Below are 45,913 nucleotides of genomic sequence, written 5' to 3'. Positions count from 1 at the left end.
GTTCGGCGCCACCAGCGCCGCCTCCGGCGGAGCCGCCCTGGTCGCCGGCCTCGGCGCGGGCGGCGTCGGGCTGTACGACGACGTGGTCGGCGCCCGCCCGGAGCAGAAGGCCGCGAAGGGCTTCACCGGTCACCTCGCCGCGCTGCGCGAGGGACGGGTCACCGCCGGGCTGGTCAAGGTCGTCGGGGTGGGCGCCGCCGGGCTGGGCGCCGCCGCGCTGCTCGCCGCCGATCCCCGGGTCGCCGCGCACCCGCGCCGCCAGCGCCACGGCGCGTTCGGCCGGGGCGTCGACGTGCTGCTCGGCGCCGGGGTGATCGCCGGCACCGCCAACCTGCTCAACCTGCTCGACCTACGCCCCGGACGGGCCATCAAGTCGGGGCTGCTGCTCGGCGCGCCCCTGAGCGGTGGCCCGCACGGCGGGATCGCCGCGGGCGCGGCCGGCGCGGCCGCCGGTCTGCTCCGCGACGACCTGGCCGAGGACGTGATGCTCGGCGACAGCGGCGCGAACGCCCTCGGCGCGGTGCTCGGCGTCGCGCTCGCCGCCCGGACCGGCCCGCTCGGCCGCGCCGGGCTGCTCGCCGTTCTCGCCGGCCTCACCGCCGCCAGCGAGAAGGTCAGCTTCACCTCGGTGATCCAGGGGACCCCGGGGCTGCGGGAGCTTGACGCACTGGGCCGGCGCGCCGACTGACGTGACCAGACCGGCACCCCTCGCCGGCGCCGGCCGGCTGGCCGGGGCAGCCGCGCTCATCGCCGTCCTCACCGTGCTCAGCCGGCTCGCCGGCTTCGGCCGTACCGCCGTGTTCACCTGGAGCCTGGCGCCCACCGACCTCGGCGGCGCCTACGTGGTGGCCAACGCGGTGCCGAACTTCATCTTCGAGATTGTCGCCGGGGGAGCGCTGGCCAGCCTGGTCGTACCGCTGCTGGCCGGTGCGGTCGCCGCCGGCGACCGGACGGCGGTGGCCCGGACCACCGGGGCGTTGCTGACCTGGACGCTGGCTCTGCTGGTGCCGCTCGCGCTGCTGGTCGTGCTGTTGGCCGGGCCGGTGATCGGGGCGCTGGGCGACGGCCTGACCGCCGCCCAGCAGCAGAGCGGGACCCGGATGCTGCGGGTCTTCGCCCCGCAGTTGCCGCTGTACGGCGTCGGCATCGTGCTCACCGGGGTGCTCCAGGCGCACCGACGCTTCGCCTGGCCGGTGCTAGCCCCGCTGCTGTCCAGCCTCACCGTGATCGTCGTCTACCTGGGGTTCACCTCGACCCAGGGCCGACTGGCCACGGTCGGCGGGGTGACTCCCGGCGGCGAGCTGCTGCTCTCGGCCGGTACCACCCTCGGCGTGGTGGTGCTGTCGCTGTCGCTGCTGATTCCGATGCGGCGGCTGCGCCTGCGGTTGCGGCCCGGGTTCGGGTTCCCCTCCGACGCGCGGGCCCGGGTCGGGGGCCTGGCAGTGGCTGGCGCGGTCACCGTCACCACGCAGCAGATCGCGCTGATCGTCAGCCTTCACCAGGTCACCTACGGCGCGCAGACCAACCCTGGGGTGTACAACCTGGCGCAGACCGTCTATCTGCTGCCCTGGGCGGTGCTGACCGTGCCGCTGGCCATCGCCGCGTACCCGACCCTGGCCGCCGCCCGCGCCGCCGGGGACGAGGACACCTACCGGGCGACCCTCGCCCCGGCCGTGCGTGGGGTGCTCCTGTTCAGCTGCCTCGGCGCGGCCGCGTTGATTGGCACCGCCGGGTCGATCGGGCAGGTCTTCTTCAGCAACGCGGCCACCGCCTCGACCGCCGCCGCCGCGATCATCGGGTTCGCGCCGGGTCTGCTCGGCTACGGCCTCTTCGCGGTGCTCACCCGGGCGCTCTACGCCCGGGGGGCAACCCGGGCGGCAACCGTCGCCACGGCGGTCGGCTGGCTGGTGGTTCCCGCCGCCGTCCTGTTGCTCGGCGTGCTGCTGCCGCTGCGGGATCGGGTACTCGCGGTGACGGCAGCGAACTCGGTGGGAATGCTGGTGCTCGGGGCGCTGCTGCTCGCGGCGGTGTGGCGCGGCGCCGGCCGTACGGCGTTGGCCGGCGCGACCCGGGCCGGCGCGGCAGGCGCTCTGGCCGCAGTGCTCGCCGCGCTCGCCGGGCTCGGCCTCACCCGGTGGTTCGACACGCCGGGCGGCGGCACCCCGACGATGGTGGCGGCACTCGGTCAGGGCATGCTGTCCGGGGTTCTGGTTGGGGTCGTGTTCCTCGCCGTGGTCTGGTTCGTCGACCGGCGGGACGTACGGCCGCTGCTGGCCGGGGTGCTGCGGCGTCTGGGCCGGGCGGGACGGCGCGGGTCGCGGGACGGGGCCGGCACGCCGACGCCGGGCGCGGTCCCCCCGGAGCAGGACGACGGGAAGGAGACGGTGGTCCGGTGAGCGCGAGGAGTGAGCCGTCTCAGCCCGTCCTGCCCACCGGATGGTCGGGCAGCGTTGCGATGGTGCTCGCCTCCAGCACCGGCGGGGTCGGCCAGCACGTCCGCTCGGTGGCGCGCGGGCTCGTCGCGGCCGGTGCCACCGTGCTGGTGTGTGGGCCGGCGGCGACGCAGGAGCAGTTCGACTTCGCCGGGGTCGGCGCGCGTTTCCAGCCGGTGGAGATTCCGGCCAGCCCGACGCCGGCCGACGCTCGCGCGGTGCTCGCCCTGCGCCGGGCGCTCGCCGCCGCCCGGGTCGACGTGGTGCACGCGCACGGTCTGCGCGCCGGGCTGGTGGCCGTGCTGGCCCGTCCGGCCGCCCCGCTGGTCGTGACCTGGCACAACGCGGTGCTCGCCGGCGGGTTGCGGGGCGGGATGTCCCGGCTCGCCGAGCGGGTGGTGGCCCGGGGCGCCCGGGTGGCCCTCGGGGCCTCCGCGGACCTGGTGGAACGGGCCGCCGCGCTGGGTGCCGCTGACGCCCGGCTCGCCCCGGTCGCCGCGCCGACGCTGCCCGCGCCGCGTCGACGCCCCGCCGCCGTGCGGGCCGAGTTCGGTGTCCGCCCGGACCAGCCGCTGATCGTCTCGGTGGGCCGGCTGCACCCGCAGAAGCGGTACGACGTGCTGATCGACGCGGCGGCCCGCTGGCGTACCCGTACTCCACCGCCGGTCGTGGTGATCGCCGGCAGTGGCCCGGCCTACCTGCCGCTGGCCGCCCGGACCTCGGCGGCCCGCGCCCCGGTGACCCTGCTGGGGCACCGCACGGACGTGGCCGACCTGCTCGCCGGCGCCGACCTCGCGGTGGTGACCAGCGACTGGGAGGCCCGGCAGCTCTTCGCCCAGGAGGCGCTGCGGGCCGGCGTACCGCTGGTGGCCACCGCGGTCGGCGGGCTGCCGGAGCTGGTCGGCGATGCCGCCGCGCTGGTCCCCGCCGGCGACGTGGACGCCGTCGACGCGGCGGTGCGCGTGTTGCTCGACGACCCGGCGGCCCGGGCCGAGCTGGGCCGGCGCGGCGCCGAGCGGGCGGCGACGTGGCCCACCGAGGCGGACACCGTGGCCGCGTTGGCGGCCCTCTACGCCGAGTTGGCAGCGACGCCCACCGGCCCGGCGACCCCGGATTCCGACGCCCCGATGACGGGACACCGGTGATGCTGCGCCGACTCGCCCCCGCCCTGTTGACCGTGCTCGTGGTGGCGTTGGGCGTCACCGCGCTGTCCGCGCGTCCGCCGCAGGGCAGTCCGGAGCGCACCGCTGACTTCGTGGTGCTCGCCGGGATCGCGGGGCTGCGCTGGGAGGACGTGGATCCGCAGACCACTCCGACGCTGTGGCGGATGGCCCAGGACGGCTCGATCGGCTCGCTGTCGGTGCGCTCCGCGCACCGGCCCACCTGTCCGGTGGACGGCTGGTTGACCCTGGGCGCGGGCAGCTTCGCCGCGTGGAACGGCAGCCGGTCGGCCGGTGGCTGCCCGCCGGCCGGGGTGGTTGTGGAGCAGCCGGACGGCATCGGCGCGAACCTGCCCGATCAGGAGAGCGTGGTCCAGTACAACCAGCAGCGGCTGCCCTGGGACACCATGCCCGGGTCGCTGTCGGAGTCGGTGCGCTGCTCGGTCGCGGTCGGTCCGGGTGCGGCGGTGGCCGCCGCCCGACCGTTCGGCCGGGTCGACCGGTACGCGTCGGGGCTGCCGGCCGATCCGCGCGCGCTGCTCGGCTCGTGCGTGCTGAGCATCGTCGACCTCGGCACGGTCGACGGGACCGACCCGGCGGCGCGCGCCGCGGCGGCCCGCTCGGCGGACGCCCAGCTGGCCCGGGTGCTGGCCGCCCGGCCGCCGCGTTCACTGGTGCTGGTCGCCGGGGTCTCCGACACCGCCCAGCCGTCCCGACTGCACGTGGCGGTGGCCGACGGGCCGGGCTGGGAGCGGGGCTGGCTCACCTCGGCCAGCACCGGCCGGGACGGCTACCTGCAACTTGTCGACCTCGCGCCGACCGCGCTGGCCGCGCTGGGCCGGCCGATGCCGGAGCGGCTCTTCCTCGGCCGGCCGGCGGTCAGCACCGGCGGCCGCCCGGCCGACCTGGCCGAGGCGATCACCGTGCCGGCCGACGCGGACCAGGAGGCGGCCGCGCAGCGGACCGTCTCCGGCCGGTTCTTCACCCTGCTCGCCGGGTTGCAGGTCCTGCTGGCCCTCGCGGTGCTGCCGCTGCTGCGTCGGGCCCGCCCGCACGCCGGGCCGGCGGGGCCGACGCCGGCGCCCGCGCGGGTCGTGGCGGTGGTGGAGCTGCTGCTGGTGGCCGCGGCGTTGACCGTGCCGGCGGCGCTGCTCGCCGACGCGGTGCCGTGGTGGCGCGGCGAGCATTCAGGTTGGATCTTCGCCGGGGTCACCGCGCTGCTGGTGGCGGCCGGCACCGCGGCGGTCCGGTTCGTCCCCGGGTACGCGGGCACCCTCGGCCCGTTCGGCGCGGTGGCCGGCCTCACCACCCTCGTCGTCGGGTTGGACGTGCTCACCGGGGCCCGTCTCCAGCTCAACGGCGTGGTCGGCTACTCCGCGTTGCAGGGTGGCCGGTACTCCGGCCTGAGCACGGTCGGGTTGGGGGTGTTCCTCGCCGGCGCGCTGCTGAGCGCGGGCTGGCTCGCCCAGCGGGTGCACCGCACCTGGCGGCCGGCGGTGATGGTGGCCGTCGGTGGTCTCGCCGTCGTGGTGGTCGGCAGCCCGTACCTGGGCGCCGATCCGGTCGGCGCGATCGCGTTGACCGCCGGGCTGAGCGTGGCCGCCGCGATCAGCGCCGGCGGCTGGCTGACGATCAGCAGGCTGGCCTGGGCCACCATGGCCGCCCTGGCGGTCGGCATCGGCTTCGCCGTGGTGGACCTGCGCCGTCCGGCGGCGGAGCGGGGCAGCCTGGGTCGGTTCCTGTCCGCCGTGGGCGACGGCACCGGCGGGTTCACCGTGCACCGGTCCAGCGCCGCGAACTTCGAGACGCTGGTCAACAGCCCGCTGACCCTGCTGGCTCTGGCCGGTGGCCTGCTGGTGTGGTTCGCCCTGTTGCAGCCGTGGGGCGGGCTGACGCGACTGTTCGGCATCTACCCGGCCGTCCGGGCCGCGCTGGCCGGTACCGCGGTCGCCGCGGTGCTCGGTGGCGTGCTCGACGGCGCGGCGCTGGACATCGCGGGGGCCGCCGCCGCGGTGGTGGTGCCGGTGGCCGCGCTGGCCTCGCTGCGGGTGCTCCGGCACGCCGCGGACCGCACCCGCCCGGGCGGGGGGCGTGCCCGCGACGACGGCGCCGACGACGATTCCGGCTTCGGCGGGACCGGGCCGGCTGGTGGCGGTGACGGCCCGACCGGCGGTGGTGGGCCCCTGGGCGCGGTTCATCCCCGCCCGATCAGCGGCCCGCCCGCCGGCCCACCAGGAAAGGCCGGGCGACCCCCGGACGCGGCCACGCCGGCGGAAAGCGCGCCCGACGACCCGGACACCCCGGAGCCGGACGCCCCGGCGGCGCCGGCGCAACGACCGGCCGACCCGTCGGAGGCCGACCCCTCGGACACCGCGCCGACGGTGGCGCGGCCGCCCCGGCAGGTCACCCGATCATCGACCGAGGTTGCCGCCCCCTGAGTGCCGGGACGCCGTCGTGGTGCCCCGAGGTGTCGCACCCGGGTGCGGCCTGCGAGTACCCGTCCGGGAGGTGTTACCGTGGAATCCCGTGGATCGCGTGATCACTTTGCTGATCAAGCACGGCGGTCTGCATGACCGCGACAGACGACACGGGAGCAGGCCTTGGCCCCATCAGCACGGACGACCAGGCACATTTTCGTCACCGGGGGCGTCGCCTCCTCGCTGGGTAAGGGCCTCACCGCCTCCAGCCTCGGCAACCTGTTGACCGCGCGCGGGCTGCGCGTCGTGATGCAGAAGCTCGACCCCTACCTCAACGTCGACCCGGGAACGATGAACCCGTTCCAGCACGGCGAGGTCTTCGTCACCGAGGACGGCGCCGAGACCGACCTCGACGTCGGGCACTACGAGCGTTTCCTGGACCGGGCGCTGTCCGGCAAGGCGAACGTCACCACGGGCCAGATCTACTCCGACGTGATCGCCAAGGAGCGGCGCGGCGAGTACCTGGGCGACACCGTCCAGGTCATCCCGCACATCACCAACGAGATCAAGTCCCGGATCCTGGCGATGGGCGACCCGGACGACGACGGCCACGTCCCCGACGTGGTGATCACGGAGGTCGGCGGCACGGTCGGCGACATCGAGTCGCTGCCGTTCCTGGAGGCGATCCGCCAGGTCCGCCACGACCTTGGCCGGGACAACTGCTTCTACCTGCACGTCTCGTTGGTGCCGTATCTGGCGCCGTCTGGTGAGCTGAAGACCAAGCCGACCCAGCACTCGGTGGCTCAGCTGCGCAACATCGGCATCCAGCCGGACGCCATCGTGCTGCGCTGCGACCGGGAGATCCCGGAGAAGCTCAAGGAGAAGCTGTCGCTCTACTGCGACGTGGACGCCGAGGCGGTCGTCGCCGCGCCGGACGCGCCGAGCATCTACGACATCCCGAAGGTGCTGCACCGCGAGGGGCTGGACGCGTACGTGGTGCGCCGGCTCGGGCTCTCCTTCCGGGACGTGGACTGGACCAGCTGGGACGACCTGCTGGAGCGGGTGCACCGGCCCCGGCACACGGTCACCGTCGCGGTGGTCGGCAAGTACGTCGACCTGCCCGACGCGTACCTGTCGGTGAGCGAGGCGATCCGGGCGGCCGGGTTCGGCCACCGCGCCCGGGTGCAGCTGCGCTGGGTGCCCAGCGACGAGTGCGTCACCCCGGCCGGCGCCGCGGCGGCCCTGGCGGGCGTGGACGGCATCCTCATCCCCGGCGGTTTCGGGGTGCGCGGCATCGAGGGCAAGATCGGCACCGCCCGGTACGCCCGGGAGAACGGCATCCCGCTGCTCGGCCTCTGCCTCGGCCTGCAGTGCATGACCATCGACGTGGCCCGGCACCTGGCCGGCCTGGACGGCGCGAACTCGCTGGAGTTCGACGAGCAGGCCGCGCACCCGGTCATCGCCACGATGGCCGACCAGGAGGACATCGTCGCCGGCAAGGGCGACCTGGGCGGCACGATGAGGCTCGGCGCGTACCCGGCGACGCTGACCGAGGGCTCGATCGTCGCCGAGGCGTACGGGAGCACCGACATCAGCGAGCGGCACCGGCACCGGTACGAGGTGAACAACGCCTACCGGGACGCGCTGACCAAGGCGGGCCTGCACATCTCCGGCACCTCGCCGGACGGCCGGCTGGTCGAGTTCATCGAGCTGGACCGGGGTCTGCACCCGTTCTTCGTGGCCACCCAGGCGCACCCGGAGCTGAAGAGCCGCCCCACCCGCCCGCACCCGCTGTTCGCCTCGTTCGTCAAGGCCGCCGTGGCGTACTCGCAGGCCGACCAGCTTCCGGTCGACCTGGACGCGGCGACGGAGGCCCCGACGGCGCGTCGGGCCGCCCGCAACGGCGCCGCGACGAAGGCGTCGTCCGCGTCGTGAGCGAGGGCGGCGAGCGGGCCAACGGGCACAGCGGCGCGGCGCGAAGCGCCGTCGAGCACCGCTACCAGGTGCGCTCGCGCGAGGAGCGCTACCAGGGCCGGATCTTCGCCGTGGTCAGCGAGGAGGTGACCATGCCGGGCGGCGGGACCGCGATGCGTGACCTCGTCCGGCATGTCGGGGCGGTGGCCGTGGTGGCGCTCGACGACGCCGGCCAGGTGGTGCTGATCCGCCAGTACCGGCATCCGGTCGGCCGGCACCTGTGGGAGTTGCCGGCCGGGCTCATGGACGTGTCCGGCGAGGAGTTGCCGGCCGCCGCGCTGCGGGAGTTGGCCGAGGAGGCCGACCTCACCGCCGGGCGGATCGACGTCCTGGTCGACCTGCACAGCTCGCCCGGGTTCACCGACGAGATGGTCCGGGTCTACCTGGCCCGGGACCTGGCCGACGTGCCGGCCGGCGAGCGCCACGACCGCCGGGACGAGGAGGCCGACCTCCAGGTCGTGCGGATCGACCTGGACGAGGCCGTCGGCATGGTCCTGGCCGGCGAGATCACCAACGCCTCCGCGGTGGCCGGGCTGCTGGCCGCGGCCCGCGCCCGGGACACCGGCTGGTCGGCGCTGCGTCGCGCGGACGCACCGCTGCCGCGCTGAGAGGTCGCCGCCGGACCGCACCCGGGCGGCACCGGCGAGGGGTACGCGCGAAAGGGCCCCGCGGCACGCGTGCCGCGGGGCCCTTGTCCTGGTCCGGTCAATCAGTCGCGCAGCGGCCGGCCCTGCGCGTCCGTGCCGCCGTTGACCAGGATGAGGATGCCGTCGATGAGGCCCCAGATGCTGCCGAAGCCGAGGGTGCACACGCTCACGACGAGCTGCAGCACACCGATCTTGATGTCGCCGATGTAGAACCGACCGGCGCCGAAGAAGCCGAGCAGGATGCCGAGGACGCCCGCGACGACCTTGCTCTTGTCGGAGACGCCCTGGGGGTACCCCGGCTGGTAAGGAGGAGTGGTCATGGGCCGACACATTAGTGATCCACTCGCCCGCTGTCCGCAGCGGGACCCACCAGATGGGACGATAATGGGCGAACATTGTCCTGACGGCTGAGGTTGCCCCCCACCGCCGACCCGGTCGATGCCCTGACACTCCGTCAGGTCACCCCGGCACCGGATGCCACTGTGCTGGCCCGCGGCGGGGTCGGGCGCGCCTAGACTGCCGCCGGCGGGACCGGTGGACCGCGGTGGCAACGGGGCCGTCGCGGCACCGAGCAGTCGGGGGAGAGCAGCCCCGAAGAGAGGTGTCTGCATCGTGAAGGTCGGAATCCCGCGCGAGGTCAAGAACCACGAGTACCGCGTGGCGATCACGCCGGCGGGCGTCAACGAATTCACCCGCAGCGGTCACCAGGTCTTCGTCGAGTCCGGCGCCGGCATCGGCTCCAGCATCAGCGACGAGGAGTTCGCCACGGCGGGCGCCAAGATCCTCGCCACCGCCGACGAGGTGTGGGAGACCGCCGAGCTGGTGCTCAAGGTCAAGGAGCCGATCGCCGAGGAGTACCACCGGATGCGCGAGGGGCAGGTGCTCTTCACCTACCTGCACCTGGCCGCCTCCAAGGAGTGCACCGACGCGCTGATCGACCGGAAGGTCACCGGCATCGCGTACGAGACCGTCGAGCTGCCCGACCGGTCGTTGCCGCTGCTCGCCCCGATGTCCGAGGTGGCCGGCCGGCTCGCCCCGCAGGTGGGCGCCTTCTACATGATGCGCACCGGCGGTGGGCGCGGCGTGCTGCCCGGCGGCGTCTCCGGGGTGTACGCGGCCAAGACCGTGGTCATCGGCGCCGGCGTGTCCGGCATGAACGCCGCCGTGATCGCGCTGGGCCTGCAGTCCGAGGTGCTGCTGCTGGACAAGAACGTCGCCCGGCTGCGCCAGGCCGACGCCATCTACCGGGGCCACCTGCAGACCGTCGCCTCCAACGCGTACGAGATCGAGCGGGCCGTGCTCGACGCGGACCTGGTCATCGGCGCGGTGCTGGTGCCCGGCGCCAAGGCGCCGACCCTGATCTCCAACGAGCTGGTCTCCCGGATGAAGCCGGGCAGCGTGCTGGTCGACATCGCCATCGACCAGGGTGGCTGCTTCGAGGACTCGCGCCCCACCACGCACGCCGACCCGGTCTACAAGGTGCACGAGTCGATCTTCTACTGCGTGGCGAACATGCCCGGCGCGGTGCCGAACACCAGCACCTACGCGCTGACCAACGTCACCCTGCCGTACGCGCTGGAGCTGGCCAACCAGGGCTGGCGCGAGGCGCTGCGTCGCGACCCGGCGCTGGCGCTGGGCCTGAACACCCACGACGGCCGGGTGACCTACGGCCCGGTCGCCGAGTCGCACGGCATGGACGTGCTCCCGCTGGCCGACGTGCTGGCCTGAGCGGCGGCGGGCTGACCGGCATCGCGGACGGGGCCGGCGCGGGCGAGCAGCCCGCGCCGGCCCTGCGCCGTGCCGTCCGCGGCTACCTCGACCACCTCACCGTCGAGCGGGGCCTGTCCGCCAACACCCTCGCCTCGTACCGCCGGGACCTGGACCGCTACCTCACCACCCTGGTGGACGCCGACATCACCGACCTCGCGTCGGTCGGCGCCGGCGTCGTCGAATCGCACCTGGCCCGGCTGCGCGCCGGCGACGACGCGCACCCGCCGCTGGCGGTCTCCTCCGCCGCCCGCGCGGCCAGCGCGGTACGCGGCCTGCACCGCTTCGCGCTGCGCGAGGGGCTGGCCGGGGCCGACCCCAGCCGCGACGTCCGCCCACCCACCCCGCCGCGCCGGCTGCCCCGGGCGCTGCCGGTCGACGACGTGGTCCGGCTGCTGGAGACCGCCGGCCCGGTCACCGCGAGCGGCGAGGGCGCGCCGCTCGCGCTGCGCGACCGGGCGCTGCTGGAATTCCTGTACGGCACCGGCGCGCGGATCTCCGAGGCGGTCGGCGCCGCGGTCGACGACCTCGACGCCGACGAGGGCACCGTGCTGCTGCGCGGCAAGGGCGGCCGGGTGCGCCTGGTGCCGATCGGCGGTTACGCCGTGCAGGCGGTGCGCGCCTACCTGGTTCGGGCCCGGCCCGGGCTGGCCTCGGCCGGCCGGGGCACCCCGGCGGTCTTCCTCAACGCCCGCGGCGGCGCGTTGACCCGGCAGGGCGCCTGGGCCATCCTGCGCCGCGCGGCCGGCCGTGCCGGGCTGCCGGTCGACGGGCCCGCCGCGGTCTCCCCGCACACCCTGCGCCACTCGTACGCCACCCACCTGCTCGACGGCGGCGCCGACGTGCGGGTGGTCCAGGAACTGCTCGGGCACGCGTCGGTGACCACCACCCAGGTCTACACACTGGTGACCGTCGAGCGGCTGCGCGAGGTGTACGCCACCGCCCACCCGCGTGCCCGGGGCTGAGCCCGGTCGCGGTCGGTCCCGACACGCCGGGCCGGTGCCGAAGCCCCTGCTGGTCGGTGGCGTACAGTCGGCATCGGCGCGGACCTCCTGGGGCGACACGACCGGGGTGCGCAGCGGCGCCGCGAAGGACGTCGGACGGCTCCGACGCCGGGTGGGTCGTCGGGAGGGGGCAACGAGCACATGGCTGGCAACGGTGACCGTGCCGAGACCTGGACGTCGGAGCTCCGCGAGCAGCAGGCCACGCTCGGTGCGGACCTGGGTCCGGCAGATCCGGCGGCATACACGATGCGCAAGCCGATCCCCGAGCCGATGCCCACCGATCGGCACGGCCCGGCGCGCATCATCGCGATGGCCAACCAGAAGGGCGGCGTCGGCAAGACCACCACCACCATCAACCTGGGCGCGGCGCTGGCCGAGTACGGCCGCAAGGTGCTGCTGGTCGACTTCGACCCGCAGGGCGCGCTCTCGGTGGGGCTGGGGGTCAACCCGCACAACCTCGACCTGTCCATCTACAACCTGCTCATGCAGGACGACATCGTCGCCGAAGACGTCGTGATCAAGACCGACGTGGCGGGGCTGCACCTGCTGCCGGCCAACATCGACCTCTCCGCCGCCGAGATCCAGCTCGTCAACGAGGTCGCCCGGGAGATGGCGCTGGCCCGGGTGCTGCGAACGGTCCGCAAGGAATACGACTACATCCTGATCGACTGCCAGCCCTCGCTCGGCCTCCTGGCGATCAACGCGCTGACCGTCGCGCACGGCGTGCTCATCCCACTCGAGTGCGAGTTCTTCAGCCTGCGCGGCGTAGCGCTGCTGCTGGACACCATCGACAAGGTGCGCGAGCGGCTCAACTTCGACTTGGAGCTCGAGGGCATCCTCGCGACCATGTACGACAGCCGCACCACGCACTGCCGGCAGGTGCTGCAGAGGGTCGTCGAGGCGTTCGGCGACAAGGTCTACCAGACGGTCATCACCAAGACGGTGAAGTTCCCCGAGTCCACCGTGGCCGGTGCCCCGATCACCACACTGGACCCGGCGTCCTCCGGGGCACGCAACTACCGCCAACTGGCCCGTGAGGTGATCGCCGCCCAGTCGGAGCGGTAGCCGGAACGCCCGGTGCCCGCCTCGTGGACTACGGTCGTCCGGTGACCGCGCCACCCCTCGACCCGCCGGCCGGGCCGCACGAGGCCGCCGCCCCGGCGGTCGCCGCCGAGCTGGCCGCCGAGGTCGACGGCGTACTGCCCGCCGACCCGCCGAGCGCCCCCGGCTTCACCGTGCGGCTGGCCAACTTCACCGGCCCGTTCGACCTGCTGCTGCAACTGATCGGCAAACACAAACTCGACGTCACCGAGGTGGCCCTGCACAAGGTCACCGACGAGTTCATCGCCTACATCCGGGCCATGGGCGACAAGTGGGACCTCGACGAGGCCAGCGAGTTCCTGCTGATCGCCGCGACCCTGCTCGACCTGAAGGCGGCCCGGCTGCTGCCCGCCGCCGAGGTAGAGGACGAGGCGGACCTCGCCCTGCTGGAGGCACGGGACCTGCTCTTCGCCCGGCTGTTGCAGTACAAGGCGTACAAGGAGGCGGCGGCGCACATCGCCGAGCTGGAGGCGGTCGGCGGTCGGCGCTATCCGCGGGCGGTCAGCCTGGAGCCCCGGTACGCCGAGGCGCTGCCCGACCTGGTGCTCGGCATCGGCCCGCAGCGGCTGTTGAAGCTGGCCGTGAAGGCGATGACCCCGAAGCCGGTGCCGGAGGTCTCCATCGCCCACGTACACATGGTCCGGGTCAGCGTCCGGGAGCACGCCGGGATCCTCGCCACCCGGCTGCGCCGGGCCGGCACCGCCACCTTCTCGCTGCTCTGCGCCGACTGCGAGGCCACCCTGGAGGTGGTGGCCCGGTTCCTCGCGCTGCTGGAGCTGTACCGGGAGGGGTTGGTGGCCTTCGTGCAGGAGCAGGCTCTGGAAGAGCTGACCGTGCGCTGGACCGGCCCGACCGACGGCGACACGGACCTGCACGTCGACGAGTACGCCGGCACCCCGGCCGACCCGGAGCCGGCGGGTGCGGCCGAGTTGGATTCGGTGGGTACGGCGGAGCTGGATCCGGCGGGTGTCGCCGAGCTGGATCCGGCGGGTGTCGCCGAGCTGGAGCCGGACCCGGTGCGGGCGAGGCAAGCCGGCGGATCGGACGAGACGGGAACGACGGAGGGCGAGCGGGATGAGTGACGAGGAACGCCGGGACTCCCTGGCCGACCAGGCCGCCGCCTGGATCCCCCCGTGGGAACGCCCCCGCCCGCCTGCCTCCACCCCCGACGCCGACGCCGATGCCACTCCCGACGCCGACGCCGACCGCGACGGCGAGCCGACCCCACCCGCCACCCCCGAGCCGGCTCTGTCCCCACCCGTTGTCAGCGAGCTGATCCCGTCCCCACCCGGCACCGCCGAGCCGACCCCTGCCGGAGATCTTGGAAGCGAACCGCCCCTCCCGGGGCCGGAATCTTCCAAGATCGCGGAGGAGGCCGGCGAGGCCGGCGCGGGTGAGGCTGACGGGGCCGTGGGGGAGGGCGTGGCTGGGGACGTACCCCCTCGGTCGGTTGTGGGGCGGCGAAGGGCGCCGGCCGCGCCGGAGCCCGCGCCGGAGTTGTCCGACGCCGAGCTGCGCGGCGCGCTGGAGGCGATCCTGCTGGTGGTCGACGAGCCGGTCAGCGAGCTGGTCCTGGCCCAGGTGCTGGAACAGCCGGCCGAGCGGGTCGGGCCGATGCTCGACGAGATCGCCGCCGGTTACACCGCCGCCGGGCACGGTTTCGAGCTGCGCCGGGCGGCTGGCGGCTGGCGGCTCTACACCCGGCCGGAATACGCGACCTATGTCGAACGGTTCGTGTTGGACGGGCAGTCCGTGCGGCTGACCCAGGCGGCGCTGGAGACCCTCGCCGTGGTCGCCTACAAGCAGCCGGTGACCCGATCGCGCATCTCGGCCATCCGGGGTGTGAACTGCGACGGGGTCATCCGTACGCTGGTTACCCGCGGCCTTGTCGAGGAGTGCGGCACCGAACCGGACAGCGGGGCGTTCCTTTACCAGACCACCACGCTGTTCCTGGAGAAGCTCGGGCTGAACACCGTCGACGAGCTGCCGCCACTCGCACCCTTCCTGCCCGACGACGTAGAAGAGCTTGCCGATGCGACCCGATAACCGTTCCCCGAAACCCGACGCCCCCGTCTTCGAAGGGGCAGAGCGCCTGCAGAAGGTGCTCGCCGCCGCTGGCGTGGGTTCCCGGCGCGCCTGCGAGGACCTGATCTTCCGCCGCCGCGTCACGGTGGACGGGCGCGTCGCCAAGCTGGGCGACAAGGTCGACCCCGCCACCGCGGTGATCCACGTGGACGGCGAGCGCCTCCAGGTCGACATTCGCCTGGTCTACGTGGCGATGAACAAGCCGCGCGGGGTGGTTACCACCATGGCGGACGACAAGGGACGCAACGAGCTGGCCGAGTTCATCGGCAACCGGGTGGAGCAGCGGGTCTACCACGTTGGGCGGCTCGACGCGGACAGCGAGGGCCTGCTGCTGCTCACCAACGACGGCACTCTCGCGCACAAGCTCATGCACCCCTCGTACGAGGTGCTGAAGACCTACCTCGCCGAGGTGGTCGGGCCGATCCCGCGCAACCTGAGCAAGCGGCTGCTGGCCGGCGTCGAGCTGGAGGACGGGCCGGTCAAGGTCGACTCGTTCAAGGTGGTGGACACTCTGGGTAAGACCGCCCAGGTGGAGCTGAGCCTGCACGAGGGGCGCAAGCACATCGTCCGGCGGCTGATGGAGGAGGTCGGACACCCGGTCACCCGGCTGGTGCGTACCTCGATCGGGCCCATCCGGCTGGGTGACCTGCGTACCGGGCGGATCCGGCGGTTGACCAACGCCGAGGTCGCCGCGCTGTTCAACGCGGTGGGTGACTGACCCCCGAGTTTGGGGTACGGCTGCCGGTAGGCTCCGGAACGGCCGAGGCGTGGCCGCTCGGGTGGCGTGGGTCGCCCCCGGCGGCGTCGCGCGCGGGTCCGCCACGGGCCCCGGGCATGATTGATGACGATGGACAACCGCTTGCGGCGCCAGCACCGGGCGATCCGTGAGGTACGGGCTGAGGAGGACACGGTGGAGGAAAACGTACGGGCCGGGCGATGTGTGGTCGCTGTGGATGGGCCGTCCGGTTCGGGTAAGTCCACCGTCTCGCGGCGGCTCGCCGTTGGCATCGGTGCGCGCTACCTGGACACCGGGGCGATGTACCGGGCGATCACCTGGGCCGTGCTGCGCTCCGGCGTCGACCTCACCGACGCCGCGTCGGTGGCGAAGGTCGCCGGCGAGGTGGACCTGCGCATCGGCACCGACCCCCAGGGGTACGGCGTGACCGCCGACGGCGTGAGCGTGGACGCGGAGATCCGCGGTCCCGAGGTGACCGGGGCGGTTTCCGCCGTCGCCGCGGTGCCGGCGGTCCGCGAGCTGCTGGTCGCCCGGCAGCGCGAGATGATCGCCAACGCCGGCCGGATGGTCGTCGAGGGCCGTGACATCGGCTCGGTCGTGGCGCCGGACGCCGACCTGAAGGTCTTCCTGACCGCCTCCGAGGCGGCCCGGGCGGCCCGCCGCAGCGCCGAGGACGCCGCCGACGTGACGGCCACCGCCGCCGACCTGGCCCGCCGGGACCGGCTCGACTCGACCCGCAAGGTCAACCCGCTCGCCCAGGCGCCGGACGCGGTGGTGCTGGACACCACCGAGCTGGGCATCGACGAGGTCGTGGCCCGGCTGCGCGACCTGCTCACCGAACGGGGCGTGGCATGAGCGAGGGTGCTGGATGGGTCGAGCTGCGTGAGCCAGACGTCGCCGTCGAGGAACCGTCCGGCCCGCAGCCGGTGGTGGCCGTCGTCGGTCGCCCCAATGTGGGCAAGTCCACGCTGGTCAACCGGATCATCGGCCGCCGGCAGGCAGTCGTCGAGGACGTACCCGGGGTGACCCGGGACCGGGTGCCGTACGACGCCCAGTGGAACGGCCGGGCGTTCACCGTGGTGGACACCGGCGGTTGGGAACCGGACGCGAAGGACCGGGCCGCGGCCATCGCGGCGCAGGCCGAGACCGCCGTGGTCACCGCGGACGTGGTGCTCTTCGTGGTCGACGCGATGGTGGGCTCCACCGACGTGGACGAGGCCGCGGTGAAGATGCTGCGGCGCAGCGCCAAGCCGGTGATCCTGGTGGCGAACAAGGCCGACAACACCTCCATCGAGATGGAGGCCACCTCGCTGTGGTCGCTCGGCCTCGGCGAACCGTTCCCCATCTCCGCGCTGCACGGGCGAGGGTCCGGCGACCTGCTGGACGCCATCCTCGCCGCGCTGCCCGAGGCGCCGGCGATCGTGGAGAACCGGCCGCGCGGGCCGCGTCGGGTGGCGCTGGTCGGCCGCCCGAACGTGGGCAAGTCCAGCCTGCTCAACCGGTTCTCCGGTGAGGAGCGGGCGGTCGTCGACTCGGTCGCCGGCACCACAGTCGACCCGGTGGACAGCCTGGTCGAGATCGGCGGCCAGACCTGGCAGCTGGTCGACACCGCCGGCCTGCGCAAGCGGGTCGGTAAGGCCAGTGGCACCGAGTACTACGCCAGCCTGCGTACCGCCGCCGCCATCGAGGCCGCCGAGGTGGCCGTGGTGCTGCTGGACTCCAGCGAACCGATCAGCGAGCAGGACCAGCGGATCCTGTCGATGGTGACCGAGAGTGGCCGTGCGCTGGTCATCGCGTTCAACAAGTGGGACCTGGTCGACGCCGACCGCCGGTACTACCTCGACAAGGAAATCGACCGGGAGCTGCGCCGCATCCCCTGGGCGATCCGGTTGAACCTGTCGGCGATGACCGGCCGGGCCGTCGACAAGCTCGCCCCGGCGCTGAACAAGGCGCTGGCCAGCTGGGAGACCCGGGTGCCGACCGCGCACCTCAACCAGTGGCTGACCGCGCTGGTGCAGGCCACCCCGCACCCGGTGCGCGGTGGGCGCGCGCCGCGGATCCTGTTCGCCACCCAGGCCGGGGTGGCGCCGCCGCGGTTCGTGCTCTTCACCACGGGCCCGCTGGACGCCGGCTACCAGCGCTTCGTCGAGCGCAAGCTCCGCGAGGAGTTCGGGTACGAGGGCAGCCCGATCGAGATCTCGGTCCGCCCGCGCAAGAAGCTCGGCCCCGGCGGGCGGGGCAAGGCGCACGGCTGATCTGTTCTTTAGAAAATGCCGGATGGGTTTTTGCCCATCCGGCATTTTCCTGCCCAGCCACCCCTATCTTCCTAGGACGCCGTAGGGGTTGTGGGGTGGTTAGGTGGTACCGCCACCGGGGTGGGGCCTGCGCGGAAGGGCGCCGGCTGCTGCGCTAAGCTGTACCGGCTGCCGCGGGGGAAACCACGCGGGGGCGGGACGTGGCGCAGCTTGGTAGCGCACTTGACTGGGGGTCAAGGGGTCGTCGGTTCGAATCCGGCCGTCCCGACGCAGGTGAGGGGCCATCTCGGAAGATCGAGACGGCCCCTTTGTCGTACCTGGGTGACTAACTGAGTGACTACGCCTCAGCGTCGAAGATCCGGTCCATGGCGACTGCGCCGTTCAGAAGCACCGGCCGCAGTTGGTGCCGGTAGACGCTTTCGGTGACAGTCGTGCCGGAGTGGCCGCAGAGGTCCGCGATCTGTTCAAGGCTCATTCCGCTGTCAGACAGCAGGGACACGAAGCTGTGCCGCAGCTCGCGGGGAGTCCAGTCGCGCGGGTCAAGGCCCGCTTTGGCGACGACGGGGCGGAAGGCCCGAAGCACGTTGTGCCGGTCGAGGGCCGTGCCGGTGGCAGAGGCGAAGACGAGGCGGTCAGCGGCAGGCTGGCCGAGACGCTCGTGGTGGGTGGTGAGCGCGGTGACGCACCGGGCCGGCAGAGCCAGGGTGCGACGCGACTTCTTGGTCTTGGTGTCTCCGTCGGCGCGGACCGAGCGCCATACCTGGATGGTCGGCGGTACCGGCGGGTCATTGTTCGGCTTGCCGAGAAGATCGACGTGTGACCAGATGAGGGCTCGCAGTTCCTCGGTGCGAGCACCGGTCAGCAGCGAGACGACGATGTAGGCATACATCGAGCTGCCTTCGGCGGCGATCAGGAGCGCCTTTGCATGATCGAGGGTGAGCGACTTGGACGGTCGGCCGTCGCGACCGGTGGGCACGGCGCAGAGTGCCACGACGTTGCGCTTGACCTTGTCCCGCGCCATGGCCCGATTGACCGCGCGGTTTAGCAGAGAGTGGAGGAGCCGGAGGGTGCGGGTGCTCAGGTGTTGGGCTTTGCCCATGAGCCAGCGGTCGACGTCCGTGGCGCTGAGATCCCGCAGCTTCCTCGCGCCGAGGTCGCTGATGATGTGGGAGCGCACAAGGATGGTGTAGTTGCTCTTCGTGCTTTCGGACTGCCGACTCAGGCCATAGGCGAGCCAGTCGGTCAGAGCGTCGGCAACGCTGTGCCCGTCCTGAACCAGGGCGACCCCGTCTTCGTAGTCGCGAATTTTCTCGCGCAGCTTGGCGCGGGCCTCGGTTTTGGTCTTGCCGCTGCCTTTGCGCACGATGCGTTTGCCGGCCGGGGTGTAGCCGACGGTGATGGTGGCGATCCAGCGTTGCCGGGTTTCGTCCCAGTGCAGGCCGCCTTCTCCTCGGGCGCGGCGGGTGGTCATCGGGTGCCTCCTTTCTGGGCTTCCTGTTCGAGTAGGTCGACGTAGGCAGTGATGGCGGCGGCGGGGACGAGGCGGGATCGTCCCTGCCTGACTGTGCGGAGTCTGCCTGCGCGGATCTGTTCGTAGATCACGGAGCGGGACAGGCTGAGCAGGGCCATGGCTTCGGGGATGCGGTAGAGCGCCTTTCTCTCGGGTGCGGTCAGGGTGGTGGGCAATGGGCTTCCACTCCTCGGTTCGTCGGTTGGCCGTCAAGCCGGTCTTGACGGTGAATCGGTGGACGGGTCAGGCAGTAGCGGCGAACTCCTCGCGGGCGACCTCGTGTCGCTCACGGGCCATAGCGGCGGCGGTGTTGGCGAGCAGTGCGTCTCCGGTGGTGCGCCAGCCGGAGCCGGCGTAGGTGAGGAGGCCGACGATCAGCGTCGTCTCGTCGTCCTCGGGTTGGTCGGCGTATTGGTGGCCGGTTTCGGTGCGTCGCCAGATGACGCGGGCGTCGCGCAGGAGCCGGAAGGTCACTGAGTAGCGGCGGCTTTTAGTGAGGAAGTGGCCGCCGAAGCCGAGCATGTGCGCCCACCGCCGGAGGTGCTGCCAGTCGCGGTTGCCGCCGAGGGTCCAGCAGGCGTCGATGAGCCGTTCCGGGTGGCTGCCGTGCTCGTTGGCGTAGAGGTCGATGACCTCACCGTCGAGGCGACGGGATACGTGGCCGGTGGCCTCGGTGCTCTTGGTGGCGTACTTGGCCAGGTAACCGGCGACTTTGCCGTCGGTGATCTCTCCGTCGGCGGCGATGGGGCGTACGTCGACCTGCTCGCCCCAGGCGATGCGCCAGCCGGCTGGCGCTGCCGGGTGTGGGCGGGTGGTGAAGGTGACGGTGGCGGCGGCGTGTTCGGCGGCGGCGACCAGGTCGTCAACGCCGAAGGCTGTCGGTGGTGGGATCACGGCGTCGGGGTCGTAGGGGTGGATGCCGTCGAGGCGGATGATGGCGTGGTAGTGCACGACGGCGCGGCGTTGCATCTCGGCGACCTTGCCGAACGACGGCTTGGCCGGCGGCACTCGACGTACCCGGCCGGACGCGGTGACCTGCTCGACCCAGGGCAACCCGAGCCGCCGAGCGCGGGTCCGCAGGTGCCGGGTGATGGCGATGGTGGTGCGGCGCCACAACTCCGGGGCGGAGTGGTTCCACACGACCTGGGCGTCGTAGTCGTAGCAGTCCAGACACAACGGCTGACCCAACCGAGGATCAGTCTCCTCGTGATGCGCCCAGCAGACCGACGGATGCCCGTGTTCGCAGGGCCGGGCGAGCGGGTCGGTGGCCCGGCGGGCGTGGCACGGTTCGGCCCGGCAGTCGCAGCGGCGACGGTTACCGCAGGTGTGCCGCTTCACCACGCGGGTGTGCACGGTGCCGAACGATGGGGCGGTGAAGGTGACGAACACCGCCGGATGCCCGGCCACGGAAGCGGGGATGCCCTTGCCGCCGGCGAGACCGGCGCGCAGCAGCTGGTAGGCGTCGCGCTGGTAGGTGCGGGCACAGGAGGGGCAGACCGCGTGGCGGCGGTTGCCGCACGGCTTGTAAATTTCCCCGTCCGGCATGTCCTCGGTCCGAGACGCGGACAGGAGTTGGCCGGTGGCCCGGTCGACGGTGGCGACTTCCCCGGCGAGGCGGATCGGATGGGAGCAGCCCGCGGCTGCCTTCACGTGGTCGAGCCAGCCGAAGACGTTCGGGTCGGTGGCCCGGTGGAACGCGGACTCATCCCGACCGACGAAGCCGGTCGACGGGGTGGGCCGGTGCCCCGGACCAGAGTGAGTCTGGTCCGGGACAGCGGTCATCAGGTCAGCAGGCACGGGGGCGACTCCCGTTGCTGCTGGGGTAGTGATCGAGCACGGTTGCCCGATCGGTGGGGTTGAGCTGGTGTCGACCGGACCAGGTGTCCAGCAGGACAGTGGCCGTCTCACGGTCGGTGATGGTGAACGCGGCCAGTGCGTCAAGCGCCCGATCCACCGGGGCGGTCATGAGCGACCGCCACGGGTGCGGACCCGCTTCATGGGCAGGTGTTGGACGGTGCCGGTGGCGAACGGGTTCGGTCCGTCGAAGATCCGGCCGAGTAGGGAGGCCACGGGTGCGGGCAGGTCGGCCCGGTGGTGCTCCCACAGGTAGATGTCGCGGATGAGTTGGTAGGTCTTCGGCAGTTCCACACCGTCACGGGCGGCGAGGATCTTCAAGCGGCCGATGAGTTGGACGGGTTCCCAGCCTCGGACAAGGCGGGGTTGACGCCACCGGTAGGCGGCAGCGGTCGGGGTGGCGGTCACCGTAGGGCCGCCCCGGCGAGAGCCTGAGCGAGAGCTTGAGCGTCGGGCGCGACGATGTAGATGTCATTGACGCTTTGGCAAGCCCGGCAGGCGCAGTCGCGGTCGCGCGGGTTCGCGCAAGCGCCCACGTTCGGTGTGTCGTCGGCTTCAGTGAGGCCACCCCAGCAGGAGCACGGGAGCGAGGACTCCGGGTCCGCGCCGTAGCCGTTGCACTGGTCGCAGACCATCCACACGGTCTGGGCGAAGTCGGAGATGCACTCCGACGACTGGCAGCCGCGAAGGCCGCACATGATGCAGTAGCCGGCGAAGTTGCAGCGCGGCGGTCGCAGGGAGGTGTCCGGTGCGGGGACGGTAGTAGGGATAGCGGGGTTCGTGGTGAGCACGGACAGGCAGGCCAGCAGAGCAGTCTCATCGAGGACTGCGGGCAGGTTCAGCGCCATGTCAGGGGCCAGCGCGTCCCGAAGCGTCGCCAGAGCAGAGAGCAGGCGAGCATCAGACAGCGCCGGAGAGTGGCCCGAGGCGCAAAGAGCAGGGTGAACGGTAGGCTGGACAGGCATCGTGATTCCTTTCGCAGAGGGCCGATGCACCGGGCCTCGACGGGCCGCAATCCCGTCGGGGCCTTTTTCGTTGCGCTCCCCATATCCCTGGTAAAGGGGGGTTGCGCTTCGATGTATGACCGACAGTAGGCAAGGGCCCTTGCGCGCGTCAAGCCCTGTAGTGCGATAACCTTGTGGTGTCGCTTGAGCGAGGCGGCGAGCAGGAGGAGACCCAGTGGTGATCAGCCCGCATGACTTGCCCGGCATCCACGACCCTGGCGAGAGAGCGCGTACGGCTAGCGACTTGATCGATGAGCATCAGGCGGCGGTCAACGAGCTTTCGCGGCTACGTCGCGAGGCGCTAGACGAGATGGTGTCGCAGGGCATGACGCACGCGCAGATTGCCCAGGTGGTAGGCATGACTCGTGCGCGGGTAGGTCAGCTTCTGTCGTCCGGACCTCGCCCGGAGCGGGCGATGCTGGGCACCGGCCCGCTAACCGTTGCCGTGGGCGGGAAGTTCGAGGCGGGAAAGAAAGACCCGTACGCGGTCGTGTCCGCCGAAATGCTGGCCGCGTACGAGAAGCTGTCCAACCTCGCCCGGGGACTCGGCTTGAAGACCGAGTACGAGGTGGTGCCACCACCGGGCATGGTGGACTTGAACCGCACCAACCTGGTCGTGGTCGGCAGCCCTCGGATTCTGCCGTTCGTCGGTCAGGTGCTTGCGTCTGATCCGAAGCTGGGCTTCGGCAGCGATGACAACGGCGTCTACCTCGTGAACCGCCAGTCCGGCGAGGAGTTCCGCTCTCCATCGGACAGCGGCGAGCCGGTCGACTACGGGTACCTCGGCCGGCTTCCCCGCCCTGATGGACGCGGCACGTTCCTCTACCTCGCCGGCATCCACGCGATGGGCACACTCGGGGTCGCCCAGTACCTCGAAGACCACCTGGACGAGCTGTACCGCGAGGTAAAGAACCGCCGGTTCTCCTTGCTGGTGGCCTGCACCTACGACCCGAAGAAGCGGGCCGTGAAGAAGGTCGACGCGTTGACGCCGATTTACCGCAGCGAAGGCGTGGCCTGATGCGCGTCTCGACCGCCTCGGAGGCCGGCAACCCGAAGTCGCCCAACGAGGACTGGGCCATGGCCAGCGAGAACCTGATCGTCGTTCTCGACGGGGCCACCGCCCGTACCGGCACCGGCTGCGTCCACGGCATCGCCTGGTACGCCGCAAAGCTTGGCTCTGCTCTCGCCGGCCTAGCCGCCGACCGTGACTCCGAGTTGGTCAACGCGCTGATGTACGGCATCCGGTTCACCGCCGACCAGCACCGCGACACTTGCGACCTCAGCCACCCGGGAACACCCTCGGCCGCTACGGCAGTGCTGCGGCTCAAGGACACCTCGTTGGAGTATGTGGTGCTCGGTGACGTCACGGTGCTGATCGACACTGTCGACGGCATCCAGGTCATCACCGATGACCGGGTGGACAAGACCGCCCGCGCGGAACGTGACGAGGCCGACCGACACCCGTTCGGATCGGCAGAAAAGCAAGCGGCACTACTGCGGATGAAGCACGCCGAGTTGGCCGCTCGGAACCAGCCCGGAGGATATTGGGTGGCAGCGGCCGACCCGTTCGTCGCTCGACACGCGATCACCGGAGAGGTCCCACTCGACAGCATCCGACGAGTTGCCGTGCTGACCGACGGAGCAGCCCGCCTGGTGGCCCTGTTCGGTCTGCTCGACTGGCCCGACGTGCTCGACGTTCTAACCCAGGACGGTCCGACCGAACTGATCAGCCGAGTCCGGGCCATCGAGGCCGCCGACCCGTCATGCATGAAGTGGGCGCGCAACAAGCGCAGCGACGACGCCACCGCCGTTTACGCGGCCTGAGCAGCCAATCCACCAGCAGGGCCGCCGGCTGCCGGCGAAGTGGTGAGAAGTTTCTGTACGTGTTCAAGGCGGCCCTGAACGGGCCGCACGCGCCGCCGCCTGGGCGCGCGTCCGTCGCTCCGCTGGCGCTCCGACTCCGGCCACGCAAAACGCCCGGCGGCTGGCGCGGAAGGCGGGAAGCCCGGGGGCCGCCGCTGACGGTGGCACCGAGGGTGGTTGAGGTTGGTGGGCCGGCAGTCGGCCGGGCCGCGCCCGATCGGCGCGGCGCAGGGAAGGGCACGCCAGGTCCGAGTGGCGGTCGCGGCGGCAAGCTGGTCGCGGTTACCGCGCCTCCGGCGGGGGGCGCAACGACTCCGAGATGGTCGGGGGTCCGTCAGCGGGTTGCGGTCCGTGGGTGGTTGCGCAGGGCCATCCCGCCAGCCGACGACCCGGGCGAGCCGAGCAGACCGCCACCCGGCCCGCCAGCGTCCGAACGCGCGTCAAGGTCCGCTTGACGTGGCGGGCCGGGTGGTGGCCCGCTCCCCAAGGGGCGGGTCGGCGGCAGACGGGATGGCAGCAGCGCGCGAGGGGTTCTGAACAGGCAGTACGCCCTGTATCGTTGCCGCCGTGCCCGGACACGATGGGATTATCACGTTCTCCAGCCAGACCCGTAACGGCGCTGTCTACACACCCGCCAACGCTGATGCGGTCCTGCAATATCGGTGCCCGCACTGCGGTTCACATACGAATGCGGCAGTCGTAGCAAGGACCGGAGTCAAGACCGAACCAGTGCGTGTTGTGTGGTCCCGCTGCACTGGTTGTCACAAGGGCATCGTCCACAATACAGGGGTGATGTCTCCTGCCACGGTCGAGGGGGAACCCGTTGATGGTCTGCCTGATGAAGTGGCAACAGCATATGAGGAGTCCCGTCAGACAGCCGGATCCGGAGCCTACACGTCCTGCGAGCTGATGTGTCGGAAGATTCTTATGCATGTGGCCGCCGACAAGGGGGCACCAGAGGGTAAGAGCTTCGTGGAGTACGTCGATTATCTCGGCAGCACGGGGTACGTGACTCCTCCAATGCGGCCCTGGCTTGACCTAATTCGAACGCATGGCAATCATTCAACGCACCGACTGGAAGCGGCGAGTCGAGAGCGTGCTCTTAATACGCTCGCCTTTACAACCCAGTTACTGCGTTTGGTTTATGAGATGGATTATCGGGCTCGCCAGTATCTCTCACCCGGGGCTTAGCCCGTGCCCGCTACGTGCCCCGAAGTAGGGGTCAACAGCGGCCAACGGCGGCCGCCACGGACGCGATCCTGAGGGCGCGCTGCGGAGCGGACCCAAACATTGGCTGAGGTTGCAGTGCGCCGATAGGTTGCCGATGCCCCGAGTGGCACCTACGCGCGCCGGCCGACGATGCCGACGAGTCGGCCGATGCGATCAGCCCATCCGGGCAGCCACCAAGGTGGTACATATTTGTCGACCCCGCCCCTCGACCGGTCGATCTCAGCAAGGTCTCGCTCCATCCGATACCTGATATGAAGTCGGCGGGGCTGAGCGGTCAGTACCTCATGGCGGATGGTGTCGGTGGCAGCAAAAGCAAGAACCTCTGTCCGGAATCGGTTTCTCTGTGCCTCAGCCTTGAGTTCGTCGGTACGGCCGGCTACCTCCCCCTGGGAGGTGTCACGTCTGTGCGGGGTCATCTGGTACGACCTCCACGCGCTGTAGCTAGCGTGCCAGTCTCGATCTGCTTCAGCCCAGTCCGACACTGCTTCACGAACGGGCTTGGAGCCATACAGCTCGGCCCTGCTCATGACGGCCAACTGCTCGGCCCGGTCGGGCAACAGAGGTGCCGCCGCCCTCCGCTCGGCGTCCATCGCCTCACTCCGAGCCTGTTCCGCCGTCCGTAGCATTGCGACGTAATCGTCGTAAGCAGCGGTACGCCGCTCCCAGAGCCGATCCAGATGGAGCGACTTGCGCTGACCTCGAAGAGTCGCCCACGTCAGGACTATGTTGCCGCCGATGGCAGCCAGAGCCACAACAGACGCTTCGCTGAACTGCATGAACGTAGTCTGGCAGGCCGAGTCGAGCGGGTTGGGCCGCACGAGGCTTGGGGTGGGTGACCACCTGGGTGACGACGAAGGCGTGCCAGGGCGGACGTCGATGGACGGTGGTGGACTGGGCGGGCAGCTCAACCCTGCCACTGATGCAGGCCATCGGCCGGCGGTGGTTCCTTCGGGACGAAGGAATCAAGCTCCGCCATCACCGCCGGAGCCGCCAGCCGCTGTCCGAGTCGTCAAGGTCCGCTTGAAGTGGCGGCCCCCGCCACCTACAAGGTGAGGATGGGACATCTCGACGGCCTGCCGACCGTAGACGAAATAGGACGCTGGAGCCCCGGGATCGACCCTGAGTGAGCCTGATCGAGCCATCTGAGTGACTAACTGAGTGACGATCGGGGTGGACGTGGACGGACGACGGTGGACGGTGGGGGATCGCCCCGGCAGGTGAAGGGCTCGTTCGTTCCAGGTCAACGCCCCGAGTAGATTGCCTGGGGGTCAAGGGGTCGTCGGTTCGAATCCGGCCGTCCCGACGCAGGTCAGAGGCCATTCGGATTCTTCCGGGTGGCCATTTCTGATCTTGTACAGCAGCGAAGTACAGCAACGGCTCATTGATCGAGGCTTTCCCCGAGCCTCCGCAGAGCTTCACGGGTCGTCTTCGACGAGACCTGGCTGTAGATCTCCATCGTGATCGAGAAGTCCGCGTGCCGCAGGATCGCCATCGCGACCCGGGGGTGCACGTCCAGGTCGACCAGCAGCGAACCGCAGGTGCGTCGGGCGTCGTGAACGGTGATCTTTCGAATGCCGGCACGGGCGATGCGGCTGTCGTAGGAGCGGTTGAAGTTGCGTGGTTCGACCGGCAGTCCGTAGCGGGTCGTGAAGATCATGCCGGTGTCGTGCCAGGCGTCGCCGGCTCTCTCTCGTGCGGCCTCCTGTTGTTGGCAGCGGTGCCGCAGCGCGGTAACGCAGATGGCCGGCAGCGGAAGGGGAGCGTCGGACTCCTCCGTCTTGGTGGCCCGGTGCAGCAGCCGGCCGCGTACCCGCTGGAGCTGCTTGTCGATGACGAGGCTGATGTCGTGGTTGTCGCGGCAGTGCTCGCAGAACCTTTCGCCATGGGTGGCGCACGGCTTATCCCAGCTGTCCCATTCGATGTGGTCCCAGGTGAGGCCGAGGACTTCTCCCTTGCGCAGACCGAGCACGAGCACCAGGACGTAGGCGGCGTACAGGTAATCGTCGTCATCGCGGGAGGCTTCCAGGAACGCGCGTGCTTCCTCACTGCTCCACGATTTGCCCTTGCGGTTGCGGATCGGTGGGAGCTTCACAAGGGCTGCGACGTTCTTTGCGACCAGCTCCTCCACGACAGCCTGCGAGAGCGCCGAGCGGAGGACGGCGCGGATTCCCTTGACGGTGCGAGCCGCGGGAAGGTCCTGGCAGCAGCGGCCAACCGCACAGCACTTGCGGCTCTTCGCTGACCGGCGTTCGTCCTTCCCCTGCGCGCAGCACTGGCAGGTCTTCGCGACCTTGTTGAGCCAGGTCTGGACGTCTCGTACCGACAGCCGCCCGTCGAGTCGCTTGGTGCCGACGCCGGGAACGATGTACAGGCGGCTCAGCGTCTCGTACGTGGCGTAGGTCAGCGGGGCGAGATTTGGCTCCACGATCTCGGCGAGCCAGTACGTCATATAGCTCGCCACCGTGGGGACATTGGTGGCAACCGGACCGGCCCTGGCTTGCTGGTGCAGCCTCACCCACTTGTCGTGAACCTCGTCGCGGGTCTTCCCGTAGACGTACTTGCGGTCCCGTTTGCCATCGGGCTTGGTGACCCAGACGTAGGCGCCGAACCCGTTGCGGTACGGGAAGATGGACCCTTCGCCGTTGGCGCGTTTGCCAGGCATCAGGCCGCATCCTGTCGCTCGATCTGGATCTGGATGTACTCATCGATCCATTCCGGCAGGATGCGGCGGTACTTGCCGTCCTTGATCGAGCGCAGTTCCCCGGTGGCAATCTTCATCTTCACCTTGGACAAGCCGTAGCCGAGGATCGCGGCGACCTCGGCCGGGGAATGCCACTTCGGAACGATCGGGACCAGGCTCCTATCGATGTGGTGCCTCCTTCGGAGTGAGGGTGATGTAGGTGCGGCTTTCGCCGCTGTAGCCGGCGGGGTTGCGGGTGCCGGTGCGGCAGGTGACCCGTTCGCGGCCGTAGTAAGCGGTGAGTTGGGCCGCGATCGTCGCGGCGTGAGCTTTGACGGTGGCGGTCGAGCCGATGAGACGGACCGCGACCAGGGGGCAGGGACGTGTGGGCATGGCTCTCCTTCCGGGTCGGTCGGTGTTGCTTGCGCTGTGGAGTTGTCAAGGAACGGCTTCACAGGCGTTGACACGTACGTGTCAAGCGGCCAGGGATCGGGCGGTGGCGCGGTGGGTGGTCATCTCGTCGGCCAGGGCGTCGACGCCGGCGAGGTGTTGCGCGCGGGCCATGGCGGCGGCGGTGTTGGCGAGCAGGGCGTCGCCGGTGGTGATCCAGCCGGTTGCCTGGTAGCCGAGTTCGTAGATGACGCGTTCGGTTTGCTCGTCGTCCCAGGTGTGCGGGTGGCCCTCGGTACGTCGCCAGATGGTGCGTTGGAGGCGGAGGAAGCCGAGGGTGACGGAGAAGGCGCGGCTCTTGGTGGCGATGTGTCCGCCGTAGCCGAACTGGTGCGCCCAGCGGCGAAGCCTCGCGTAGTCGGGGTGCTCTCCGATGTCCCAGCAGGCGCGGATGAGCCGCCCGAGGTGCGTTGCCGGGTCGCCGTGGATCTGAACGGAGAGTTCGTCGACGCGGCGCAGGCTTAGGCCGGTTACCTCGGTGCTCTTGGTGACGTACTTGGCGATGTAGCCAGTGATTTGGGCGAGGTTGACTTCGTGGCCGGGGGCGTTGACGTGCTTGAGGTCCAGGCCCTTGTCGCCCCAGGCGATGTGCCAGCCCTGCCGGCCGTTGGCGGGGTGCGGGGCGGAGGTGTAGGCCGTCTTGACGAACGCCGTCTGGACCGCCTCTTCGAACATGTCCCGGGTGACTACGCGGGGCGGGGGCACGATCGCCTCAGGGCAGTCGGGGTTGTAGCCGTCGAGGCGGATGAGGGCGTGGTAGTGGATGACGCCGCGTACCTGGAATTCGTAGACCTTGATGTAGCGGCGGCGCAGGTCCACGCCATGTGCCCGGCCGAGGCGGCGTAGCTCCCGGTCGGCTTGTTGGATGGTGCGGCGCCACAGCTCGGGTGCCTCGTGGTTCCAGACGACTTGGCCGGTGTGGTCGTAGCAGTCCAGGCACAGCGGCTGTCCGAGGTGGGTGTCAGCGGCCTTGTGGCGTTGGCCGCAGCGCAGCTCGACACCGTGGGGGCAGGTCCGACCGAACGGGTGGCACACCGAGGCCCGGCAGGTGCAGCCGTCTTTCTTGCGGCAGTCCGCCGCGTGGACTTTCACCACCCGGTGGTGCACCGGCCCGAACGACGGGGCGGTCGCGGTCAGAAAGATCGCGATGTGCTCGTGCAGCGGCGGTAGTCCCCACCGGTCGCCTTGGAGGCCGGCTTTGATGAGGTGGTAGGTGTCGCGGCGGTACAGCTCAGCACATGACGGGCAGACGTTGGCGCGGCGGTTGCCGCAGGGGGTGTAGATCGCGCCGTCGGGCATGTCCTCGGTGTCGACGGTGGCCATGCGGTTGCCGTCGGCGTCGTTGACGTGGATCTGCCCGGCTAGCCGGATCGGGTGCTTGCACGCGGAGGCGGCGCGGACGTGGCCGAGCCATTCGGGGTAGTCCGGGTCCTGGGCGCGGGCGCGACCGGTGGCGACGGTGCGGGGATCGTGGCCTCGTACCCACCCGTCAGCGGCGGGGTTGCGGGTGCCGGTGGTGGGTGCAGCCCAGGGCCAGTAGCCGGCGGACTCAGCGGAGGCTCCCGTGCCCGAAACCGTGGTGGTTTCGGGCGCGAGAGGCAACGTCGAGGACGTCACGCGGTGGCTCCAACAGCGGTGCCGTTGTGGGCCTTGTCGTTGATGGTCGGTTGGGTGTTCAGGGCCGTGAGGATGTCGGCGGCCGTGTGGGTGGGGAGGCGCAGTCGCACGGCGAGTTGGCCGGGGGTGATGGGTTCACCGTGGGCTTTCTCGTGGGCGCTGGCGACGATCCGGGCTCCGGAGAGCAGTGCGGGCGCGGGGCCGGCGGTAACTACCGCAGGCGCGGCGGGTGCCGGGGTCGGGTCCTTCTCGGTGGTGTCCGGGGTGGGCTCGACCGTCGTCGGGGTGTCGGTGTCCTCGCCAGAGGTGGGCAGGGTTATGGGTTCGTGGACAGGTGCGGTGATCTCGGGTGTGGGGTTGGTGGCAGGGGTCGCGGCGGCCGGGCGGACCGTCGGCGAGGCGGTGATGTCGGGTGACGACGCCTCGGCGAGGGTGGCCGGCGAAGGTGCCGGGACGAGTTCAGTGGGCCGGGTGTTGGTGTGCTTCGCGGCGAGTAGGGCGGCGGTGGCCATGAGCATCAGGCCATCGACGGCGACGGGACCGAACCAGATGACGAGGGTTCCTTCGTCGTAGTGACGCAGGAGTCCGGACAGGTGTTGGTAGGACACGAACGCGGCGACCAGGGCGACGGGCGGCATCCCGACCCAGCGCAGCACGTCCCAACCCCAGCCCGAAGGCCACGGGGTGCGGGCAAGGATCTCGATGGCGATGAACAGGAACAGCGGCCAGACGATCGCGGAGACAACCGCACCGGGCTCCGGGTTCCAGTTCTGCGGTGCGCCCTTCGGGGCGATGAAGGAGTGGGCGATGTTCGCGGCGACGGACACGAGTCCGCCGAGGACCAGGCCGAGGTAGGCCCAGCGGGTGGGACGGAGGTTCGTCGTGGTCATGAGGTCACCTCAGGGGTGCAGTCGAGGCACGCGTTCGTGCGACGGGGGATGTAGTAGGGCTTGACCTGCTGGCAGTCGGGGCAGGTACGCCGCGCGGTGAGCGCCTTGTCGATGGCCGCCTTCTGGGCGGGAGTGGCGGTGCGCTTGGGCATCGCCAGGTCGAGGCGGAACAGGTAGGCGACGCGCTTGCCGCGACGCCAGAGGATCTGCGCGGCGGGTTCCTGATCGCCGGGGCGCAGGTTGCGGGTACGCAGTTGCCGGCGGGTCAGCAGCCCGTCGGGGGCGAACTTGAACGGGTAGGTCGGCAGGCCGTAGCGCTCGCCGGTCGGGTCGTAGAACACCATCGGGTCCTCCGCGTCGTCGGCGTCGTCCTGGTCCTGGTCGTCGTCGCCGGTGGGGGTGCCGGTGGCGAAGGTGGGGTGTTCGTAGGTGTCGCGGTCGATGTCCTCGGGCAGGAACGCCGCCGAGCAGACCGCGCAGACGATCGGGCCCTCGTCGAAGGCAGCTGTGGAGATGCGCAGCTTGCGGGGGCATTCGCACTCGCACGAGACGCCGTTGTTGTTGTTCGTGCGGGTTTTGCCTTCCCCGGTCGGTTCGGGGTGGCGGTAGAAGCGCAGCGCGACGGAGAGGCCGGCGATGGTGGCCTTGTAGCGGGCGCGGGTGAGGTCGGTCAGGGTGCAGGGCGAGTAGCCGAGCTTGTCGTCCTTGGTGGTGGACAGGCCGAGTTCGGCGGCGAGGGTGGCGAATTTCTTGTTGTGCCAGCGGCCCTGCCGGGAGGTGTCCTGGATGCCTCGCGCGTCGGCGAGGGCGTGGGTGGCTTCGTGCAGGAGGGTGGTGAAGACGGCTTCTGGTTCGCGGGACAGTCCCTCGCCGGAGATGAGGATTTCGGGTAGCTGGTTGTCGCCGGCTTGCCAGCGAAGGGCGGCGAAGTGGCCCCACTTCATGCCCTGGCTGGGCTTGGTGGGTGAGCCGGAGCCGACCACGAGGACGGCGGCCGGGACTTCGGAGTGCTGGTCGCGGATCGCGGCCCAGGCGGACTCAAGCGCGCCGACAAGTGCGGCGGTGGAGATGTCGTTTTGACACGTACGTGTCACGTCGGGGGTGTGGGCGGCGGTGCTCATGCGGCCCTCCGGATGGTGTGTCTGCGGTAGGCGATGGCGGCGGCGCACAGCGCCTCGATGACGTCGGCCGGGGTGCGGCCGGGCAGGGTCTCCCAGGCGAAGACCGGGGCGTGTACGACGGCGATGAGGTAGGTGTTGAACCACTCGACGGCGGCGCTGTAGGTGCGCTGGTCGGCGTCGGTGATGCCGGTCAGGTACCAGCGGGGTCGGCCGAACACGGCGGCCCGAATCGCGCCGAGGATCGACGCCGGGTAGGTGCCGGTGCGATGACAAGCGCACTTAGCCGGGCAGGCGTCGTGCGCGTCGTAGAGGCCGGTCGAGGTCCAGCCGTAGCGGCCCAGGTAGAGGGCGGCGCGGTCGAGGATGGCGTGGACGTTGCCGGTCGGCAGGGCGGCGACGGTGCTCATCGAGCGGCCCGCCAGACGAGGAAGCCGACCCGGGTGGGCAGCCGCTCTTGGCTGTACTCGTTCTCGGCGTAGGTTTCGAGGTCGTCCTCGGTGGCGTGGGTCCAGTCGTAGTCGTCGGCGGCGTCGCGCAGGGTGGAGATGACCTGCTCGGCGGTTTGACCGGGGCGGTCGTTCCAGGTCAGTGGGCAGGTGGGGTCGTCGTCCTCGGTGGCCCGTGGCTGGGGCTGGTTGAAGTCGAGGTAGTTGGCCAGGGCGTCGATGGCGTGGGTGTAGTCGCGGGCTCCGCCGCGCATCTTGCAGTGGTGCGGGATCGACATGCGGTGGCCGTGCGCGGCCATCCCGATTGCGCCGGACACGCAGGCCGGCGGGTAGGGGTTGTCCTCGGTCGAGGCGTAGTAGGTGCCCTGGGTCCAGCCTCGAATTTCGAGGTAGCGGGCGGCGCAGCGCAGGGTGTCGGCCGGGGTCAGGTCGGCCAGCGCGGCGGGGGTGGTGGGCTGTTCTTGGGTAGGGTTCATGGCGGCCACGTCCTTTCGTGGGCGGTGGTTGGGCCGGCGAGCCGGGGTTGCTTTCTCAGGGCTGGTCCCGGTTCGTCGGCCGTCTTCTATCGGTGGTGCAGGTGGAGCCTCAGAAACACCCGCTGCCGGTCGTCGTTCTCACCGGCGGGGGTGGGTGCGGTGCGGAAGACCAGGACGCCCGCGTGCCGGGCGATGGTGGTCAGTGCGGCGATGTCTTCGCCGTCACCGATGAGCACCAGGTCCAGGACCCGAGTCGGGGTAGCGGTCGTGGTGCTCATGCCGCTGTCCGCAGGTCGGCGGGGGCGGCGAGGCCGCTACGGCGGCGGGTCCAGGTGGCGTAGTCGGCGACGCGGATGATGTCGGCGTCGGTCATGTAGGCGGCTTTCACCCGGTTGGGGATGCCGCCTTCGGCGATGAGGTAGCCCTCGCCCTGGTTGTTCGGGTCGATGCTGTTGGAGGAGAAGCCGCGGGCGTACCAGCCGTGTCCGAGCACGATGTCGGAGGACACGTCGTTGGTGCAGCGGCCAGCGAACCGCCACGCGAACAGGTCCCGCAGGGACGGCGGGATGATGTCCGAGGACGGGCGTTGAGTCGCGGCGGCGACGATGATGCCGACGGCGCGGCCCCGGGCGACGATGTCGCGTAGCAGCGCGGCGAACAGGTCCTGGTCCTTCTTGTCACCGGCGGTGGCGGAGAAGTAGGCGATCTCGTCGCAGGCCACGAGGATCTGACCGAACAGGTCGTTGGGGCCGATCTTGCGGCGGCGGTGCGACAGCAGGAACGAGTACCGGTTGTCCATCACGGTCTGCACCCGGCGAAGCGTGCGGATGGCGTAGTCCATGTCGGGGCCGACGAACACGTCGGCGGCGTCCTTCCACAACCCGAGTTCGACCTGCTTGCCATCGAGCAGGCACAGCCGCACATCCGGGCACAGGGCCGCGTGCCCAACGATGGTGTTCAGCAGCGACGATTTGCCCGCGCCGGGTTCACCACCGATCAGGATGTTGCGGTAGATCATCGGCAGGTAGGCCGGTTGGCCGAACTCGTCGATGCCGAGGAAGACCGGGTCGAAGATGGACAGGCCCGCGCCGACCGGCACCGTCTGCGGCGCGTCTGGCCGGGTGGGCAGTTCGATGGTGTCCGTGAGGTCCATTGCAGGGCTCCCGGGGTCGGTTGACACGTACGTGTCAAAGCGGGTGGGGGAGGGAAGGGCGCGGACGCTTGACCCGTCAGGGGTGCTTGGTCCGCGCCGTCCCGGTGGTTAGGCGTAGTCGGAGGGGTCGAACCCGTTCGGGCTCGCAGTGGTGGTGTTGCGCGGCTTGCGCTGGCGGGGAGTGTCGGCCGGTGCGGTGACCGGCTGGTCGGGCACGTCGGGCAGGTCCAGGCCGACAGGCGGCATGCCCGGTGAGGTAGGAGCGTTGGACGGAATGTCCGTGGGGACGTAGTCCGGCAGCGGCGACACCACCGTGTGCGCCAAGGGTTCGCGGCGGGTGATGTCGATGCGGATCAGCGCCGCGTACTTGCGACCGGCGCGCATGACGCGGACCTCGTTGGCCCAGCACGCCACAGCGAGTTTCTGCATCTGGCCGTCCTGCTCCAGATCCCGCAGAGACAGACCCGGGCGCAGCCACACCCAGACCCGCTCACCGGCCGGGGTCGACTTGGCGGGCAGGATCAGCGGCAGCGAACCGTGCCGGTTCGTGGCGATGAACGCCGCGAAGCACAGCCGCAGCCGATGCCGGACGATCAGGCACCAGATCCAGGCCATGACCCGGCGGCGGACCGGACCGATCGCGGCGGGGACGCCGACGGCCAGGGCGACGATGAGCAGCGAGCCCCACAGCGGGGTCGACTGCATCACCGTGGTCCAGCCGTAGACGACGGCCAGGCCGAGCCCGATCTCCGGCAGCCAGTGCCAGAAGACGCGCAGGACCGGCCACGCCACGATCAGCGCGAACAGCACCGCCCCGAGCAGAGCGCCGATGATGACACCGAGCAGCGCGCCCAGGATCGGGTGCAGGTAGTGCGAGGCCACCGTGGCGGCCAGGAGGCCGACCACGCCGAGGGTGACCCAGAACGCGATGGTGGCCCGACGACGATACGAGCGGGCAACCGGCGCTTCGATGACAGTGACGTTGTTGCCCCCACGGTTCGACCAGCCGAACAGGGACCTCTGGCTAGACTTGGACACGACAAGTCCTCCCTAGTAGGGACCTTGTTGGACAGGACGCGGGGTCGCAGACGACGCCAATCAACGGCGACCCCGTGTCCACCTCTTCGCTTCTGTGGAGCCGATCGAGAACGACCGCCGCTAGGCGGCGGCGGTGTCCAGTGCGGTCAGGGCCGAGGCCCGGAACGCGACACCCGAGCGGACCTTGCCGTCCCGGTCGTTGACCCAGGGCAGCGCCTCCAGGTTCACCGGAACGACCGGCTGACGAACCGCGACCGCCGGCATCACCGGGCTGACCACGGTCACGTTGATGACCTCAGCGCTACCGTCCGCGAGGGCGTAGAGCTGCACCGCCCACATCGGGGCCTTCGTCTCCCGGTCGAACTTCTGCTGACCCGTCTGGTCCAGCTTCGGCACCGGGTTCACCGCGACCTCGTACGACACCTTCGAGGTGTCCAGCAGCAGACGTCCCATGACTGACTCCCTTCAACTAGAGCTCGCTCACCTTGAGCGATTGCCCGTGTTCGATGGGATCAGCGTAGACCGTACAAAAGTACGTGTCTAGTACTTCAGTACGGATCATCGATAGGAATCTTGGTGCGAAGAAGGGCGCCCCGCTGTGGGACGCCCTTCGGTGCAGCTCGGGAGGTGTGGCGGTGGCTAGGCCACTCCTACGCGGCGGGCTAAGGCTGCCAGCCGGTCGGAGGGGGCGGGTTCCATCCGTACAAGGTCGGAAACCGTCGTCTCCACCACCGGGTGTCCCTTGACCTGCTCCGGGGTTAGCGCCTCGGCCTGCTCAAGCGCGTCGATTGCCTCAGATACCCTGCGGCGCTGAGTCCAGGCGCGTGCCACGTCGATGAGGAGCCGAGCCTGCCGCTCGGACGATAGGCCGGACGAGTCGATCCGCTCCGCCGCGCGGAGGGCAGAACCGGCGTCGCCGAGTTCGACTGCCACCGCGACCTCGTGCAGATGGACATTCGTGGGGCCGAACTCGGTCTCGTAATCGTTACGGTCGACTCCCAGGAGCTGGGCAGCGTTTCGCGCTACTCCGAGATACTCGTGAGCCCTCTGGTCGTCTCCCATCCGCGCAGAGGCCACAGCCAGTTGCAGATTTAGCGCGCCGAACAGCGACACGGCCGCCGGCTTGTCCGCCGATACCTCGGACTCCAGCGCTGCCGCAGACGACGATGCAGCGCTTATGACTTGATCGAATTGCCGCCCGCCCTGAAAAACCAGCGCAAGGCGGAATGTTCCAGCGGCTACCAATAGCGGGTCTCCGACCTGCTCCGCAACGAGCAACGCCCGATCGGTTGCGACCCAGGCTGCTTCATGCTGACCAAGCTTCGACAGTGCGGCCGAAAGGGCGTGATACACCGACGCTAGCTCGGTGAGGTACGTCTTTCGCGCCTCGTCTTTGGCGGATCGTGTTGCTCTCTCCAGATCCGGCAGTAGGCTCCGCAGCAGCTCGGCCAGGTCCTCGTAACGGGCAGCGTGTGCGTACGTCCAGCACAGATCGGCTCGCTCGGCTGTCTCCGGCAGGGGAAGCTCTCGGTCCTTGCCCAGGATCGCCGCCATGAGGTAGCTGGTACTTAGCACCGAACGTAGGGCGGCAGCCGCCGAGGGAACCTCAGCGCTCTCCGTATCCGCAGTGCCCGGGGCCAGTTCGGCCATCGGGATGCCGAGCGCACCCGCGATCCGCTCCAAGATGGAGACCCGGTCGATCGAACGCACCCCACGCTCGACCTGCGAAAGCCAAGCCTCAGACCGCCCGATCATCTCGGCAAACTCACGCTGAGAAAGCCCACGCTTTTGCCGCCGCATAGCTATAAGTCGACCTTGCTCATTGCTGTCAGGCATCAAGTGAACCAAGGCCCTTGCTAGGTCCGACCGTTAGAAACTCAACCCGCGCGTCCTGCGTGTACGGCTCGCGTTCCTTGTGAAAGCGGATCACGTGAGGCTGCACTTCGTGCGCGTCAAATGCCTTTCGGTCCGCGTAGCACTCGTAGAAGACTCGGGCGAGCGGTGCTCCCTCTACGGAGTGGGTAGCGTAAATCAGCGTCCCTGGTTCGCGGGCACGAATCTCAGCCCCTGTCACCGCGACAAGCGCGTCAAACGCTTTCGCGCTCTCGTCGTCTTTCAGATCGAAGCGCACCACCAATGCGAACATGCAGCCATCCTCCTTGTTAAACCGAGAGTCACGGCTTGCGTACGCAACTCTAGCCGTACTCTTGTTCGGCCACCCGTATTCTATTACGGATCTACTTGCCGGGGTAGTCGGCGAACGGGTGGGGCTCCTGAGCCAGTAGTGCTGTCGGATGAGCCTGGTAGTGCTGTCAGGCTCCAGTTGATGCGTTACGCATCTATTCCAGTTGATGGGTGACAGCTCGCCGGCCGGTAGTGCCTGGTCGTCACACCGCGTGACTGATCCGTCGCCTGCTGCCGGGACGCGCGATGGATGGTGCCCACCAGCAAGGCGCGGTCAGCGGCATGAGCGGATACTCGGCGTACCTAGTACGGCAGCCGCCATTGGCGGTCTGACCTGGCGGGATGCGGTGGGGGTGTGCGAAGTGGACGCAGCCGCCTGTCGATCCTGTGTTTGTGAGGACTACAAGATCGAAGGCGGCTGCTGCTGCCAGGGTTAGCAGATCGCCGATCCGCAGGCCTCGGCCGGTATGGGACTGCCACCGGAGCTGGAGTTCCGCACCAAGGGCCAGTTGGCGATCGACCTGTGCGCGGACGCGTACGCCGACGGGCTGGTGTTCGACGTCGCCTGCGGCGACGAGGTGTACGGCAACTGCACACAACTGCGGGAGTTCTTCGAGACTCACCGGCAGGCGTACGTGCTGCGGGTCGCCTCCACCTTCATGATCGACCTGCCCTCGGGTGACAGGCTGACCTGCGCCCAGGCCGCCACCCTGCTGACCGGGGACAACCGCGGGTGGGAGATCCGCTCGGCAGGGGCGGGGTCGAAGGGACAACGCTGGTACGCCTGGGCGTGGCTCGCCACCACCTCACCCCGCCACCATCTGCTGGTCCGCCGCCATCTAAACAGCGGTGAGCTGGCCTTTCACTACTGCCACGTGCCCGAGGGACAGATCCTGACCAAGACCAGGCTGATCCGCGCCGCCGGACTGCGCTGGCCCGTCGAGGAGTGCTTCGAGTTCGGCAAGGACCACTTCGGCCTGGACCAGTGCCAAGCCCGCCTCTACACCGCGATCGCCCGACACACCGTGCTGGTCATGGCCGCCCTCGCCGTCTGCGCGGTCACCGCCGCCCACCTCAATGACCGCACCGACACCCAGGCCCCGCCACCGAGCACACCCGACCAGCCGCCACCGCCCGAGCCCGGACTCATCCCATTGACCGTGCACGAGGTCAAACGGCTACTCGCCGACGCCCTTCACCATCCGACACCTCCCGGCCACGCCACCCGCTGGCTCACCTGGCGACGCCGTCACCAGGCCCGCGCCCGCTGGTTCCACCAACGCACCCGACTGAATCGCGACTACGCCCTGGTCAGCTAGCAATTGGCGGCTGCCGTACTAGAGCGGTGCCGTGAAAACAGATCTTCAGATCTGACCCGTGGCACTCGCCGTCGTCCGGCGTGGCGACGCGATCCTTGTTCCTCCACTCAGCCGAGATGGCGGATGGGCCATCTAAGCCGCAGGCCATAGGTATCTCATCGATGAGGGCGGCCCCGTCAAGCGGCAACCGTTGAGCCGTTTCGACGCACAGGGAAAGCCGTCCCGTCTGACATGATCTCCTTCCGGCGGGCCGTGCGGCTCAGGTTGGTATGGCTTTTGTGGCGCGGGTGGCCCCCGCCTGTCGGCCGATGGCGACCACGGCGGCGATGGTGATCGGGACGAGTGTCAGGTGGCAGAGGGCCAGTGTCGCCTTGCTCGCGGTGTCGAAGTCGGTGGGCAGGGTCATTAGGGCGATCGTGCCGACCGCCAGCACCGGGCCGACGACCAAGGCGGCCCGGATGACCCAGGCAGCAAGCGGTGCCAGCAGAGCGACGACGGCAAGGCCGATCAGCAGTGGTATTGCGCTGAAACCAGCGACGGTGACCGCGTCGACCTCGGCCGGTCCGCTGGAGGAGGTGAATTGAAACGTGCCGCCGGCTGCTCGCCCGACGCTGTAGAAGACGAGATTGACCACCACGGCGGTGACGCCGCCGAGAGCGACGACCGCCACCCGAGAGAGCCTAGACATCAGCAGGCTCCGTTCCGCGCTGACGGGCCAGGAACGCCTCGATGCGGGCGAATGCACCGGCCCACACCTCGCTGACGAAGAAGTCACGGACCTCGGGAACCGGGAAGCCGCTCTGGACGACGGTCATCAGGGTACCGCCGTCCTTCTCTTCGAAAGTGACCTCGATACGGGTCGTCATGGTCATGCCATCCGGGCTGGCGCCGCTGGACTCGGTGACGAGCCGGTGCGGGCGGTCGATCTCGACGAACGTCTGCGTCTCCCGGAACAGCATGTCGGGGCTGGGCCCCCACACCGCAGTCTGCTGTCCGCCGACCCGCAGATCGACCTCGATCTCGACGATGCCGGGCTGCTCGTCGAGGATGGTGAACCAGATCTTCTGCTTCTCGGCGTCCGTGTACGCGTCGAAGACCTCCTCCGGTGTCGCGGGCAGTTGCCGCGTCATCTGCATGTCAAGCGTCATGAATCCTGTCCCTTCGGGCCGGGTTGGAGGGTGAAGTAGGCGTCGAGACCGTCGAGGCGGCGGGCCCAGAGCCGTTGGTAGAAGCCGATCCAGGCCATCGCCTCATCCAGCGGCGCAACGCCGAGGCGGCACTGACGTGACCGGCCGACCTTCTCCGTAACGACGAGTCCGGCATCTTCGAGCACCTGGACGTGCTTTTTCATACCGGTCAGGCTCATCCCGGTGGGCTCGGCGAGCTCGCCGATGGTGGCCGGGCCGTCGCCGAGCCGGATCAGAATGCCTCGGCGGGTCGGATCGGCCAGCGAGGCGAACACCCGGTCCAGGACATGTTGGTGAACCATGTAGTTCACCTTACGACACTGAACCTTCAAGCTCAATGTCGTCTTGGTGCTGCGCGCGGCGACGCGCTCAATTCGGCAGAAGCGGATGTTGCCGCATCCGCGTCCTAGACCACCGGGGTTCACAGTCGGTAGCCGGCGAGCCGGGGGATCGCGTAACCCATCAAGCGGAGTCAACGTGTTACGTATCAACCGGAGTACGACATGAGCCCGGTAGTTCCCCCTGTGAGAACTTTCTGTACGAGATCAAGGCGGCCCGCTTCGCAGGCCGCTCGCGCCGCCGACCAGGGGCCGACCCGAACGGGTCGCCGATCGGGGACCCCGCGCCCTTAGCGCAAGCGCACGGGCGCACCCCGAACGGTTGCAGCCCCGCCGGCGGCGCGACATACGAAGGAGGCCCCGGGCCGCCATGATGAGATGAGTGGCAGTTCCGGGGCTTCGGTGTTGAGGATGACGACCAGGGCGTGCCTCCGGCGGGGCGCTCGGGCACTCCGGGATGGTTGGCGCCATCCCGACAACCTTCGCCCGGGCCGAGCCGAGCGGGTGGGGCCTGCCCGGTCAAGGTCGTTCAGACGTGGGGTGCTCCACCTTGACCGGGCAGGCCCCACCCGCTCCAGGGTGTGTGGACGAAGGCCGACGGGATGGCTAGGGGGCGCAGCCGGCGGCAAACGGCGGGGTGAGGAACGGTCGCGGAGGCCCGCGCAGTGAAGGTCTAGGTTTTAAATCCCGCCGTCCGACCGGGTTAGGGGCATATTCGGTCGGTGATCATATACGCCTGGCTATTGACGGCAGCCATTTAGTCTCGTATGTCTAGGGCCGGCCGAAACGCCGGGTGCACTACGAACGCTGCGACTTTACGCAGGTTACTGACATGGTCGGGGAAGCTGGGCTGGGCGTTGTTGTAGATGGCGGGCTCGTCGACCCGCCGACGTTCAGAACCGACAACTTCATCGACGGTAGTAATGCAGCCAATGAAGCCGATATTGTGAAGGAGTCGGATTAGCGCCTGGTATACCTCTGCCGGGTCATCCGAGCTCGAGGCCGACCAAAGAGGTTCAGCAAATCCGGTCAACCAAACGGTCCCCGCAAAATCAGGCTCCGCAGTCAACAGGGCGCACTCGACCAATCGCTTCGCCATCTCCTCCCAATCTAGAGTGTTTGGCGCGCGAGTGAAAGCTGCGAGGACGCGCTCGATTCCCGGGTATGTGGGCTTCCATTCATCGCGGAGAGCAAGTAGACGGTTCTTGGAGTATGCGGACTCGGCTGATTGGATTGCCGGCCAGGTTAGCTTCTCCTTCCCATTTGAGAGGGTGAAGCATTCGTTCAAGAAGGCGATGGCGTCCCGCGGTCGGAGCAGGGTTCGGTTGAGAATGTAATCTAGGGGGTTGCCTCGAGTTGGATTCGAGCGTGGAAGCAACTCATCCATTGATTCCACGTTGTCCAAGCCGTGGCGCTGGGCTGCCACGCTCACGCGGCTGTCCAGAAGATCACGCAGCTCGCTCTTTGACCATTTCAGCGTATGGCTGAGGCCGCGGAACTTCTCCTCCTGCCCGCCGGTTCTGCCGAAGTCGAGCGCCTCGAAGATGTTAGTCCGTAGTGCGACCAGGACCTTTAGGTTCTCAACCCGTTTCAGATCCATCACAGCACGGAAAAGGCACCGAATTAGATCGTTGGTGACTTTCTCGTCTGCCCAATCGCGATCTAGGTCGTCGATGACGATGTAAGTATAGTGCTGGGCGGAATCGAGGATATCCTCGTTCAAGACGCGTTCCATCTTGTTTAGACGAGGTAGTTGTGTCTCGTTTACGAGCCTTTGAAACCGGTTAACGAGTTCGCTGCGATTCTCCAGCGATTCCACCAAGGCGTCCGCACCGTTGACACTAAGGCTCCCGATGCCGGCGCTTATCTTGCCGCCCGCCTCAGCCTTCACCTGGGTCTCGAACTTCTCAATGATTTCTCGGACGCGTTCGTCTGTCTCTTGCCAGAACTTCCCCTCGAAGTCCTCTAGGTACTTAAGCGCTTCTTGTTTGCTCTTGTCTCGCCTGATCTTATCCATTAACCCGGAGAGGAATCGTTGCTTCGCTTCAGGTGAGTCAACCTGGTAGCGGTGCTTGATGATCTCGATGATCAGAACGTGCTTCCAGAGGGCGATGAATAGCGGGTCGAGGTGAACGTCTAGCGACTTTAGGAACCGAACGGCTTGCAGCTCTGAGATGTACGTCAGCGACAAATCCTCGGGGCTCAGGCGGATTAAATGGTCGCCGTGCTTATACTCGATCTGACGGAATAGCGCCGACTTGCCACTACCGGTGCGTCCAATAAGGAAGCACCGTTGATCATCACGAGATACTACTGACCGGTAAAGCCATGTCTCGTAAAACGCATCCCGCAGCAGGCCGTCGTACTCGGCGGCTCCCTCGCCTAACGTGAACTCATTCCGAATCCGCCGTTTGGGCTGCCGTGCCGCCACTGGCCACCTCCGAAGTCTTCGGGCTAGAAGTGGAGGCCACCTTATCGAAGATCGCAAGGGCGCGGGACCCCTCACGGGGTCATCCCCGGGTCTACTCGCATGCACTGTCAAACGACTGTCCCCCTAGGACGTTGCTGGATCATCGCCCAGATGCCCGGGTGCGGTAGGCCGAAGGGGCGGCCAGCAGTGGCGAGCGGACGCAGGCGAGTGCTGATGCAAGATCATCAAATATAGATCCACTGCACGGAGAGTGAGCATCGGTGGTAAGTGTTGACCAAGGTTGGAAGCTTTGCCCTCCTCATGGTATCGACCGGTTCGATTGGCGATGTCCTCTCGCTACCGTCGGTTTAAGGGGTTCAAATCCCGCAGTTCCGCCGGACGAGTCGGGCAAGTGCGGCAGGGGAAGTGGGTTGGGACCGGGTGGTGGTGGTAGCTCGTGAGGATGCGGCGGTACAGCACCGAAGTACAGCAACCGACGGAGCCCTACCGGATCGCGACGAACCCGATCAGGCCGTTGAACAGCCGTGCCGGCCCCGTCCAACCACCTTGCCGAGGTCTGGGGGTCAAGGGGTCGTCGGTTCGAATCCGGCCGTCCCGACAGACAAAAAGCCCTGACCAGCGGAAACGCTGGTCAGGGCTTTAAGTTTGTCTATGGGGTTTTGAACCGCCCCCCCGAAAACCCCCCATTTACCGGGGTCGGCAACCAGGTTCGTCATCCCTGCGCATCGTTGGGGACTGCGGGTGTGGGACGTCGCCCGCGGTCGGCGCCGAGTCGCTCGAGGATGTCCGAGACGTCCGGGGCTTGAGCGGGCTTGGCGATGTAGTAGGTGGCGGTGACCTCCTCGCTGGAGTGCCCCAGCTGGGCTGCGGCGCTCTTCGTGTCGGTTTCTTCCTTGATGAGGGTGGCGACTGTCTTGCGGAAGGTGTGGGGGGTTGACCCAGGCGAGGTCGGTGTCGGCGCGAGCCTCACGCCACTGACGGCGGACGTTGTTGGGTGACAGCCAGGTGCCGCGTCGGGAGGTGAAGATCGCGTCGTGGGGGTTGTCGGCGGCGACGAGCTTGCGGGCCATGATCATGCCGACGGCGAATCGGGGTAGGACGACGATCCGCCAGCCGGCGTCGCTTTTGGTCCAGGGTTGGCGGAAGAAGCCCCGGCCTTTGACGAAGACGAGCGTGCCGCAGATCGTCAGGGTGAGGCGTTCGGCGGCGAGGTCGAGGTCCTCCCAGCGCAGGGCGAGGATCTCGCCGATGCGGGCGCCGGTGGCGAGCATGAGGTCGACGATGTCGGCCAGATCGCCGCTGTGCCGTGGTCCGGGCTTGCCGGGGATGGGTCGCTGCCAGTCGCGGATCGCCGTACGGACGGCCTGGAGATTCTCGTCGGTGAGGGCGACGACGGTGCGGCGAGGTTTACGTAGCCGGCCGGTGTCGCGTACGGGGTTGGTGGGGATCGCGCCGTGGCGTACGGCCAGGGCGAACATCTGGCTCAGGACGACTTTCGCGCCTTTGGCTGCCGAGGGACGGTCCTTGGCGATGTCGCGCAGGAACCGATCCAGGCGCCCGACGCTGGCTTCTCTGATCCGGAGGTTGCCCAGGGCGGGCAGGATCGCGTTGCGCGCGCTGGTCTCGTATCGCTGGATGGTCTGTGGTGCGATCCGTTCCTCGGTGGTGATCTCTTCGATCCATTGTCCGTCGACACCACGCCGCCACCCCGCCCGGTCGTGATCATGTCCCGCGACCGCGACTACTACCAACTCGTCAACGACCGCGTCCGCGTCCTCCACACCAAGATGCACCCCGGCAAGCGCTACATCGGCCCCGCCGACGTCTTCGCCCGCCACCAGGTCACCCCCGCTCAGTGGGCAGACTTCCGCGCGCTCACCGGCGATCCCGCCGACAACATCCCGGGCATCCACGGCATCGGTGCCAAGACCGCCGCCACCCTCCTCGCCGACGGCCTCACTCTTGACGACCTGGCGACCTCCGACCGTCTGGACACCGGACGTGGCCGCCTCGTCCGGGAACAGCTCGGCTTGGCCCGCAAATGGCGGGACATGATCCGCCTCAACCACGAGCTGGACGTTCCCGTCATCCCCACCGGCCAGCGGAGTCAACTCCTGCCCACACCGGCGGAGGTCGTTGAGGAACTGGGCCTGTGGTGACGTCCGCCCCCGTCCTGCTCACCGTCATGGCGCATCCAGACGACGCCGAACTCTGGGCAGGCGGCACCATCGCCCGCCACGTCCGTAACGGAGGCACAGCTGTCATCGCCGTTCCCCACCACGATGCAGTCCGCGACGCCGAGGCCACAGTCGGCGCGCACCTCCTCGGGGCTGACCTCTACTTCATGGACCAGCTCTCGGTCTCGACCGTCGCCACCGTGCTCAGGGAAGTCCGCCCCGACGTACTGATCACCCACCCGACAAACGACATCCACCCCGAACACCGCCGCTGCGCCGAAGCGGTCCTCAGCGCCCTACCCAACGTCGTCATCACCACTGGCCACCCGAAGCGGGCCTACCACAGCGACGGCTACAACAACCTCGACCAGCACGGCCGCCCACTCGAACTGCCAACCATCATCGACGTCAGCGCCCACTGGCGCACCAAGCTCGACGCCCTCCGATCCCACACATCCCAGCCGATCCTCGACCACTTCGGGCCGATGGCCGACGCGCTCGGGAAGCTGCATGGCCGCCGGATCAACGCCGCGTACGCGGAGGCGTTCCGAGCGATGCCGATCCTCGGCCGCCTACCAGCAGCACCCGGCCTCTGACGCCTGAGCCTCGGGTGTGTTGACCCGGCAGGACATACCCGGCTAGGGAACTAAAGCGAGTCGTGGTCGGCGGACAACCGCTTGAGCAATCTTGCGGTCGCGGTGATCAGCGTCGCGCGGTCCTCCCGGGTGTACTCGAACTCCTTCGTCACGTCGTCCTTGTGGCAGGCGCCGCTCATGGTCGAAAACAAGTCCTCGGCCATGCAGGGCTCACCGCTCGGCGAGGGTGCGCTGCCGTGGCGTCTTCTTCACCGCATCGGCAAACACCTTTTGCGTCCCGTATGACTCGCGGACCTGCTCCAGCGCCTTGCGTGCCTGCCCGATCGCGGAGGGCAGGTTGCCCTCGCGTAGCAGCCCACGAGCGTCGCGCAGCAGTTCCACCGCGTCCGCATAATCCGCGCCGTCAGCCAGAGGCACTAGCAGCTCGACGTAGGTCCCGGCCTCGATGTCCTCCAGGTTGTCGGCCCACTCGCCAGCGCTGACATCGAAGGACAGCTCCCCGGTCAGCTGAGTGAACCTGTCAGCTACCCCTGGAATAGATCGTCTAGACGAAGGATTGAACCAGCCCTTCCAGCGCGGAAGACCTGTATGGCCCCCGCTCCCAGTTGAGACTGCCGCGGACGACGCGTCACCGTAAGAGCGAGCGCGTCTCATGGCTGCTCAAGCTCAGATGCACTGACGTGATCTCAACAAGAATCCGGTAGGTATCGGTATTCGAAATGGGTGAGGTGGAGAGCGGCGCGGACGATGTCGCCGACCTGCCGTGGGCTG

The 45,913-nt window shown here is 69.3% G+C and carries 47 protein-coding genes, 1 tRNA gene and 2 pseudogenes; 21 read left to right on the top strand and 29 right to left on the bottom strand.

Translation table 11 applies throughout. The features are described from left to right. The 6 genes from ACWD6N_RS28490 to ACWD6N_RS28465 all read left to right on the top strand — a co-directional run. Positions 1-688: hypothetical protein (locus tag ACWD6N_RS28490; protein WP_450005324.1), on the top strand; the 688-nt coding region annotated here is incomplete at its 5' end. Between the two features lies 1 nt (position 689). After that, entirely contained in the window at positions 690-2,396 is a 1,707-nt protein-coding gene (gene murJ / locus ACWD6N_RS28485; protein WP_450005323.1) for a murein biosynthesis integral membrane protein MurJ, read from the top strand. 59 nt (positions 2,397-2,455) lie between these two features. After that, the gene (locus tag ACWD6N_RS28480) at positions 2,456-3,577 is read left to right on the top strand and encodes a glycosyltransferase family 4 protein (protein WP_354968511.1); all 1,122 of its coding nucleotides are present in this window, start codon (positions 2,456-2,458) and stop codon (positions 3,575-3,577) included. Further along, the gene (locus tag ACWD6N_RS28475) at positions 3,577-6,030 is read left to right on the top strand and encodes a hypothetical protein (protein ID WP_354968495.1); all 2,454 of its coding nucleotides are present in this window, start codon (positions 3,577-3,579) and stop codon (positions 6,028-6,030) included. Before ACWD6N_RS28480 ends, ACWD6N_RS28475 begins: the two co-directional genes overlap by 1 nt. 162 nt (positions 6,031-6,192) lie before the next feature. Continuing rightward, entirely contained in the window at positions 6,193-7,944 is a 1,752-nt protein-coding gene (locus ACWD6N_RS28470) for a CTP synthase (protein ID WP_074318649.1), read from the top strand. Beyond that, complete coding sequence (locus ACWD6N_RS28465) at positions 7,941-8,591, top strand: NUDIX hydrolase (RefSeq protein ID WP_354968494.1); 651 nt, start codon at positions 7,941-7,943, stop codon at positions 8,589-8,591. Before ACWD6N_RS28470 ends, ACWD6N_RS28465 begins: the two co-directional genes overlap by 4 nt. Positions 8,592-8,692: 101 nt before the next feature. Here the strand turns inward: ACWD6N_RS28465 and ACWD6N_RS28460 are convergent, their stop codons facing one another. After that, a complete protein-coding gene (locus ACWD6N_RS28460) occupies positions 8,693-9,016 on the bottom strand; it encodes a TM2 domain-containing protein (protein WP_387328814.1) in 324 nt (107 codons plus the stop codon). 226 nt (positions 9,017-9,242) lie between these two features. Here ACWD6N_RS28460 and ald point away from each other — a divergent pair, with 226 nt between their 5' ends. The 9 genes from ald (at position 9,243) to ACWD6N_RS28415 (ending at position 17,846) form a co-directional block, all read left to right on the top strand. Continuing rightward, positions 9,243-10,358, top strand: coding sequence for an alanine dehydrogenase (ald, locus tag ACWD6N_RS28455; RefSeq protein ID WP_074318651.1), 1,116 nt, complete (start codon positions 9,243-9,245; stop codon positions 10,356-10,358). A gap of 11 nt (positions 10,359-10,369) precedes the next feature. Beyond that, entirely contained in the window at positions 10,370-11,362 is a 993-nt protein-coding gene (locus tag ACWD6N_RS28450; RefSeq protein WP_387328817.1) for a site-specific tyrosine recombinase XerD, read from the top strand. Between the two features lie 180 nt (positions 11,363-11,542). Beyond that, positions 11,543-12,466 (top strand): ParA family protein, encoded by a 924-nt coding sequence (locus ACWD6N_RS28445; RefSeq protein WP_354968493.1) that lies wholly within the window; start codon positions 11,543-11,545, stop codon positions 12,464-12,466. A 41-nt stretch (positions 12,467-12,507) separates the two neighbouring features. Continuing rightward, complete coding sequence (locus ACWD6N_RS28440) at positions 12,508-13,584, top strand: segregation and condensation protein A (RefSeq protein ID WP_354968492.1); 1,077 nt, start codon at positions 12,508-12,510, stop codon at positions 13,582-13,584. Continuing rightward, entirely contained in the window at positions 13,577-14,548 is a 972-nt protein-coding gene (scpB, locus tag ACWD6N_RS28435; protein WP_450005322.1) for an SMC-Scp complex subunit ScpB, read from the top strand. The genes ACWD6N_RS28440 and scpB overlap by 8 nt, the downstream gene beginning before the upstream one ends. Continuing rightward, the gene (locus ACWD6N_RS28430) at positions 14,535-15,305 is read left to right on the top strand and encodes a pseudouridine synthase (protein ID WP_387328737.1); all 771 of its coding nucleotides are present in this window, start codon (positions 14,535-14,537) and stop codon (positions 15,303-15,305) included. Before scpB ends, ACWD6N_RS28430 begins: the two co-directional genes overlap by 14 nt. Before the next feature lie 192 nt (positions 15,306-15,497). Beyond that, complete coding sequence (gene cmk / locus ACWD6N_RS28425; protein WP_354968509.1) at positions 15,498-16,178, top strand: (d)CMP kinase; 681 nt, start codon at positions 15,498-15,500, stop codon at positions 16,176-16,178. Next, complete coding sequence (gene der / locus ACWD6N_RS28420; RefSeq protein WP_354968489.1) at positions 16,175-17,578, top strand: ribosome biogenesis GTPase Der; 1,404 nt, start codon at positions 16,175-16,177, stop codon at positions 17,576-17,578. The genes cmk and der overlap by 4 nt, the downstream gene beginning before the upstream one ends. Positions 17,579-17,772: 194 nt before the next feature. After that, a tRNA-Pro gene (locus tag ACWD6N_RS28415) sits at positions 17,773-17,846 on the top strand. A gap of 69 nt (positions 17,847-17,915) precedes the next feature. Here the strand turns inward: ACWD6N_RS28415 and ACWD6N_RS28410 are convergent. From ACWD6N_RS28410 to ACWD6N_RS28385, 6 genes are all read right to left on the bottom strand, one after another. Continuing rightward, a complete protein-coding gene (locus tag ACWD6N_RS28410; protein WP_450005321.1) occupies positions 17,916-19,049 on the bottom strand; it encodes a site-specific integrase in 1,134 nt (377 codons plus the stop codon). Beyond that, a complete protein-coding gene (locus tag ACWD6N_RS28405; RefSeq protein WP_450005320.1) occupies positions 19,046-19,264 on the bottom strand; it encodes a helix-turn-helix domain-containing protein in 219 nt (72 codons plus the stop codon). Before ACWD6N_RS28405 ends, ACWD6N_RS28410 begins: the two co-directional genes overlap by 4 nt. A gap of 67 nt (positions 19,265-19,331) precedes the next feature. After that, positions 19,332-20,870 carry a replication initiator gene (locus ACWD6N_RS28400; protein WP_450005319.1) on the bottom strand — a complete coding sequence of 513 codons (1,539 nt, stop codon included), beginning with the start codon at positions 20,868-20,870 and terminating at the stop codon, positions 19,332-19,334. A gap of 4 nt (positions 20,871-20,874) precedes the next feature. Next, positions 20,875-21,042, bottom strand: coding sequence for a hypothetical protein (locus ACWD6N_RS28395; protein ID WP_450005318.1), 168 nt, complete (start codon positions 21,040-21,042; stop codon positions 20,875-20,877). A gap of 8 nt (positions 21,043-21,050) precedes the next feature. Further along, complete coding sequence (locus ACWD6N_RS28390) at positions 21,051-21,350, bottom strand: hypothetical protein (protein WP_450005317.1); 300 nt, start codon at positions 21,348-21,350, stop codon at positions 21,051-21,053. Further along, positions 21,347-21,790, bottom strand: coding sequence for a hypothetical protein (locus ACWD6N_RS28385; protein ID WP_450005316.1), 444 nt, complete (start codon positions 21,788-21,790; stop codon positions 21,347-21,349). Before ACWD6N_RS28385 ends, ACWD6N_RS28390 begins: the two co-directional genes overlap by 4 nt. Before the next feature lie 331 nt (positions 21,791-22,121). Here ACWD6N_RS28385 and ACWD6N_RS28380 point away from each other — a divergent pair, with 331 nt between their 5' ends. The 3 genes from ACWD6N_RS28380 (at position 22,122) to ACWD6N_RS28370 (ending at position 25,000) form a co-directional block, all read left to right on the top strand. Next, the gene (locus tag ACWD6N_RS28380; RefSeq protein ID WP_450005315.1) at positions 22,122-22,964 is read left to right on the top strand and encodes a sigma-70 family RNA polymerase sigma factor; all 843 of its coding nucleotides are present in this window, start codon (positions 22,122-22,124) and stop codon (positions 22,962-22,964) included. Beyond that, positions 22,964-23,770, top strand: coding sequence for a hypothetical protein (locus ACWD6N_RS28375; protein ID WP_450005314.1), 807 nt, complete (start codon positions 22,964-22,966; stop codon positions 23,768-23,770). The genes ACWD6N_RS28380 and ACWD6N_RS28375 overlap by 1 nt, the downstream gene beginning before the upstream one ends. Before the next feature lie 831 nt (positions 23,771-24,601). Then, positions 24,602-25,000 (top strand): DUF4145 domain-containing protein, encoded by a 399-nt coding sequence (locus ACWD6N_RS28370; RefSeq protein ID WP_450005313.1) that lies wholly within the window; start codon positions 24,602-24,604, stop codon positions 24,998-25,000. 149 nt (positions 25,001-25,149) lie between these two features. Here ACWD6N_RS28370 and ACWD6N_RS28365 read toward each other — a convergent pair whose 3' ends face one another. The 15 genes from ACWD6N_RS28365 to ACWD6N_RS28295 form a co-directional block, all read right to left on the bottom strand. Continuing rightward, entirely contained in the window at positions 25,150-25,815 is a 666-nt protein-coding gene (locus tag ACWD6N_RS28365; RefSeq protein ID WP_450005312.1) for a hypothetical protein, read from the bottom strand. A 602-nt stretch (positions 25,816-26,417) separates the two neighbouring features. Continuing rightward, positions 26,418-27,701, bottom strand: a complete 1,284-nt coding sequence (locus ACWD6N_RS28360) for a tyrosine-type recombinase/integrase (RefSeq protein ID WP_387328740.1) — start codon at positions 27,699-27,701, stop codon at positions 26,418-26,420. After that, positions 27,701-27,895, bottom strand: coding sequence for an excisionase family DNA-binding protein (locus ACWD6N_RS28355; protein WP_387328822.1), 195 nt, complete (start codon positions 27,893-27,895; stop codon positions 27,701-27,703). The genes ACWD6N_RS28360 and ACWD6N_RS28355 overlap by 1 nt, the downstream gene beginning before the upstream one ends. A gap of 4 nt (positions 27,896-27,899) precedes the next feature. Beyond that, complete coding sequence (locus ACWD6N_RS28350) at positions 27,900-28,112, bottom strand: hypothetical protein (RefSeq protein ID WP_387328743.1); 213 nt, start codon at positions 28,110-28,112, stop codon at positions 27,900-27,902. An 81-nt stretch (positions 28,113-28,193) separates the two neighbouring features. Beyond that, positions 28,194-29,786: a replication initiator gene (locus ACWD6N_RS28345; protein WP_387328745.1), complete on the bottom strand. Its 1,593-nt coding sequence runs from the start codon at positions 29,784-29,786 to the stop codon at positions 28,194-28,196. Further along, a complete protein-coding gene (locus tag ACWD6N_RS28340; protein ID WP_387328748.1) occupies positions 29,783-30,676 on the bottom strand; it encodes a DUF2637 domain-containing protein in 894 nt (297 codons plus the stop codon). The genes ACWD6N_RS28345 and ACWD6N_RS28340 overlap by 4 nt, the downstream gene beginning before the upstream one ends. After that, positions 30,673-31,020 (bottom strand): RRQRL motif-containing zinc-binding protein, encoded by a 348-nt coding sequence (locus tag ACWD6N_RS28335; RefSeq protein ID WP_387328824.1) that lies wholly within the window; start codon positions 31,018-31,020, stop codon positions 30,673-30,675. The genes ACWD6N_RS28340 and ACWD6N_RS28335 overlap by 4 nt, the downstream gene beginning before the upstream one ends. A gap of 773 nt (positions 31,021-31,793) precedes the next feature. Continuing rightward, a complete protein-coding gene (locus ACWD6N_RS28330) occupies positions 31,794-32,204 on the bottom strand; it encodes a DUF6197 family protein (protein WP_387328751.1) in 411 nt (136 codons plus the stop codon). Further along, on the bottom strand, positions 32,201-32,719 hold the full coding sequence (locus ACWD6N_RS28325; protein ID WP_387328754.1) for a DUF6197 family protein: 519 nt from the start codon (positions 32,717-32,719) through the stop codon (positions 32,201-32,203). Before ACWD6N_RS28325 ends, ACWD6N_RS28330 begins: the two co-directional genes overlap by 4 nt. A gap of 86 nt (positions 32,720-32,805) precedes the next feature. Continuing rightward, the gene (locus ACWD6N_RS28320; RefSeq protein ID WP_355610090.1) at positions 32,806-32,997 is read right to left on the bottom strand and encodes a hypothetical protein; all 192 of its coding nucleotides are present in this window, start codon (positions 32,995-32,997) and stop codon (positions 32,806-32,808) included. Next, complete coding sequence (locus ACWD6N_RS28315) at positions 32,994-33,872, bottom strand: FtsK/SpoIIIE domain-containing protein (protein ID WP_387328757.1); 879 nt, start codon at positions 33,870-33,872, stop codon at positions 32,994-32,996. Before ACWD6N_RS28315 ends, ACWD6N_RS28320 begins: the two co-directional genes overlap by 4 nt. A gap of 108 nt (positions 33,873-33,980) precedes the next feature. Beyond that, positions 33,981-34,910 (bottom strand): hypothetical protein, encoded by a 930-nt coding sequence (locus tag ACWD6N_RS28310; RefSeq protein ID WP_387328760.1) that lies wholly within the window; start codon positions 34,908-34,910, stop codon positions 33,981-33,983. A gap of 120 nt (positions 34,911-35,030) precedes the next feature. After that, positions 35,031-35,363, bottom strand: coding sequence for a hypothetical protein (locus ACWD6N_RS28305; protein WP_366636922.1), 333 nt, complete (start codon positions 35,361-35,363; stop codon positions 35,031-35,033). Positions 35,364-35,549: 186 nt separating this feature from the next. Then, on the bottom strand, positions 35,550-36,746 hold the full coding sequence (locus ACWD6N_RS28300; protein WP_387328762.1) for a helix-turn-helix domain-containing protein: 1,197 nt from the start codon (positions 36,744-36,746) through the stop codon (positions 35,550-35,552). Beyond that, positions 36,739-37,056 (bottom strand): putative quinol monooxygenase, encoded by a 318-nt coding sequence (locus ACWD6N_RS28295; RefSeq protein ID WP_387328765.1) that lies wholly within the window; start codon positions 37,054-37,056, stop codon positions 36,739-36,741. Before ACWD6N_RS28295 ends, ACWD6N_RS28300 begins: the two co-directional genes overlap by 8 nt. A 478-nt stretch (positions 37,057-37,534) precedes the next feature. Here ACWD6N_RS28295 and ACWD6N_RS28290 point away from each other — a divergent pair. Continuing rightward, a pseudogene (locus tag ACWD6N_RS28290) lies at positions 37,535-38,413 on the top strand (IS701 family transposase); the annotation flags it as partial. 259 nt (positions 38,414-38,672) lie between these two features. On the opposite strand, the gene ACWD6N_RS28285 reads toward ACWD6N_RS28290, so the two are convergent. The 5 genes and pseudogenes from ACWD6N_RS28285 to ACWD6N_RS28265 all read right to left on the bottom strand — a co-directional run. Beyond that, entirely contained in the window at positions 38,673-39,083 is a 411-nt protein-coding gene (locus tag ACWD6N_RS28285; RefSeq protein WP_387328771.1) for a DUF6069 family protein, read from the bottom strand. Positions 39,084-39,093: 10 nt separating this feature from the next. Further along, positions 39,094-39,561, bottom strand: a complete 468-nt coding sequence (locus ACWD6N_RS28280) for an SRPBCC family protein (protein WP_387328774.1) — start codon at positions 39,559-39,561, stop codon at positions 39,094-39,096. Continuing rightward, on the bottom strand, positions 39,558-39,902 hold the full coding sequence (locus ACWD6N_RS28275) for an ArsR/SmtB family transcription factor (protein ID WP_387328827.1): 345 nt from the start codon (positions 39,900-39,902) through the stop codon (positions 39,558-39,560). Before ACWD6N_RS28275 ends, ACWD6N_RS28280 begins: the two co-directional genes overlap by 4 nt. A 793-nt stretch (positions 39,903-40,695) precedes the next feature. After that, entirely contained in the window at positions 40,696-42,369 is a 1,674-nt protein-coding gene (locus tag ACWD6N_RS28270; protein WP_387328776.1) for a P-loop ATPase, Sll1717 family, read from the bottom strand. 712 nt (positions 42,370-43,081) lie between these two features. Further along, positions 43,082-44,051, bottom strand: a pseudogene (locus ACWD6N_RS28265) (tyrosine-type recombinase/integrase); the annotation flags it as partial. A gap of 42 nt (positions 44,052-44,093) precedes the next feature. Between ACWD6N_RS28265 and ACWD6N_RS28260 the strand changes: the two are divergent. Together ACWD6N_RS28260 and ACWD6N_RS28255 are read left to right on the top strand one after the other, a co-directional pair. Continuing rightward, positions 44,094-44,528 carry a 5'-3' exonuclease H3TH domain-containing protein gene (locus ACWD6N_RS28260; RefSeq protein ID WP_354968488.1) on the top strand — a complete coding sequence of 145 codons (435 nt, stop codon included), beginning with the start codon at positions 44,094-44,096 and terminating at the stop codon, positions 44,526-44,528. After that, positions 44,525-45,142 (top strand): PIG-L deacetylase family protein, encoded by a 618-nt coding sequence (locus tag ACWD6N_RS28255; RefSeq protein WP_354968487.1) that lies wholly within the window; start codon positions 44,525-44,527, stop codon positions 45,140-45,142. Before ACWD6N_RS28260 ends, ACWD6N_RS28255 begins: the two co-directional genes overlap by 4 nt. Before the next feature lie 50 nt (positions 45,143-45,192). On the opposite strand, the gene ACWD6N_RS28250 is transcribed toward ACWD6N_RS28255, so the two are convergent. Both ACWD6N_RS28250 and ACWD6N_RS28245 read right to left on the bottom strand, forming a co-directional pair. Continuing rightward, on the bottom strand, positions 45,193-45,345 hold the full coding sequence (locus ACWD6N_RS28250; protein ID WP_354968486.1) for a hypothetical protein: 153 nt from the start codon (positions 45,343-45,345) through the stop codon (positions 45,193-45,195). Between the two features lie 7 nt (positions 45,346-45,352). Continuing rightward, positions 45,353-45,523: a hypothetical protein gene (locus ACWD6N_RS28245; RefSeq protein WP_387328781.1), complete on the bottom strand. Its 171-nt coding sequence runs from the start codon at positions 45,521-45,523 to the stop codon at positions 45,353-45,355. Positions 45,524-45,913: the final 390 nt, after the last annotated feature.

The sequence above is a fragment of the Micromonospora sp. NPDC005163 genome (assembly GCF_053599835.1).
The sequence above is the reverse complement of the archived record's forward strand: the minus strand, read 5'-3'. Positions and strand labels throughout refer to the sequence as shown.

Bases quoted from the DNA above. Each gene is read 5' to 3' on its own strand.
- ACWD6N_RS28480 (WP_354968511.1), top strand. From the start codon at position 2,456: ATGGTGCTCGCCTCCAGCACCGGCGGGGTCGGCCAGCACGTCCGCTCG.
- ACWD6N_RS28475 (WP_354968495.1), top strand. From the start codon at position 3,577: ATGCTGCGCCGACTCGCCCCCGCCCTGTTGACCGTGCTCGTGGTGGCG.
- ACWD6N_RS28445 (WP_354968493.1), top strand. From the start codon at position 11,543: ATGGCTGGCAACGGTGACCGTGCCGAGACCTGGACGTCGGAGCTCCGC.
- scpB (WP_450005322.1), top strand. From the start codon at position 13,577: ATGAGTGACGAGGAACGCCGGGACTCCCTGGCCGACCAGGCCGCCGCC.
- ACWD6N_RS28430 (WP_387328737.1), top strand. From the start codon at position 14,535: ATGCGACCCGATAACCGTTCCCCGAAACCCGACGCCCCCGTCTTCGAA.
- der (WP_354968489.1), top strand. From the start codon at position 16,175: ATGAGCGAGGGTGCTGGATGGGTCGAGCTGCGTGAGCCAGACGTCGCC.
- ACWD6N_RS28410 (WP_450005321.1), bottom strand. From the start codon at position 19,049: ATGACCACCCGCCGCGCCCGAGGAGAAGGCGGCCTGCACTGGGACGAA.
- ACWD6N_RS28400 (WP_450005319.1), bottom strand. From the start codon at position 20,870: ATGACCGCTGTCCCGGACCAGACTCACTCTGGTCCGGGGCACCGGCCC.
- ACWD6N_RS28385 (WP_450005316.1), bottom strand. From the start codon at position 21,790: ATGGCGCTGAACCTGCCCGCAGTCCTCGATGAGACTGCTCTGCTGGCC.
- ACWD6N_RS28375 (WP_450005314.1), top strand. From the start codon at position 22,964: ATGCGCGTCTCGACCGCCTCGGAGGCCGGCAACCCGAAGTCGCCCAAC.
- ACWD6N_RS28370 (WP_450005313.1), top strand. From the start codon at position 24,602: ATGTCTCCTGCCACGGTCGAGGGGGAACCCGTTGATGGTCTGCCTGAT.
- ACWD6N_RS28365 (WP_450005312.1), bottom strand. From the start codon at position 25,815: ATGCAGTTCAGCGAAGCGTCTGTTGTGGCTCTGGCTGCCATCGGCGGC.
- ACWD6N_RS28360 (WP_387328740.1), bottom strand. From the start codon at position 27,701: ATGCCTGGCAAACGCGCCAACGGCGAAGGGTCCATCTTCCCGTACCGC.
- ACWD6N_RS28350 (WP_387328743.1), bottom strand. From the start codon at position 28,112: ATGCCCACACGTCCCTGCCCCCTGGTCGCGGTCCGTCTCATCGGCTCG.
- ACWD6N_RS28340 (WP_387328748.1), bottom strand. From the start codon at position 30,676: ATGACCACGACGAACCTCCGTCCCACCCGCTGGGCCTACCTCGGCCTG.
- ACWD6N_RS28335 (WP_387328824.1), bottom strand. From the start codon at position 31,020: ATGGTGTTCTACGACCCGACCGGCGAGCGCTACGGCCTGCCGACCTAC.
- ACWD6N_RS28330 (WP_387328751.1), bottom strand. From the start codon at position 32,204: ATGAGCACCGTCGCCGCCCTGCCGACCGGCAACGTCCACGCCATCCTC.
- ACWD6N_RS28325 (WP_387328754.1), bottom strand. From the start codon at position 32,719: ATGAACCCTACCCAAGAACAGCCCACCACCCCCGCCGCGCTGGCCGAC.
- ACWD6N_RS28320 (WP_355610090.1), bottom strand. From the start codon at position 32,997: ATGAGCACCACGACCGCTACCCCGACTCGGGTCCTGGACCTGGTGCTC.
- ACWD6N_RS28315 (WP_387328757.1), bottom strand. From the start codon at position 33,872: ATGGACCTCACGGACACCATCGAACTGCCCACCCGGCCAGACGCGCCG.
- ACWD6N_RS28305 (WP_366636922.1), bottom strand. From the start codon at position 35,363: ATGGGACGTCTGCTGCTGGACACCTCGAAGGTGTCGTACGAGGTCGCG.
- ACWD6N_RS28300 (WP_387328762.1), bottom strand. From the start codon at position 36,746: ATGCCTGACAGCAATGAGCAAGGTCGACTTATAGCTATGCGGCGGCAA.
- ACWD6N_RS28295 (WP_387328765.1), bottom strand. From the start codon at position 37,056: ATGTTCGCATTGGTGGTGCGCTTCGATCTGAAAGACGACGAGAGCGCG.
- ACWD6N_RS28280 (WP_387328774.1), bottom strand. From the start codon at position 39,561: ATGACGCTTGACATGCAGATGACGCGGCAACTGCCCGCGACACCGGAG.
- ACWD6N_RS28275 (WP_387328827.1), bottom strand. From the start codon at position 39,902: ATGGTTCACCAACATGTCCTGGACCGGGTGTTCGCCTCGCTGGCCGAT.
- ACWD6N_RS28260 (WP_354968488.1), top strand. From the start codon at position 44,094: ATGTCCCGCGACCGCGACTACTACCAACTCGTCAACGACCGCGTCCGC.
- ACWD6N_RS28250 (WP_354968486.1), bottom strand. From the start codon at position 45,345: ATGGCCGAGGACTTGTTTTCGACCATGAGCGGCGCCTGCCACAAGGAC.